A 54751-nucleotide genomic window follows, 5' to 3' on the forward strand; every position below is an offset into this window, starting at 1 on the left:
CGCCGGGTACGTTTTGTCGTAATCTTTTTCATTGTAGCTGTTGAACGCCAGTAACAGTTGATCGACGTGGACCTTGAGTCCTTCTTCCAAGTCTTTCGACTTCAGGCGACCTTCCGTTGCGGCATCGAGGAACGCGGCTTGTTCGACGCGGTACTCATCCAGTTCCTGAACGGCCATGTCGCGTGCTTCCTCGTCTTTCGCGCCTGTTGCTTTGACATAATCGACGAAGTAGCCGATGTGGCTCGACCAGATCTTCTTGAATTCTTGTGCGGCTTCGCTACCGTACACTGACCCGATTGAAGCGGACAGATCGTCTGTATTTTCGTTCAAGGCACCGGCCGCTGCGTCAAAGTCCTTCGCACCGTCGATTCCTTTTTGCATCGTCAGAATCGCAAGCGCTGCGTGTTCTGAAAAGTTTCGGTTCAGTCCGGCACGGAGATCCGCTGCCGGTGTATCGACTTTCGTATTTTTGAATTTATCTGGGTATTGATCGACGATGGCTCCGGACAATCCTTCACCCACCATATACATATGCTCGATGGCGATACGCAGATTGCTGTATGTGGCATCATAGTCGCCCGCGACATAACTATCAAACGAAGTCAGCAATTGCGTGATATGGACTTTCAATCCACCCTCTAAATCAGCGGCTTTCAGACGCCCCTCTGTTGCCTTGTCGAGGAAGGCTGCTTGTTCGACGCGGTATTCGTCGAGTTCTTTTAAGGCTTTTTGTTTGGCGTCTTCATCCTTGGCACCAGTCGCTTTGACATAATCAACGAAGTAACCGATGTGGCTCGACCAGATTTCCTTGAACGCTTCGCCCGCTTCATCCCCATAAACAGATCCGACCGCGGCCGAAAGATCATCTGTATTTTGATTCAAGGCACCTGCTGCTTGTTCGAAATCTTCTTTTCCGTCAATTCCTTTTTGCATCGTGACGACTGCTAAATATGCGTGTTCAGATAAAAGCTGATCAAGCGTCGCTCGCAAATCCGACGCTGGCGACGAAACATCGAGGGAGACCTTACCCGAACTGTGGGACATCTTGCTATGATCTTCATGACCATGGGCACTGACCCCTGCTGCTGGAATCAATAATGCGGCACTGAGTGGGACGGCGAGATATGACTTTTTCATCTTCATTTTATGAACACCCCTTTGTTTTTTTGGACTACACATAGATAACGTAAGCAGTTCACAAATAGTTTTATTTTTTTTATTTTTTGTCCTAATTTCAATAAAAGGTAGTTTTAATTTTTACAATAAAAATCAAAACTACCTTTTTTACTTCCGAAACTTTATTTCTTTTAATATTTTAATTAATAAAATTTATCAAGATATAAAATTAAAAATGAAAAGAATTTTATTAAACGTATCATTTTACTCTTTAAATTTTTGTAGAAAATTCGATTCTGATTTCCACGCATGACTGATTGCAAAACCCACATTACGATTAAAGCCTGTTATGAGAATGCTCATCATTCATTTTTTCCCTTACATGATTTCTGTAGCATATGTTTTTATCCCCGTACGCATGATGTTACCCAACGTTCGTAAAAGTACACTTTTACGAACGTATGAAAAATAATTTCTGACATATCAAAATAACGTTCTAAAAAGTATTAAATCACTTTACGGACGTTCGCAATTTTACATATACTTTTACGAACTGAATTGGGGTATAATGAGTGAAGAAAATCGTTTTCGAGGTGAATTATGGAAAATCGTAAATTTGGATACATACGGGTCAGCAGCAAGGATCAAAATGAAGGTCGACAACTAGAGGCCATGAAAAAAATCGACATCAACGAGCGAGACATTTATCTCGATAAACAGAGTGGTAAAAATTTCGAGCGAGCAAATTATCAGTTACTCAAACGAATCATCCGAAAAGGCGATGTATTGTGCATTCATTCACTCGATCGATTCGGTCGCAACAAAGAAGAAATCCTTCAAGAGTGGAACGATCTAACCAAAAATATCGAAGCTGACATCATTGTATTAGATATGCCATTACTCGATACTACTCAATATAAAGACAGCATGGGGACATTCATTGCAGATTTAGTATTGCAAATCCTTTCTTGGATGGCCGAGGAGGAAAGACAGCGTATTCGAAAACGACAACGGGAAGGCATCGACTTGGCCCTACAAAATGGTGTTCAGTTTGGAAGACCAAAAGTTTTAGTTTCAGATGAGTTCAGAGAAGTCTATCGGAAATGGAAACGCAAAGAATTAACAGCCGTTAAAGCCATGCAAGAAGCTGGAGTCAAAAAAACAAGCTTCTATAAATTAGTAACAGTTCTTGAAAAAGAAGAAAACGATTCTTTACACATTTAGTGATAATTTCTTGAAGATCCTCTTTGGTTAAAACCGAGAGGATCTTTTTAGATTTTCGTGCATGTATTAACTTTCTATTAAACGACCGTTAAACAGACAAGATCACTTTACTATATTCAGTAAAATAAAAAGGGCTGTACAAAGCCTTTTTTATTTTGATTACATTGTTCATTAACCCATCTTTTTTTCAATGTCTGTTTTCAAGTGATATAATTGAGTAAAAATACACTCGGAGGATTTTTATGAGTAAAATTGGTTACGCTCGCGTTTCAACATTGGATCAAAATCTAGATCTGCAATTAGATGAATTAGAAAAAGCCGGTTGTACGAAAACTTTTCAAGAAAAAGCATCTAGTGTAAAAAAACGACCAGAGTTCGAAAAATGCCTCGACTACCTGCGTGAAGGTGATACTCTAGTTGTTTGGAAGCTTGATCGATTAGGTAGAACTACAAAAAAACTTCTTGAACTAATTGACGATTTAAAGGATCGAGGAATTAATCTCCAAATCCTCACGTTAGGTGTAGATACTTCCACTGCTGCTGGACGGTTATTCTTCACTATGATGGCTGGATTAGCTGAAATGGAGCGAGAGTTAATTCGAGAGCGGACAAATGCTGGTTTGCAAGCAGCTAGAAGTCGTGGGCGTCTAGGCGGACGCAATCCTGTTGATCAAGATATATTAGATCGTGCTTTTATGATGTATGAAGCTAATATGACTGTTGAGGACATTAATCGTACTTTGAATATCTCACGTGCCACATTCTATAAATATAAAAAACAAGCAGAACAACGTAAATGAAGTTCTGCTTGTTTTTGTTAATAACTCTGTTCAAGTTTCTTCATCATGTACTCAGAAATCATTCCCATTGCTTCAATCGCTGCAGTCGCTTCATGGTCTGCAATTGACGGAAGAAACGGTCTTCCATGACCAGTCCCTTCTCGATTTCTTAAATTATTTATCGAACATCCTAGTTCATAAAAAGAAGACTCCATTCTTTCCACATGAGAAAATTCTCCTTTATCAACTGGTGTTGTCATACCCAAACAATTGAAAGCCAGACCTAAAAGGGTTGGAAAATGCTTTTGCTGGTATGTTCCCATCTTTTTTAAAATCACGTGATAAGAGACTGCTTCTAATAAATCTTTACTTGTTCCAACAAGCAAAGCTGCATCCATGGACCCTTTTTTGGCACGACGTATATATTTGAGTAATGCTTCTTCATATTCAGATTCAGTCAAATTATCAAGAATAACTGGAATAATGTTGCCTCCATCATCAATGAAGATACCAGAAGACTTTAAAACATATTTAAAATTCTCGAATGCTTCTTTCCCTACATAATTATCAGAATCCGCTCTAAACCCCCCATAACCACGAAGTAAATCTAATAAACGGAAGAATAAATCTTGTCCTTTAGTACTGTCGATGTCCTCAGAAGTAAGCGTGTAAAGAAGAAACTCTACTCGCTTAACTTTACTTAGGCCGGAATCTGCAATCTTAGGATCAAGATCAGCAATAGCAAGATCTTGCAGTACCTTGCTAATCTCACTATGACTAGGCTTACGATAAACAGAAGAAGATTGTTCAAAAAGTCGAGCAAAGGACACAATGATACTAGTATCAAGAGAAATAAAACGCATAACCTAACAACTCCTATCTAAGTAGTATTAGAACGATCAATATTATTTCTAGTACCGTATTGCTGATAAAGAGACCCACCCACCACCGTATCTATAAGTGTATATGAGTTGAGCCCATTCCTTTTGTTTATATTGGGTAACTGAATAACATTGTCATAACTAATTAACTTGATCGTTGTACAAGCTGCACGACCTCTTCCTTCAACCGTCTTCTCAATCAAGTATTCTTGAATCAAGAGTTCAATCACTCGTTTAAACGTCGCATATGAGAGAGCTTTGGATTTGTCTACTGAAGAACAGACCATCTTGGCAATGTCACGTTGCGCACCACAAAGAATCCCTCCATTTGCTCGTAAAATAGAGAGGACATCTTCTTTCCATTCTTCTAAATGACTATATGTACGCTCTTCTCGCGACTTTGCACCTTCCCAAAGCTGATACTTAAATTCCATTCCAGACAAATTCTCAATCCAGTACGAAGAAGGTCCCAGTGGTGCTCCGTCTTTAAAGGCACTCTTAACCTTTCGTTTGACGTCAATCTGTCTCATAGCCGGTGTATTCCGTTCATTCCAAGCATACAGATAGATTTGCGTATCTTCTTCTGAGTATCCTGTCGCTTTGAAGGCTAATGCCAAGGTATAGCACGTATTATCGCGTCGTCCTTTCTCAACACCTTGAAGAAGGGACTGGATCGCAGGATGCTGCATCAAGTCTTGTTTACGTACCATGACTTTCCGTTGGTGTAATAGCTCTTCGCTACGCTCCAAATACCAATCACAGAGCGTGTCAAAAGAAACACGCTCTGCAGACCGATGTACAATGTTTTGAGGCGTCGGTAAACGGAACCACCGTTCAGCACCTACAGCTTGTAGATCACCTGACAGCTCTTCAGCAATCGCTTGCTGAATCCGTTTATAGTGTTCTACGACTTTTGGGAAAGCACGGCGTGGCTCCGCCAGATACCAATACACATGAAATCCACCTGATGGCGTTTGGACAATCAAAGAAGGAGTCGGAAGACCCGATTTTGTGACCATCTCCATCACATCCGGATAGATCATACCAGCGTTCTCGGCAGTCTTGACGTCAATATCAATGACAAGTGCATTTAGCCAGCGCAACGTTCCCGCATGACGTTGATCGTTACGATAGAAGGTATTCGGTGTAAAGTAAGTTGTTGAGGCTTGAGCTTGAAACAATGAGCTGTATGTACGGACTGCTTTTGGCTGCGCGAAGTCATTGCAAACAAAGACCCAACCTAAATGATTGCTTGGACCACTTTGTTCTTTTTGAGAAGCGCGCTTTGGCGCTTCTGTTAACTGATCACGATACAACTGGCGTAAAGACTCCATTCGTCTTCCTCCTCTCTTGTTTGATTTATGATTTTGTATTATGTCGAAAAAGAATTGTCTCTAAAATTGCGTCATGCTACACTGAAGTTAATCTCAGTGCATAAGAAAGAGCCCTCAACGAAGCGTGATTTTTTCACGTCGGAAAGAGTTGTAAAAATTTGCTTTAAAAAGTTTGTTTTTTTGAGGCTTGTTTTAAAGACTTTTTAAGAGCTTGTTGAATCTTTTTTCTGTACTGCTCGCGATGTTTAACTGATGCACTCCTGACTGGCCGGTCAGTTGCATCAAGGATCTGATAACATTTGTTATCAGATTTTTTTGCGTAAAGAGATGTTTTCTGATTACAACTACCTGTATCATTTCATAAAAAAAACGGCTTCACAACAGGTTTTTTCGCATACTCACGTTTGAAATCTACATGTAGATTTGTAGATTAGTCTACATGTAGATTTGTAAATTTGTAGATTAGTCTACATGTAGATTTGTAGATTAGTCTACATGTAGATTTGTAGATTAGTCTACATGTAGATTTTATCATACGTCTTCTAATCCCTTTCATACCAACTGGTTTGAAAAAAAAAGCGTCTACATGTAGATTTGTAGATTTGTAGATTTGTAGATGCGTCTACATGTAGATTTGTAGATTTGTAGATGCGTCTACATGTAGATTTGTAGATTTGTAGATGCGTCTACATGTAGACGTGTTTGGACTGATCAGTTTTTAGTGTTATTTTTTCCTAAAAAAAGAGACTCTCAGCAGAGTCTCTTTTATGATTTGCGCGTTTTCATCATCATGATGTCTTTCAGAATTTGGTATTCTTTTTTCTGATCACTCGCCATACCTTCGACGTAGTCGTCAATGAACGTCGAAATGACTGCGTCAACTGACTCTCCCATTCCCATCGTAACCAGCGCAGCCAATTGATTTTTAGTGTTTGTGGACACACGAACGGTTGTACTTCCATTTGTCACTGCTCGTTGTGTTGTCTTTTTACGCTTGGATTGAGTTACCTCTTCTTTGGATTCAATTGGATTACTCTCAACTACTACGTCTTCCGGAGAATAAGTCTTCTGTGGTGTAGCCACTGATTTACGCTCAAGTAGACGCTTTCTTTGAGGTTGATTTTGATTATTCACCATTCTTTATTCCACCTCTTGTTCTGCATAAGCTAATTCATACTCAAGTCGTGATAAAAATTCATCAGCCACTGAATCATATGTGCTCATGACACGACGATCGTGCATATCATCTTCTTTAATTCCTTCGACATCATAACGCTTTAAGCGTTCCATGTTTTTAATGACCCCTTCGAACAAGTTGTTCTCTCCGAAGATTTCTTTTGCACTCTCAAGAGTTGCAAGATCCACAGCTGCTCCATTTTTCAGAAGAACCGGTAAGATGCCTAGAACATCAAAGTCCGTGTCATAGTCATTTAATAGATCCTGAAGGTATTGTGTAAAGACTTCAGCCCCTTGTAGACTACGTTCTTGCGTTTGTAAAACCACTACAACGAAGTTCGATGCATAGAGAGCAGCGTCAGTATAAATAGAGATCGTTGGCGGCACATCGATAAAGATGAAGTCAAAGTCATCTTTTAATGGCTCAAGCAATGTCGAGAGATATGTAATACGATCGACTTCATTCTCAAATTTTTTCTCAAGAAATTTAGGATATTGAGCGAAATCGCTGAAAGAAGGGAGTAGATAAAGATTACTCTTAATCTCAGTAACGATTTTGCTTAAGTCACCTTCTTGCATGGCAGCCATTAACGTCTGTTCAAACGTAAACACTTCATCTTCAAGCATTGATTTGGTCTTTAAAAACAGTGCCGTGGCATTTGCTTGCGGATCCTGATCGCACAGTAGGACGCGGTAACCCTTTTTGGCAAGCGCGTAAGCTAACATCGTACTATTGGTCGTTTTACCGGTACCACCTTTAAAGTTTCCGAACGTAACCGTGATTGCTTTGCGTTGAGACAAATCTAGTTTCGTCGCCATGATCATTGCTCCTTTATCACTTAATACTTAAAAGAATATCAATCTTTCCTGCTTAAGTCTACATGTAGATTGAAACAGGAAAAACCTAAAAAGTATCATTTGATACTTTTTAGGTTTCATGGTATTCTATTAAAAAGTATCAAATGATACTATAAACGGAACTCTTCTTTAAGAAGAAACTTATTCAACGTAACGGAGGTTTACTTATGGTAAATGATGATAATGAATGTTCACGGTCCGCGAAAGAAAATGCTGCAACATCTTTAGTAAATAAAGAAGTTACTTCTCTTGAAGTCTTTCTTGAAGAAATTAAAACGTTGATTAAGAGTGGAAAGCGACGCTTTGTTATGCGCAAAGACATTCGAGGTCACGATTATATACATCATTTAAGTAATCTCGGTCTAACAACCATCGAGGAAGCCTGGAAAGAAATTCTACAATTAGAAAGTAAGCATTACTTTCAAGGTCCTGAGGAAGACTACAAATATCAATCTCAAGGAAAAGTCATTTGGGTGTTCAAAAAAAACATTAACGAGACGGTGACATACATCAAATTGAAGATTGATCCATCTTCACAACAATGTGTGTGCTTGTCATTTCACGAAGATTACCCTTAGTAAATAGAAATATTTTTCTATTTAACTTAAAAACTTTGGAGGAATTTATTATGTGCGAAAACCAGGGAGAGCGCAGATTTTGTGAGGAATGTAACACAGAAACTGATGTCGTCATCAAGGAGAGAAATACTACTCGATTTTTCAGAAAAGAAGCATTTGATATTGTTGAAAAATACGCAGAATGCATTGAATGTGGTCATGAAGTATACGATGAGAAAACTGCTAACGATACTTTAAAACAACTGAGCCGATTATATCAGGAAAGACATTCTTTTACTCCTCAGGATATAAAGTCCATCAGAAAGTCTACAGGACTCACTCAATCAATATTTGCAAAAGTTTTAAATATGGGGGAAGCAACTATAAAACGGTATGAAACAGGTGCTTCTTTGCCTGATGGTACACAATTAAGCATTTTAAAAATGCTGCTTCAAGATCCCGCAAATATCATTAAATTTTATGAAGATACTAAAACGAAATTCTCAGAAGAAGAACAACATAATATTGAAAAGAAATTCGAACATATAAAACAGGACAGTTTAATAAAATCTAACTTTGATTTACTCCACACTTTATATACTAAATATGATCAATCCGTATTAAACGGTTTTTCCAGATTCAATCCTGAAAAGCTATTTAATATGATTCTATTCTTCTCGGAAAGAGGAGTTCTTAAAACGAAATTAATGAAGTTATTATGGTACTCAGATTTTCTTATGTATCAAAAGAATAAACTATCTATCAGCGGAACTCCTTACTGGCATAAAGAATTTGGTCCTGTTCCCGTCGAACATGATACGATTTTGGGCTGTGGAACAAGCATGAGTTATATTTTGATTAATGAAGAAGAAGATATAAGCTCTGGATATACAAAAATGCTTGTAAAATCCAATACTCCTATCAACTTAACGCTGTTTTCTGAACAAGAATTACAAATCATGGACAGTGTTCAAACCTTTTTCTCTAATTACGGATCACGAGACATCAGTAATTTTTCTCACGAAGAAGACGCATGGCAGCAAACTCAAGAAAAAGAGATAATTTCCTATGAATTTGCAGAGACCATTAAATTAATTAATACACTATAAATAAATTATTTAAGGAGGTGATTCTAAATGGCTAAACATTCGGGCGGTAAAGTGGGTAAAGCAGGTAAAACCTTAAGCAGTAAAAGTGCCTCGAAATCTCAAAAAAGTAACGCTGGTAAAACACTCAAACAACATCAAGATTCTAAACATTGAACATCACATAAATAAAAGAGTCTACCAAAAAACTAATTTTGTTCTTTGGTAGGCTCTTTATACATAAAGGAGTTGTAATAAGTTTGATGATCACTCAAATAGTAAGTTTTAATATAACTAAACTTGATACAGTGATACATTTTTCCGTAGGTATTGTATTAGCTGGCATCTTAATTAAGGTTCTATTACCACGACAATCATTTAATATGAGTAATCTCAGTGAATTATACATTGTATCTGCAAAAATGGTTGGATACGTTTTTTTAGCAACCTACATATACACTTATCTTCATGCAAATGAAATAAAAAAAGTAGATGTCCTAACCTTCTTTACTTTTACGCTTGCAGTTCTAGAAGCTGCTCATTGCTTATTTATCATTTCAAGCAATAGTTTCGCTGATTTTTTCCGCAAGTTTTTTTACATTAATAATAAATGAAATTCTTTTATATTATATGCACTCTAATTTGGCAATGGTGACTTGTACGATATAAAAGGACTTCTTTCAATTGAAGAAGTCCCTGCTGTTTTAATCATTCCTTATCTAATTTTGATTTATCGTCTTTATTCCGATTGTTATACTTTTCTTTATTTTTCATGGCTTCTGGAACAATTGGTGATTTTAAAGCACTCACGATTTTTCCAACTGAAGTGTTTTCTTCTTCAGCATTCTTAAGTTCTACCGTACCTTGATTAGTAATTGCAGTATGCCAGTCTTCAGATTCTAAATAACGTGTAGCGAACATGTATTGACGACCTTCTTTTAACATTTCATCTTCATTATACAAAACCAAGACATTATTTCCTTCCGAATCCTTATCATATCCTCCAAACTGATTAACAATGACTTCTCCTTTTAACTTTCCCTTTAAATTTTTATGCACTTTTACTGAATACTGTGTTTCTGGTGTTCCATCAAGTCGTTTACTCCCAACTTCTTGGACAACTTCTCCTACAAACACATTTTGAGCAGCACCAACTAAAATTCGATCATCAGAAAAATCAGCGACTTCATTTAAATATGCATCAACAATTTTGACTGGCTTCTTTTCTGATTGGTAATGATCAAATCCATAAATAGTCAGACCAATAACTGCTGCTACAGAACCGATTAAGAATTTTTTCATAGTTAACGCTCCTTATACTGGATTAATAGCCCCAAAGAGTTCGATAATCTGACTTATCGTGCGAACCTAAAACTTCATAACTGTAAAAGCCAGATCTTAACACGTTTCCAGCAAGTCCGTGGTGATCTAATCCAAGAGCATGTCCCATTTCATGAAGTGCTGTGTGCTTTCTTTGAGAACTCGTGAAGTCATAAAAATAATAATCATTGTAGGAGATGACGTCTGCTCCAGTTTGAGGAGAATGACTGCCACTCCAAGTCACATCGCTTCGATCAACATCTCTAAAAGATAAATCTTCAATAGTTGAAGTAGTGTCTCCTGCGATTTTAATAGTCCCCATCGTATTCCATACACTGATTGAGTGATTTCGCGCTGTAGTCCATCCAGTTGTACCTTTTGCGGTGCCCCATCTGATTTCTTTCCCATCTACGGAAGAATGTCCTAAGAAATGAGCATCGACATTTAAAGGAAGAATAAGTGTAGCTGCTACTACTGATAGTGCAAGTACAGTTTTTCGCATGGATTTGCTCCTAAATAAGTTATTTGAATTATTAAGAAATTCATAACTTAATTTTACATAATATTCAAAATTAATTGAATAGTTCTCAAGTCCTTAGATATCTATTTATTTACTTAAGCACGTATATTTATACTCATAAAGAGGAGGAAATTCAAAAAAAGATTTACTTGAATAAAAGTAAAAGAGTAAATATTTTTATCTTTATAGTTTATTTTATCCCATTTGTCTTTTTAAATTCGAAATGAGTTTTTGAGTTTGGTTTTTTACAATTCTGCTACACATTCAGTATTTTTCAAAACTTATCAGTTCATGCGTCCTTGCCATTAGTTGCTTCGACATCAATCGACAAATGTAAAACATTTGACATATTAAAATAAGAATTGAATTAACAGAATAATCTGCTATATTCTAACTATCACCAGGAAAACATTGTCATACTGTGGTTCTCGAAGGAAAGGAGCATGTACATGTACCGATTCGGAGAGTGGTTACGACGAGAGCGCCTAGAGCATGGTTGGAGTCAGGTGGAGTTAGCAGAGAAAACGTACGGAGAAATCTCGCAGGCGGCAATCAGCGCCTATGAGAGGAATCGTTCGATTCCTTCTATCCTCGATGTTCAAATTCTTGCGACAGCCTGTGAGCAGACGCTAGGATCCATCCCTTGGGATGAATTCGACTTAAGGACGGAGAAGAAACGGAATTGGTCGAACCTGAAGCAAGAACGCTTCGATTTGGCAGACCTCCCGCTAGCGGATTCTGTGCGCACGTTCGACGGCAAGACATACCAGCTACATGGTCGTATTGCGATCGAACGAGAGAGTAAGGAGACACAAGAAATCTCGCAGATCTATTACCGTATTCGGACAGTCGTCGGAGAGAATCAAGTCATCGCAAAACGGAAGCATCCGGATGACGAATTAATTCATGTCTCACGCCGTAAACTCGTTCATCAGTAAACCATCTATGATTACGTATTTACTTATGAAATAACATGAAGCAATGATAAGAGGAATTAATGACCGTAGCAGCATATCGCTAAGGACAGTCTTTCCAATCATATATTGGCGTGTTCCTCACGAGTGACCGGGTGAGCGGGATATACGCAGAAATGGTTTGGCGAGAGTCGCCTAAAACTCGCCCACAGGTCACGTATCCGTTGAGGGTCAGCGAAAAACCCTAGACAAATGTCTGGTACCGGACATTAGAGTTCGTGGGGAGAACGTGCTTTAAACCCACCGTCTTGCTCGACTCCGACTGTCCTTAAGGATGTGCTGCTGCGCATCAAGCTCAAGGAAGGAGTGTATGTTATGCCAACACGTGAACAAAAGCAGAATAAGACCTTTGCCGAGAAGTTGCTCCGGATCCAAGGGAAAGACTATGAGGAGTGGCTCGACACCCAGCATCAACTCGTCATCCAAGAGAACCAGGAACTGATCTTAGAAGCACTCGACTCGAAACTGAACTTCACATCGCCTGCATCCGCGTCACGGGATTGAGAGGAGGAAAACAAATGGGGTTGAATGAAACAGGACTCAGCTTACTCCAGTTCTTTCAAGGACTCGCTGTCATCGCGGCAGCCATCGCCTTCGCAGTTGGAGGCTTCTACTTCATCTTCGGGGGAGATCGTGGGCGCTCGAAAGCCGTCGGTTGGCTCGTCGGTGGTGCCGTCGGTCTGATCATCGTCATGGGTGCCTTTACATTGGCGGAGATGGTCAACGACAACATTAAATTCTAATTGAACAAGTGATTGCACAGACCGTCATTCCAAATTGGATGGCTTTTTTTATTGCCCTCGTTACGATGTCTCGCTTCAAAGGAGGAGAATGTATGCTCTTCATCCGTTTCACAGATGTACCGAAAGATGGCTTTCCGAACTATGAGCGTCTCCCATATGAGGAGGCGCTTTTGTTATCGACACAAGTCCATCAAGAAGCCCAGCAAGCAAACGAACGGTTTGCGAGTGAGTTCCGGATCTTCGATGATGCTGACCAACTCGTCTACAAAGGGACGTTCCAGTTTGGTGATCCGACCTATCCCAATCTTTATTTGCAGCTGAAGGACCGGATTCCACGCATCCGAATCCGGAAGGAGGATGCGACAAAAAAGATCCTGTTGCTCGAGAACTTGGAACGTTTAACACCGGAATCCTACAAGACGATGACGACGTCAGCGATTCAGCAACAGCCGGATGCGACACACATCTCCCGCTTACGTCGCGGACAACGTCGTCTCGTCTACGGTGTCAGTGGTGTGAGTCTGTTGCTCCTCGGTGCATTGTCCGTTGTCCAACTCGTGCAGCCGGATCCACCGAGCGGCGTCCAAGCGGCAACGTCAGATTGGCAACCGTTGTATGAAGCAGCGTTGACGGGAGAGACGGGTCCACTCGTCGAACGACTAGAAAAACGAAAGTCGTTAAACGATGAACAACAGCAATTCCTGATTACGCAGTATGTCGAAGAACAGGACTATGACCAAGCGGTCTCCGTGACGAAGGATCCAATCGATGTCGAGACGATCATCATGCAGTCGAAACGATTCGCGACCAATCGTCAGGATACGCTACAAGCCTTCCAAGCAGTTTATCCGACTGATGAAGGAACGTTCGACCTCGCCATCCTACAGAAAGACTATAGACGTGCCGTCTCGCTTACGGGCGTAGAGATGACGACAGCCCGTAAGGAAGCCAAAACACGTGCCTACATCGCATTGAAAGATGTGACGAAGGCTCAAGAAAGCGTCAAGACGATCAACGACGAGCAATTAAAGAAGCAAGTAGCAACACTCGTCCAACTGGACGAAGAGATTCAAGCACTCGAGGATCAAAAGCGCCAGTTATCAGAGAAAAAAGATAAGAAAGAACTCGAAAAGCTGAATGCGTCGCTCGAAGCGAAGCAACGACAAGCTTCTTCACTTCTTTAATGAAAGTGTGGTGACTGAAATAATGATGAACTTCTCACTTCGTTCTCTCGTTACCTCCGCTTGGCTGTGGCGATGTCTCACCTTTTTGATCGCTTTACCCATTGTATTGTTCTTAGTACTCAATGTGGCGTTTCAGTTCCTGCAGCAGACAATCCAAAATCTCTTCCAGGACGGGAAGTTGACGACCGGCTCTCCGCTTCAGTACGAATCGAGTTGGTGGACGACACTCGCTTGGTCGACCTCCATCGCTTTCGCTTTGTTCGGTGTCTGCTTCCTCTTAGGAGGATTTCTCTTATTAAAGTATTGGCTCAACTTCCGTGATCTCAAGGCTGCACAGAAGGGAAGTGCCCGCTTCACGACGTTTCAAGAGCTGAAACAGCAGTATCGGGACGTACCGGATCGTAAGGAGACCTACAGCGGATCCGGAGGTGTTCCGGTCGGGCGCTATCGTGATCGCCTCTACATCGATGACAGTGCTGTCAACAATCTTGTCATCGGGACGACTCGTTCCGGGAAAGGCGAGACGTTCGTCTTCTCGACGATCGATCTCTATAGTCGTGCCGAACGCCAAGCAAGCCTGATCATCAATGATCCGAAGGGTGAATTGTTCGCCGCCTCCAAAGAAACACTCGAAGCACGTGGGTATCAGGTCGAGGTCCTGAACCTGATGAATCCATCGCAATCAATGTCCTACAACCTGTTACAGCTGACGATCGACGCTTATTTGGACGAGAACTACTCTCTCGCCCAACAGTATGCCCGTTCGGTCGCCTATATGCTTTACCATGATCCGAAGGCAAAGGATCCGTTCTGGAGCAACTCATCGACGGACCTTTGCACCGCTTTGATTCTCGGATTATGCGAACAAGCAAAACATGAACCGGAGAAGATCACGATGTATAACGTCGCTTTGATGTTATCCGATCTCGGCTCACGCACAGTCATCGATGGAATGGGACAGGAACAATCGGCACTCGATGCCTTCTTCGCATCGTTTCCGGAGAATCATCCGGCACGTATGCAATACGCGACACTGCACTTCTCCGGTGGGCAGACGCGCGCGAGCATCCTCGCCAATACCAACGCCAAGCTCGGGATCTTTACGCTTGATGCGACGGCACGTTTGACGGCACAGAACTCCCTTGATATGAAATTGATTGGTTTCAATCGTTGGATTCGTGGACGTGCCCTTCCCTTGTCACGGTTGACGTTCTACTTTCCAAGCGGGAAACAACTCGCCTTGACGACGGATGACGACGGAAGTTTTGTACTCCATCACGAAGAAAACCTCGAAGTGGATACTGATATCACCGTAGAAAGTGAAGGACAGCAGTACATCGTGTCACTCTCGGGTCAGAGAGACGAGACGGACGGTCTCTTCGACTGGACGACGGATGCACCGATTGACATCCGGGAGATTCGACAGCATCCGCGCCCCGTCGCCGTGTTCCTGATTGTTCCGGATTACGATCCGACGCTGAACGTCATCGCCTCGCTGTACGTTAAGCAAGTCTATACCTCCCTCGCTCGCGTCGCCTCGCAAGCGACGAGCGGACGTTGTGAACGCCAGGTCATCTTCCTACTCGACGAATTTGGGAACATGCCAGCGATTGAAGGGATGGCGAACATCATCACCGTCTGTCTCGGTCGGAACATTCGTTTCAACCTCGTCATCCAGTCCTACGCACAACTCGAGAACCTCTACGGAGAGGATTGGAAAACAATTGACGGAAACTGCGGAAACACGCACTACCTACTGACAGCAGATGAGTCGACGGCAGAATTGATTTCGAAGAAGCTCGGGGAGCAGACGATTGTCACGAAATCACGTTCCGGACAGACGTTCTCGCTCTCAAAGTCGAAGACAGAGAGTGTCGATGGTCGACGCTTGCTGACGGCAACCGAGGTGATGGGACTGAAGGAAGGCGAGATGTTGATTATCCGTGTCATCAAGCGACAAGACAAACAACAGAATCGGATCCAGTCCTATCCCCTGTTCCTGACCGGACGGACGGCGATGAAATACCGCTATGAATACTTGGCGGATGACTTTAACACGGACCGTTCCATCAACGATCTCGTCATTCCCTGTGCGCATGCCCATCTCGACTTGAATACGCTTCGTGTTCCGTTTCATCTTGGCGCCTCAGTTGCATCGAAAACGGTTGAGACGGAGGAGGAGACACCTGACGCAACAGAATGGCGCGTCTGCGATGTCCTGCAGCCGAAAATCCTGCGCTCGATCTTCGAGACGACAGAATACGATACGTTACCGATTGATCTGTTCGAACAAGGCATCCTAGATAAGACAATTCCTGTGACCGACAACCAGCGCCATTTCTTGAAGACGATCATCAGCAAACGACTCGAGAAACTTCGTCATGGCGTCTAAGGAGGGCATCAAATGACAGAACTGACACGCACGGAACGCGTCCAGCGTGAACTTCGCGTCATCGCAACCATCATCAAGGAGAATAAAAAGCGTCTCCGCCGCGGTGAAGTCTTGAATATCCAGACCCGGGACGGATTCCTCGTCGTATTTGAGGAAGAAGACCCAGACTCAGGCGACCGAAAAACTGTTACGCTTATAGACACATTCGATTTCCGGGTTCACGTCAGTAATGGTGATTTAACGGATCCGGAACAGGTGTCATAAACGGAAAAGGGGTGGAGGCATGCAAGCGAAACGAGTACTCTCCGGACTATTGATTTCCTCTGCGTTACTTTTGGTCGGTTGTAGTGAAGAAACGTCGAAGAATACATTAACTCAGATAAAAGATTCTGAAGTTGATAAGATGATGAATGGTAAAAAAGACGGTATTTTATTAGTCGTAAAAGAAACTGATGGAGAATTCGAGAGTTACGTCAATAAGATTAAAAATATCTCTGAAGAAAAGAACACATCAGTAAAGATGTACAATACATTCCAACCTGATGGAAAAGAATTAGTTAATAGAGATACTTTCGAATACACATCCGAATTAAAAGGAGAGCGTCTGTACTTCATTAAGGATGGTAAAGTACAAGACGAATTAAATATTAATGTTCTTACTGGAACTCAACTGAACGATGAAGTCGAAAAATTTATTGATCAGAACAGTTAATAAGGAGTGAATCTTATGACAGATTCCGAGCTAATTTCAAAGTTCAAAGACCTTGAGGATGTTTTTAATCTCAGTAATCTTGTAAATGATGCGCTAAGGACTGTTGGATGGATATTAGTTCGGGGACTTGCTGTCATAATTGATGGATTGGAAGAAGTAACGAACACTATCCTGTTAACAAAGACATTCTTTAATAATCCAGAAGTGGTTGAATTCGTTCAGACGATTCAACCTTTTTTGTACGTTCTTTTAGCTGGTAGCTTTTTATTTACAGGCTATCTGATCATTTTCCAAAAGAAATTTGACCGTGAAGGATTCTTGATCAATTTATTTATCACACTATTAATTCTTGGGTTACTTTCCCCGACCATGATAAAAGTGAATGATTTTTCTGATGAAGCGATTGCTCAAACTAAGTCCAGCGATCTGTATAGCGAAAATGACTCTACGATTTCAAATAAAATTTTGCTTCAGAACATTCATGACTTAGTACTCTACGACAAAAAAGAATTCAAAGTAGCTGATCAGAAAGAAAAAATGAACAACATTCCTGAATCGTTAGTAAAAAACCTGAGAGTCAATGAGGTATTTAATCAAAATGATTTTTCACTATCTGACACAGGAGTTAAACTTTCTGAGAGTTTTGTAATATGGGATGGACAAAAGGCTGTGTTAGGCGAACTTGATCAAAGCGGTGTTGAATGGAACAACCAGTACTACTATCGCTATCATCCGAACTGGCTGACGATCCTTGTCACGCTTGGCGTGATGGGCTTCACTCTTTTCTCGATTGCCTACAAGCTGGCTCGACTTTCGTTCGAGTTGGCTTTTAATTATGTTTTAGCGATTTTAGTCGCCCCTGCTGACTTACACAGCGGACAAAAGACGAAGAAGGTCATTCAAAGCATCCTGAATACATTCCTCGTCATTATCTTGATTTTCGTCTCGATCAAGCTCTACACGATTGGGACGGCTTATCTTGCTGATACACTCGATGGTCTTGCCTATTTGATCGCATTGATTGCTTTCTCTGCTGCCTTGATTGATGGACCGAACATGGTCGAACGCCTCTTCGGGATCGATGCGGGTCTGAAACGCGGGTGGGGTGTCGCACTTGGTGCGTATGCTGTTGGGAAAGGTACGGCAAAAGTCGGAGCTCGTGTCGCTGGACAGACGATAAAGAGGACATCACGCCCTACTCCATCCGCCTCAGAAGCTGCTAGCACAAAGTTACCACCGAATCCTCCATCAGGTGGTGGCACACCGACGGGGCGTCCGGATCGTTCGTCCGATAGTGTGCCAATACGTTCGCAAGCACCAGAGCGCACTTCACAATTAACCGGACAAGAGAACCAACGCATTGAATCAATTGATTTATCGACGCACGACACGAGTTCGGAGAGTCCGACTGCAACAACATCAAAAGAGTCCATGCCACGTCGTTTGGACGATGTCTCACCACAATCACTTGCGACTACTCCGCCATCATCGCAAACACCTGTTGCACAATCGAAGGTGCCCGATGGATCGATGAAGGAACAACCAGCTACATCACCTAATGCGTTCACTATCTCTGAAACAACTGTCGCATCACAGCCTACTTCATCGTCGAAACAACCCATTGGATCTCGTGCACCTAGTCCGACTTCTGTTCACTCAGGATCAACATCTGACATGAAACCTAATGTACTTGCACATTCTTCTAACACACCTGAAGACGAAACACCTACTATCTCCTCTTCAGGAGCGAGCAATTCTTCACCTTCTATCAATGAGTCGCAAGAGACATCATCCGGAACACAGCGGCAACGAAAGTCGATCTATCAGACACTCGAGACCACGACACAAAAAGAACTCAAGCATGTCGAACAAACACAGACACGCGTGACGTCAGAATCTTCCCGTATGTACTCGACCGATGTCCCGCGTCTAGACCCGAAAAAGGAGTGAGACCATGCAACAGCGCCAGTACCGGATTCCGAACGAAGTCACGACCGAGCTGAAGATCAATAAGATGCTCTATCTCTATGATTTACTGTTTCTCGTCGCTTTGATCATCGTCCGGTTGATTGCCCTGCCGTTCATCCCGGACGCCTTACATCTTCCATTCACATTCTTCCTGGTCGCGTTCGGACTCTTCCTCGTCATCCGCCCAACGACGAATCCAGAGAAACGGATGATTCACGTGCTCTATTACGCGCTGATGAAGAAGAAAGACACGTATATCGCATTGACAGACGGTAAGGACGGATCGAAAGGAGCGTGATGGCATGAGTTTATCGGAAGAGAAACGATCTAAAACAATTCCGACGACAGACATTACTTGGCTCGATGAGATGCAATTGACGACACCTCCAACACGGAAGGAAAAACGCATCCGGATCCCGCCTTCTGTCGCCTCTCTGCTACCAATCATTGATGCCACGGCGCTCGATGGGTTCGAGATGCAGGACGGGACATTCTGCGACATCATTCAGCTGACTTCAAAGGATATCTACGGGTTGTCCGAGACGGAGAAGGACCATGATATCTTCTCCCTCGCCTATCTGTTGCAGGCATATATTCATCCGTTGAAGGTGATTCCGCTCAATACACCACTTAATTTGGAGAAACAGAAACAGCGTATCGAACGACAGCTACGGCAAAACCAAAACACTGCCTATCGACCGTTCCTACAAAAGAAGAAACAGGAATTGATCTACCTTGAGGAGCATCGCACCAATCGCGACTATCTCCTCTTTTTTTATGCGCCAGATGAGGCGATGCTGCGAGAACGACGACATCAATTGACGAAACTGCTCCGGCGCAGTAATCCGATGGTCGAACTGACGCTCGAACAGAAAATGCATGTGTTGTTCCAGCTGCACAACCCGAATACGAAACCGACTCAGGACGGAAAGGAGTGATGATGTCATGTGGCGCACACGTTTCCTACGGAAGCAAGACCCGGAGACGATCAAACGACAGAATGGCTACAATCCGACGTTCGTCCAAACCATCCAACCGCAAGGCGGAATTCGCTTCGAGCCGAACTATGTCCGGACCGGCGACGGTTATCTCGCTTGCCTTCATGTCTATAAGTATCAATCGACCGTCTACGACTTCTGGCTCGAGCCAATCCTCAACCTCCCCGGTGTCCTGACGACGCTCGACATCGGGACGGCGGATAAACGGGAGATGATCCGGACCATCAACAAGTCGATGGCCGAACAGAATACGCGCTACGAGAACGCGAAGGATAATGTCGACCGGATTGATGCACGTGAGACCTACAAGGAACTGAATGAACTCTACGAACAGATCACGCAGGGCGAGACGATGAAGTATCTGCACCTTCGGCTCTATGTCAAAGCGAAGACACTCGACGTACTCGAACGCCAAGTCCAGGATGTGATGGAGGAACTGGAGGCGCGGAATTTCCGTGCAACCGTCTTCCTGAACGAACAGGAATGGGAATGGCAGAACCTGTTCCTCAGCTACGAGCAACAACAAAAGCTACCGAACCGTCGTCGCGGGAAAGAGATTCCGTCGCTCTCAATCGCAGGAGGTTATCCGTTTCATTTCACGTCGCTACAGGATCCGACTGGGACCTATTACGGGACGACCGATACGAACGGAAGCGTCATCTTCGACTTATTCCACAAGGACAAGCAGCGGAAGTTCTACAACGCCTTGATGATCGGTAAGATGGGCTCCGGGAAGTCGACTTTGCTCAAGAAGACGGTCCTCGATCAAGCGATCAAAGGGAATCACGTTCGCATCTTAGACGTGACGGGCGAGTTCTCCGACCTCGTACGACAGCTCGGTGGAAAGGAGATCGCACTTGACGGTTCTGCCGGACGGATCAATCCGCTCCATGTCTATAAGACGGTCACACATGCCGACGGCTCGGCGGATGAGGCACTCTCGTTCATGCAACATCTATCGAAGATTGCGGTCTTCTATCACTACATCAATCCAGCAGCTACACAAGAAGAAGCGAACGAGTTCGAAATCCTGCTCCGGCAACTCTACCTTGAGAAAGGGCTCTGGAATGAGGACGGTGACGCGCCAATCACGACGCACCCTGCAAACACCTATCCGGTCTTCTCTGACTTCTTAGCGCTCGTCCGCTCTGAATTGTATGCGGACGATTCGCGGACGACGATTCGCGAGACGATCAGTACGAACCGTGTCCGCCGTCTTGAGAATATCGAGCTCGCGATTACGAACCTCGTTCACAACTACGGCAACATCTTCGACGGGCATTCCTCGATCGAGCGATTTGACGAGGAAGCGATTGTCTCGTTCCCGCTACGCAACCTGACCAATCTGAAAGACGAAATCTTTCAGGCACAGGTCTTCAACCTGATGAACATGCTGTGGGACGGGATGATCCTCAACGGTGCCGGACAACTCCGTAGCTACAACCAGGGTGAGCTATTGATTGAGGATGCTTTCAAATATCTGATTGTCATCGATGAGGCACATCACCTAATCAATACGCGTGACATCGCCCAACCGGCGATCCTTTATCTACAACAGTTCATGCGGGAAGCACGGAAATACTTCGGTGGCATCTTCTTCGCCTCCCACTTGATCACGGACTTCGTCCCGACCGGTTCGAAGTCGGAGAACGCAGAGAACGTCAAGACGTTGTTCCAGCTGACGCAGTATAAGTTCATCGGCGAGCAGGATGCCGAGAGCATCCCGACGATCCAGACCGTCTTCGACGGACAGTTGACGGAGAGTGAGACGCGGTTGATCCCGTCGCTCGAGACGGGACGGATCGTCCTCAGTATCTCCGGTGTGAAGACGCTGATCTTTGATGTTGATGTCTCACCTGAGGAGCTGACCTTGTTCGGAGGTGGTGCCTGATGTGGAGTACGGTCCGGCAGTCGGCACGCGTCGCCGTCCGGATGAAATGGCGGCTCCTGACCTTAAAGTATCGTCTGATCGCTCTCGGAATCGCGCTTCTTATTCTCCTACTGATCATCATCGTCGCAGGGATTCTCGATACGTTGACCGGGATCGAGAACGAACAAGCAACGGAGACACCGATCGCTTACTCGGACGCAAGCCTACAAGTCAGTGATGATGTTCTACAATACCGGGAAGCGATTTCGCGTGAATTGAAGAAGGAGCAACTCGAGGGACAGACGAACGTCGTCCTTGCGTTGATGATGCAAGAAAGCGGTGGACGCGGGAACGATCCGATGCAAGCGAGTGAATCGAAGTGCGGACGGATTGGTTGCATCACCTCTCCTGACGAGAGCATTCGTTACGGCGTGAAGCACTTCGCATCTGTCTTCCGGCAAGCGAACGAGGACGTCAAGCTGACGCTCCAGAGTTACAACTTCGGGGGTGGCTTCATCGATTACGTCAAAGAAAATGGAGGACGCTATACGAAACAACTCGCGATTTCTTTTTCACAGATGATGTACCAACGCGTCAAGAAGAGCGGCATCTATCAGTGTCATCGTCCGAGCGCGATCGAGCATCAAGCCTGCTACGGTGACATCGAATATGTCGATGCTGTCCTCCGTTATCTTACACCGACCGTACTAGCGGAAGGCAAGACAGGACCGATTAAAGGGAAACTTCATGCTCCGCTCGACATCCCACTGCAGATGACATCGGGTTTCGGGTCACGGATCGTTTTCGGAAAGACGGATATCCATACGGGCATCGATTTCAGTTGCCACGATACGGATACCGTCCACGCCGTTCGCTCCGGTACCGTCACCTATAGCGGTTTACGCGGACCGTATGGGCAACTGATTCAGATCAAACAAGGCGACTGGATCACCGCTTACGCCCACCTTTCTGCACGCCAGGTTAAGACGGGGCAAAAGATCGAAGCTGGACAAGCGATCGGGATGTGTGGGTCGACCGGACGTTCGACCGGCAATCATCTCCACATCGAATTTAAGACGAGTGATTGGTCCGGTCACATTGATCCGGCACCACTGTTTTCGCTATAGGGAGGGATGAACTATGGCATTGACGAGTCGTCATCTCCTATGGCTCGTGTTGTTCTGTCTGTTGCTGTCGATCAGTGCCAATGTCTATCAATATCGTTCGATGGCAGCAGATGAATCGCATCGAATCGTCGAGAAAGACGAGAAAAGTGTGTTACCAAAAACGACGGTGTCAGATCCGTCCATCTCAACTAATGAACAAGAGCAAGAACAAAATTCAATCATTTCGAAGAGCGCGGAACGCTTTATCACGTTCGCCTTCACATGGGAGGATGGGACCTATCCAACACGCAAACGACAAGCCGATCAGTATATGTCGGAGTCCATTAAACGGACGCTGTTTGCGAGTAGCAGAAGCGATAACAAGTTCACCGCCTCCGTCTCGGACATCGAAGTCTTTCCAAATCGGGACGATCCGGAGCATTGTCTCGTCCGCTTCCAACGGACGTTGACGATCGATGCCAATGGTTATGAAGAGACGTCTGAAGAATTAGTTGAACTGACCTTTACGCATCAAAATAAACGGTACGTCGTCGATCAGATGAAGAGCCTTCAAACGTCAGGAGGTGTCTAAATGCATCCAGGAAAACGAAAGACGCTGACCCGTGACTGGTCACGACTGTACCTCGGAACAGGTCTGTTCTTCTTGATTGGTTTTCTGTTTTTCGGTTTCTCTTCCCTCTTCTTTGCTGAGGAACAACCGATCAATGCGACACCCATCGGCGAAGAACAACGGTTGACGAATGGACAGACCGTCACGCTTCTCGATTGGTCCCATGATGTGCAGCGGAAACAAATGCGCGTCCGTCTCCAGTTCGATCAACCTCAAGATTACGCGTCAAAGCTTGTGGCACGAATCGCCTATAAGGAACGACCAACGGATGAGCAACGCGTTCGTGTCGTCTATCAGCAGGACGAGCACTACGTCTTCGAAATCGAAGATGTACCGCGTGACTTTGACCAACTAGCACTACGCTTGTATGTCATGAAGCCTGAACAGTCACTCGATAAGTTGCGTGCTACGAAGCGAGAAGATTCTCTCGTCGAATCACTCTATATGGATCAGCGACGCGTCCTAAAGATGTCACTTTCTATTCAACAAGCAGATGACTATGCACAACTTTTTCTCGCTGACGAGCACCTGCAAAGTCAAAAACGGATCAAGAGAATGAAGCGCGAACAGGCGGAACAAGCTTCTCTCATCCAACAGATTGAACAGGATATCGAGACGAAACAAGCCACCTTACCCGACCTGACACTCGATGAACAAGTCGAACGTGAGGATGAAATCTTCAATCTGAAGCGGGACAAAGAAGACGCACTGTTACGACAAACGGAATTGAAAAAACAACTCACGCAAGAAGAAAAAAGACAGAATCAGCTACTTGTTAAAGCACGTGAACTGAAATGGTAAGGTGGCAAACACCGTGCCAAAATGTCGTTTTTAGTGGCACGCGGTGTGACCTTTTGGCGATTTTGATGATATCAGGGAAACACTAGGCTCCGCCTAGGCTAGCACGCTCCGTGATAGCAGTTTCCCCTTATGCTCTTTTTTACGGTTTTGAACTATTTTTGGTTTTTCTCCTCTAAAAAAATCGACGTACATTTAGTCATTCTATCGACCTTCATCAACGCTTAGATCGATTCTGTTACGTCACTTTTTTGACTCTTTTCATCTCATGATGCTGTATCTTCGACCAGATATTTTTCCAAAGTTCGACAATCAAGGAGACGCTCACGGCTTCTCCAAGTGCGTAACCGTGTTCGATGATGGATTGCATATGTTTCCTCCGTTCTTTTTCTAAGTAGGATCACCTTTCTCACTTCTAATGACAGGAGGAACGAGTGAATTGTTCGGAAAACTTTTCATTTTTTAAATCATTAAGACTGACTTTCCTGATGGAAGGAGGAAGACGAATGGATCTCTTGATTCGTGACATCGACCCCCGATTCGTCAAACAACTCGACGAACAGGCGGAGAAGCAGATGTGTTCCCGACAAGAATTATTGAAAGGATTATTGACCACCTGGTGTGCAGACGGCGTCCAGTCGACACAGGTCGCACGCCTCGAACGACAGCTCGAAGCGAATACCTTGCATCTGAAGCGGAGTGCAACCGAACTCGAACTCTTGACTACACTCTTCCGTGAGGTGATGCAGGATGAGTAACATTCCGGGCGTCATCATCAAGTCGAAGTTCAAGTTACCGCAAGCAACACGACGTGCGCGTCGTTATACGACCTACCTCAGCTACATCGATCGTCCGGAGACGAAAGCGCGGTCGCATCAATTTGAAAACTATCACGACTATATGGAAGATGAACTGAAATCAAGCGGCCTGTTCACGGCAACGCAAAACCGATTGAATGCGAAGGAACGAGAGCAGTTACGCAATATCTTCCGACGGGCACAAGAGAACGGCAGCATCCTCTGGCAAGACGTCATCTCGTTCGATGAAGCCTGGTTACAGGAAGTCGGCGTCAAAGAAAATCGTTACATCGATGAACAACGATTGATGCAGGCGACACGGAACGCGACCGCTTTGATGATCGAAAAGGAACAGATGTTGCACGCGGAATGGACCGCTGCCATCCATTACAACACGGACAACATCCATGTCCATGTCGCGACGGTCGAGACGATGCATCCACGCGAACGCGGCAAACGCAAACCGAAAACGATCGAGAAAATGAAGGCACAAATCGTCCATACGCTTGCCGACCGGACACGGGAACAGGAGAAGTTGAATGCCTTCATCCGTGATGAAGTCCTCGCGCACAAACGAAATCATGCAACACTATCCGTTTCAAATCGCATGCTACATCCGGAACTCGTACGCCAGTATAAAGCGATTCAGAAACGACTACCGGATGATAAACGGCAGTGGTACTACAACATGAACGGCATTCAAGAACTGCGTCCTTCACTCAATCAATTGACTGACACATATCTTGCGACGCACTTCGAGAAAGAACACGCCGCGTTCAAGCAACGACTCGATACGGAGGTCGCATTCTACGAGCGAAGTTACGGATCGGCATCTCAAGCATCGACTTACCGGAAGACGAAAGAACAGGATCTCTACACGCGGATGGGAAACGCCATCCTGTCAGAGATGCGTGAATCGTCTAAGTCACCTCAGGAGCTTGCGAAGATGAAGACATCCTCACCTAGACAAAACATCCAAGCAGCGTTTCGACGTGAACGGATCATGCAAGAGACGCTCTATCGAATCGGACGACACATGAATGATGAATGGGACCACATCAAGAATCAGCGTGCGTTTGAACAACTTGAACAGGAAGTCCAACACGAAAGGTAAGGTGACGGGCAGTGGAGGAAACAAAACAAGTCCGAATCAAGATGAGTGCCGTGACCGCTGAATTTTTAGAGGAATACCGGGAGAGAGAACGGTTGTCTGGGATTGGTCCGGCAATCGATCACATCATCCGCGACTATCAGGAGATGATCAAAAAGCAATGGGACTTGAACTATGTCAGTCGTTCCGTCTCGAAACAAATTGAACAAGCGTTGACGTCGTTCTGGGAAGAACAGATCACGAAAAGTCTTTCTCCGTTACAAAAGAGCGTCCAACAAACAGACCTTCAAACACAGGTATTGATCGAATTGCTACAAGCCCTGATGCAGACGGAGAGCATCGAGGACATCATCCCGACGACCGAATACCGTCCCTCGTTTCTTGAGACGGCAGAGACGGCTGTAAGAAAGCGAATCGACCAACGAAAGCAATATAAGCATTCAGACGAAGAAAGGATGATCCACAAATGAGACGACTCGAAGCCTTCACACTCGCCATACTTCTCGAACTGCATCAGACTCATGTCGCCGTCATGATTCATCAAACGCGCTATGACATTCCCCTTTCACATGAGGAACACGAGCTACTGCAACTCTTACAGGAAGAACCCTTGGTATTACTCCCGGTATCACGTGATCGCCGTCATCTACTACTGGATCGACTGGTTAACGACTTGATGGTATTAGAAGAGTTGAACGATTTTGAAGGTGCTGCTGATTCGTACGTTTCGTCGGAAGGAGCGTGAGTGGTATGGCATACAAGAAGAAAACACGTGAGGATTACCAGAAGGAAGTCCAAGCGTTAACCGATAAAATGGAGACGCAGCTCGCCTCCCACTTCGTCAGTCAGGAGAGCATCAAGGAACACCTCGACTTCATGAGCCGGTTCCATCGCTACTCGACGCGGAACATGCTGTTGATCGAAGAACAGTTCCAAGGCGCACGTGCCGTCGGTTCCTATGCCTACTGGGAGAAGCAAGGTGTCCAAGTCCAAAAAGGAGAGAAAGGAATCAAGATTTTCGTCCCCTCCCCTGTTACGTTCATCAAACGAGAAACGGATTGGGTGGCGTGGAAGGATGCGACGAAGACGGAGCAAAAACGCGCCAAGGAAGGTTCTCTTCCGACACGGAAAGCGATGTACTATAAGATTGGTCATGTCTTCGAGTACACACAGACCGATGCTCGGGAGAAGGGACTCGAAGTCTCTGAGCTCTTCGCTTCCTATCATCGAAATGGATCGCTTCGTGAGGTGGAAACGTTTCGCCGCGCGTTGAACGGGATTGCCGAGACACAAGACGTGAAAATACTCGACCAGCCACTGAACGAGCTTGGTACGGCAAAAGGCTGCTTTTATCCAGAACTGAACGCGATCGCCTTGAATCCCCGCAACTCGGACATCGAGAACGTCACTATCTTGATTCATGAACTCGCGCATGCCAATCTGCACAACATAGAACGGAATGAAGAACGCGGAATCGAGTTAAAACCACATGAGAAGGAATTCCAGGCGGAGATGGTCGCTTACACGGTCGCGGCACACTTTGGTTTTTCGACAGACGAATTTTCATTGTCGTATCTCGCTAACTGGACGCAAGGCAGAGACTTGCGCGATAAGGAAGACTTGTTGCACGAAGTCCATCAGACATCCGGTCATTTCATCCGTGATATCCATACTGCGCTCGAGAAAGAGCAAATCTTGGAACGCGAAGCATCACCGATTAAAATGATTGAGTATATCGAACAGACTGCACAGGTCACTGAACACGGATTACCGTTAGCTGAACGTTTAGAACGAATCATGCAACATTCACCGGAGGACGTCGGTGCTTACCTGACGAGCATCGCCAAGCAAGACACGCAGCAAGACCTGTCATCTTTTGACGAACCAATGATGCTGGTCCATGGAGCGACAGACTTCTTCGAACCGTTCGCAAAAGCCAACGACCGTGACTTCGACGAACATGAGACCGTCGCCTATACGCTCGTCATCCCGGGCGAAGAACCGATCAGCCAACACTTCCGTGTCCTCGATGATGCGATAGGACCGTACCATCATATCCTAAACACAGAAGTCGTTAGTAAGAAGACCGAACAAGTACTCGAAAAGGCATGGTACGACGAGATGGTTTCGACGGAAGATCGTGACTTAGAAATAGTCCGACAGATCGTAACGCGTCACTTCAATGTACCGGAGCAAGATTTCCGAAGTCGCTAAAAATAATCTTTAATTGAGAATAATATTATTAAAAAATGATAATATCATTGACTAAAACACAGTAAAACAAGAACAAAAGTTCTTGTTTTACTGTTATAATCTATAGAATATTAACTCGAATGGAGGAATTTACTTGCCAAAAGTTATTAGTACATCTCTTTCACAGTTTTCTAAGGACAAAGTAGATTTAGATGCATCTAGATTATCTATTGCAAGAACAAGTACAAAAGCACTAGTAGACAAAATTGAAAAATTTGAAGACTCTGATGATAGCTTCCCTGCTATTTATAAAGATGAAAACTATGTTCGTATGGGCTCTTTTGCAAGAAGAACAAAAATTAGACCTTTAGACGATATTGATTTTTTAATTGTTTTTCAGGCAAATAGCAGTACTTATCTAGAAAAAAGTAACGGAGTTTGTGAAATAAAGGTTCCTACTACTTCAATCTCACTTTATAACCTAACTAATGATGATGGAACCTTAAATTCAATAAAGCTATTAAACAAACTAATCAAATCTTTGCAGAGCGTTCCAAATCACTCATTAGCAACTATTAAAAGAAATCAAGAAGCTGCCACATTTAAGTTTTCTAGTTATGAATGGAATTTTGATATTGTTCCTGCGTTCATAACTTCTAAAGATATCTATGGAAATAGTTTTTATTTAATACCGGATGGTAACGGAAAATGGAAAAAAACAAATCCTCGTATAGATTCTGCAAGGGCTACGGAAATCAATCAAAAAAGAGACGGGAAAGTTTTGAGAATAATTCGATTAATCAAGAAATGGCACTCACAACAGCATGTACCCAATGTCGGATCATATCTACTGGAAAACATGATTTTAAATCATTATGAATACAACGAGGTTGGTTCTACTGATCAAATAGCATTAAGAGACTTATTTAATGTATTAAGTTCTTCTATATACAGTCCTTGTCTGGATCCTAAAGGAATCCAAGGAGATCTTAATCATCATAGCTTTGAAACACAAAAAAGATTTTCCGCTGCTGCTTATAAAGCGTATGAAAGGTCTTCATTAGCAATTCAATATTTTCTTGAAAACAAACATAAACTTTCTCATCAAGAATGGCAAAAAATATTCGGAAGTGATTTCCCAGATTATGAATAAAAAAACTTTAAGTGAACGTCAAAATTCTTCTGATTCTATTGATTTACTAAAGGCAATGCGACAATCTTATGATAACGGAAAATGTTTTAGATTTACTCGAATAGTAATTACAGCTTCTATTCCGATCTTCAGTATATTCATTATAAATTTCAATTCTGATTTAAAAGCATTTTTCGCTTTGATTTCAGCTATTTGGCTAGCTTTCAGCAGACTTTATTTTATAAATTTTGAAAAAGAATGTATCAAAACAGCAGCAGTTCTCCAAGAAGAATTTGATACTAAATTATTTAAAATCCCTTGGAATAAAATGTTGGTTGGGGAAAAGATTAATGATAAAAAAAGAATGCTTTTAAGTAATAAATTTAAGGGAGACGAGTCAAAACTTCTTAATTGGTATCCCGGGTTAAATAAAATTTCTAATGAAAACTTAACTTGTTTAATATGTCAGAGGACAAGCCTACAATGGGAAATTGAATTAAGAAAATACTATAAAAATAGAATACTTCTTCCAATATTTCTTTTTAGTTTATTCATTGCTTTTGTTACTCTTTTTCAGTTCAATCTCTCTTTTCAGACTATAATATTATCAATCATTATTCCATCTTTGCCTTTATTACTTCATCTAATCGAAACTCTGAATGCTCATAAGAATCAAATTTCTGTTCAAGAAAAAGTTTTATCATCAATTAATAGTTCAATTAATGATTTTGAGACTCATAATTCAAATCAAATAAGAGAATATCAAAATGCAATATTTATGAAGAGAATCGAAACTAATACTGTTCCTAGCAAAATTTATTGGTTAAAACGAGATATTTACGATGATATAGCAAAACGTATTAATCAAAAAACAAACGAAACTGATAATTAGAGCACATAAATCAAAGGTGTTGCATACTTAAATAGCATGCAACACCTTTGATTTATTTATTTTAAACTGTTTGTGAATGAGCAGCTGCAAGATTAGATAATAAATCTGCATTTTTATTAATTTCGTTAACTACCCACGGCTGTAAAAGGTACGGCATTCTTATATCATTAATATCGCTTACCGCAACCGTATCAGATATTCTCCCAATAATTTTTTGGTTGCTTAGAGTTAGTATAGCTCCATCATGTATTGGTAATTCTAAAGTATGATTATCTTGAGAATATAGTTCATAAATAATTGTTTTTTGAAGAATCGTTAATTCAAGTAATCTTCCTTTAGCTTCAGCAAAAAATTTGCGTTTTTTCCTTAAGGTGATCAGGCTTTCAAGTAATGAATTAATCCAGGTCACCAAACATAGAGCAAAAGTAACTAAAAAAATAATACCAATATAAAAACCATATTTATTCATAAAATCAATCATATGCAGCTTTTTTAAAATGTAATTCGATGAAAAAAGTAAAATCCCGCTAGCTAAAGATAAAGAAGCTAAAGTTTTGATTGGCAATGTTAAAAAATCAAAAATCTTTAAATCTAATTTCAAAAAATTTCTCCACCTTTTAATTAATTTAAGTTAGTCTTCCCATAACTCTTCCATCAACTCATCGATTTCATCTGAAAGTCGCTGCCGTTCGCGTTCATCCTTCTCGATATGACCATATTCATCCATCCAGATGACATCGCCCGACTCCACCGTCATTGGGAAGCGGGAAATCAGGATATCACGCATTCCATCATCGAACTCAACGACGACCCACTTCCCCTCAATCCGGTCGATGATCCCTTTTCGCTTTTTCATTTCGACTTCTTGATCGTGTAGGACGATCCGTTTCCTTCGAAGACGATTGTACCGCTCTTATCTGTCCGCAGCATCGTCGCCTTCGCACGCTTCAGGTTCGTCACGACTTCCTTCGTCGGATGTCCATACGCGTTCTTCCCGACACTAATGACGGCGTACTTCGGTTTAACGTACTTGAGGAACGTCGCGCTTGTTGATGTCTTCGCCCCATGATGCCCGACCTTGAGGACGTCCGCACGCAGCGTCTTCTTCTTCGCGATCATGTCTTGCTCCGACTTCAATTCCGCGTCTCCCGTGAACAGAAACGTGTTCTTCTTGTAGGCGACGTGTAAGACCGCGCTCCAGTTGTTCAGATCACTCTTCGCATAGTCTTTGACCGGTCCGACGAACTGCGCCTTCACCCCTTTGACCGGAAGCGAGACGCCAGCCTTTGCCGTCTTGATCGTCAGCTTCTCGCGCTTAACCGCCAACAAGAAATCCTTGTAGGCTTGCGTCGTGTGCTTGACCTTCGGTGCATAGACGCTCTTGACCTTAAATGAGTCGAGGACTTCATCAAGCCCCCCGATATGATCGGCATCCGGATGCGTCGAGATCAACATTTCGATGTCACCGACCTTCTGCTTCTTCAGATAGGCAACGAGTTCATCGCCCTTCCCCTTGTTGCCGCCATCGATGACGATGTCCTCACCACTCGGCATCTTGATGTAGATCGCATCGCCCTGACCAACATCGATATAGTGAACCTTGATTTTTGATGTCGCTGCCTCTGCACCTTGCAGTGGTCCGACGAGTAATCCAATACTTGCGAGCGCTAAGCTGGCACCCATCCATTTTCGTTTCATCTTTCATCGCTCCATTCCTGATTTGTAAGTTATCTTCAGTATACAGTGAATACCAGGAGAAAGTTGGTTATATTTCCCACCCACCTATTTTTATTGATAGGTTAGTTTATATGTAAGTCCATACAAAAAAACAGACCTTAACGGGTCTGCTTGTTAAAGTGTGTCTGCATGAAGTCTGTCAATCGATCGACATCGATGAACCATGTCACATGCTCAATCGATCCTTCTACTTCTCGCACGAATCGAAGCTGGGCATCGATCAATGTTACCTTATCTGGTATCTGTTTCCCCTTCGCTTGCTCCATGACCTCAAACATCTCTACTATATTCATGTACTCCACCCCTAACCGATTTGTTAAGCACAGCATAGAATGATTTAAGCGTCTGTACGAACTACCTTAGATAAGATAAGCGAAGTGATATGTAAGATAACTGAGTCGTTACGAAACAATGCACGATTGATTTTTCACGCATAAAAAAAGAAACGACCTTTTTAAAATCGTTTCTGTCATAAAAATGATCATTCCTATTACGCATATCGAATCAATAGAGATAAATAAGTACACCTACGATCAGAATGAACGGAACCAAAATCATTTTACCTGTTCGGCTCAAAAAGCTCTTCTTTTCTTTTGTAAACAAGAAATCGATCAATAAGAAAAGTCCGAATGCAATCGGTACAAGGTAGAGTAGAGGGACATTTGTAAGTGCTGCACCTAATACATTGGTCAATCCATCATAGTTCATATGTAATTTCTCCTTCTTTAGACATCCTCGCATGAGATACTTCATTTACTATCGAAGCGCTAATGACGATCTCATACGTGGACAAGAATCTTTCCTTTAGTATGCCATTCCTTCCACTAAACCCTAACCTTTTATTTTTCTTTTTATAATTCTATGTAACGCTCCGTGCCCTCCGTCGCAAGGAACAGGAACGTAGAAATCCCTCGCGCAGGCGAGTCGCAGCTCTCGTTATCGGTTCGAAGCAGTGCGATGAGGATGTTGCTGTGTGCAGCCTACAACCTCACGCATGAGCTCGAAAGTCTTTATGTCGTCCGCATTACTATGGAAACATCAATCCTCTATCCATAGAACTCCGTCCATTCACTCACTTCTTCGCTCATCCATGCATTGCAAAACTTCTTCAATTCTGTCACAAAATAATTTTTCCAAAATATAACTTTGTATACAATTGTAAATTACATAAAATCGTTATATTATAAAAGGTAATAAAGTATTGTGAACGTATGAAGAGTAGAAATGCTTGTATCTGGAAAAGTATATTTATTTGCAACAATCCATGATGAGAAAATGGATTGGCACAACCCAGTTCCTGCTTATGGAGAAGTTCTTATTGAAGATGGCGAATATATTCAAACTGTAGTTGATACGTATGAAACTGCATTTGAGAATCAAACGATCTCACCTATCATGGGGAGACACGATGAACTCGAGTTAAAAGAATGATTTGTTGAGGAACAAGCCACTCAATAAGAACACTTAAACTTTTTTAAAAATAATCTTTATCAAAGGAGAGCGTTTTATGGGTAAATTTAAATGGATGGGTGTTTTAGTAGTATTGGTTGTTCTATTTTTTGTGTTTGACCCTTTTCGTGGGGAACCACCAAACCCCAAAGTAGAAGCACAAGGAAAAGATATTCCAACGGTTCAAGGATCATTTTGTTGGGATGGTCTATTGCGCAACCAATGTGTCGATAAAGTATATGTCGACGGACTCGATATGACGAAAAAAAGCAAACCAACTGTAGTATCCTCAAATAAAAAAATCGATATTTCGTTTGAAGACGAACCGGAATCTATTGAGATCGTTCGTTGGAAAGATAAGCAAGATTCTGAAAAAGTTACTTTAACTGGCGATGCCGTTACTGCCCCGAAAGAAAAAGGAACGTATGCCTATGAAATCAAAGCAAAGTGGTCCAACGGTGACGGACAATTCGCTTTTTTGGTTAAAGTAGACTAACCCCCTCCCTTTCCCCATACTTCCTCTTCTACCAACAGTCATTTGACTGTTGGTTTTTTTATTAATAACCAAGTATTTGTGATAAGATCTATAGTTGTTTAAATTAATTATTTTTATTCTTTGAACGCTCCGTGCCTTCCGTCGCAAGGAACAGGAACGTAGAGATGCCTCGCGCAGGCGAGTCGCAGCTCTCGTTATCGGTCCGGCAGGAGGGCAGCGGTGCGATGAGGATGTTGCTGCGTGCAGCCTACAGCCTCACGCATGAGCCCGAAAAATTTTCTTGTGCTGTACATCAAGTAGAAAGAGCATCACTACCTATCTACAAGAGGATCGATTCACTTCAATCAGCTATCTCTCCTCGAACCTTCGTACACTCCACTACTGTCTCACTACTGCATCCTCCATAACACCCTTCTACATAGAACAGACCAGATGTACGTTCTCACCCGCAGTGGATCATCCGTCCACTGCGGGTCTCTCATTGCCCTTGGATTCGGGACGAATCCATTCCTTACTCGCTTGCGCTCTCTCAAAAGAAAAACGACGTCGTTTTTCGTCCATGCTTTACGCGCGGACAGGACGGGAGTACGTCCCGCCTGTCTACGCTGAAGAATAAATTTAGAGCAATCCTTGGGCTTTTAAGCTTACGTAATCGTCTCCTGCACCGACGACGATATGGTCAAGCAATTGGATACCGATGATGCGTCCGACTTCCTGCAAGCGTTCCGTCACCTCGATGTCCTCGTGAGATGGCTTCGGGTCCCCGCTCGGATGCTGATGGCTGACGATGAGTGAGGTCGCATTGTTGAGGATGGCAGACTTGAAAATTTCACGAGGGTGGATGATGCTCGAATTAATGCTTCCGACGTGTGCCCGGTGGACGGCAATGACCCGATTCTTCGTGTTCAGCAGGATGACGAGGAATACCTCACGGTCATCGTCCTGAATGAAGCGTCTAGCAACAAGGAAGGCGTCCTCGGGTGACGTGATATGCGTCGTCTCAAGGGCGACATCCGGTTCTCGAACCTCTTGTCGGATACGCGTGATTTCAACGAGTGTGGTCAGTTTCATGGAAAAGCTCCTTTCGCGAGTGGGATGCAGTCCGACACGGTGCCGTCCTGTTGACGGGAACGCAGCGAGCGTCGCGAGACGGGGCAAGGGTGACCGCAGGGAAAGACCAAAAAAAGCGGACAGCGCACCGGGACGAAAGCTTCCGGAGCCCGCGAGCGAAAAGCTTGCTTTGAGCCAAAACGCGGAGGAAGATGAGGAGCGGCAGCGGCTTTTTTTGATGGCCCTTGCGCCGACGAGGAGCAAGCTAGAGTACGGAAACAGGACGGCTTGCGGTCTCTTTCATCAGACAGAGCGGTACGCTCTTTTCCATGCTCTTAATATCGTGTTTTGAGTATGCAAATCGGAAAAAAGCACATCACATCAAACAGGATATGGTGCGTTGCAACATTCAATCGTGTCCTCCATGAAATTTGGGAGGAACGAATGATTGACAGAAGAAAGCACCCGATCATCTCCAGTGATTTAGAGAACCGGGTGCTTCATCTTTTTCGTGTTCAGAGTCGCAGGTTGCTAGACCATCAAAGTGTTCGCTTTTTTAATAACCGAAGGGCATTCAATGTCACGAGTACCGCTGCCCCTGTATCGCTAAGGACAGCCATCCACAACGTCAGCCATCCAGGGAAGACGAGCATCAATGCAATCAGTTTAATGAGAATTGAAAAAATAACGTTCTGTTTGATGATGGTCAACGTGGCTTTACTTAGGTCCAACGTATAGGGTAACTTGTTTAGGTTGTCTGCCATCAACACGATATCCGCTGTTTCAAGTGCCGTATCAGTCCCGGCTCCTCCCATCGCAATGCTGACGTCCGCTGTGACGAAAGCAGGTGCATCATTGATACCGTCACCGACCATTGCCGTTTGAAACGATTGTCTTCTCATGTCTTCGACGATACGGACCTTTTCTTGAGGCAAAAGGTTAGCATGCACTTCATCCAAACTCAGTTTTTTTCCAATACGTGCTGCTGCACCTGCGTTATCACCAGTCAACATGACTAATTTTTTAATTTTGATTTTTTCCTTCAACTTGCGTATAGCGTCGACGCTCTCGTCTCGTACTTCGTCTGAAAGTATAAAAAGTCCGAGTAGATTGGCGTCACTTCCGAGAAGAACGACGGTCTGCCCTTGCTTTTCAGCATTTTCAACAGTTGAATCAAGCATTCCCAACTCATAACCCATTTCACGAAACCATTTCACGCCTCCAATATGATACAGGATATGTTCAAATTCACCCGACACGCCATTCCCGACACGATTTATGACAGAGTCCGATTCAAGTGGATATACGCCTTCTTGGACCGTATGTTCTGTGATTGCTTTTGCTAATGGATGACTGGAATGCCGTTCGAGTGAGTGTGCGATGCGTAAAGTGTGTTCACGATCGTCTGATAGCAACATGAACTGCTGAACAATGGGCGTACCTTTTGTTAGTGTTCCTGTCTTGTCAAAGGCGATGGCGTCTATCTTTCCTGCCTTTTCTAAGAAGACACCACCTTTGATCAATACACCATTTCGTGCAGCATTCCCGATTGCCGTCACGATTGCGACCGGTGTCGAGATGACGAGTGCACACGGACAGGCGATGACAATCAGTTCCAAGCCCTTATAGAACCACTCCCCCCAACTACCGAGCTGAAGTAAGGGTGGGACGATCATGAGTAACAATGCGCCTAAGAAGACGAATGGTGTATAGATTTTTGCGAAACGGTCGATGAATGCTTCGCTTGGTGCTTTATTATCCTGTGCTTCTTCCACCAATTCGATGATATGAGCAAGAGTCGTCTCCTGATATGTTTTTTCGACGATCATGTCGAACGAACGATCCATGTTTAGCGTCCCGGCGAATACTTGATCCCCTTCACTTTTGTCGACCGGAATCGATTCTCCAGTAATCGGCGCTTGATTGATGGTCGTCGTCCCTTTCAAAATCATTCCGTCCAATGCGACCTGATCACCTGGTCGAATCCGAATCTTCTCTCCGATTCGTACCGCTTCTACTGATTTCCGTATAACGCCCTCTTCTGTCAGCACGAATGCTTCCTTCGGGGAAAGTTCGATGAGTTTCTGAATCGAATGACGTGTCCGGGCAAGCGAATGATTCTGGAGTAGGTTCCCGATGGCAAAGAGGAAGACGACAGTCGCCCCTTCGAGCCATTCACCAATGAGCGCTGCACCGATGGCCGCCACACTCATCAACACATTCATGTCGAGCGACCGGGCGCGAACCGCATAAAATGCGCTCCGGAAAGCTTTCCATCCACTCAGGATCAACGCGATTCCAAACAGCGCGTTCGGGAGATAAAGAACCTCTACTGTTTGGAGGAGTAGCCCTAATCCAATCAGGATACCGGATAAGACCAATGATATCCCCTCGAATGAACGTTTTGAAGGTTTGGAAGACTCTTCTCCCTTGACGTGTCCATCAAAGCCAATCTTACTTAACTCGTTTTTCACCTGTTGCGCATCAAGATGATGTTCGATCTCCATTTCTCCACGTGCAAAAGATACCGTGACAGTCTGCACATCATTTATTTTTTGGAAATGCTGCTCAATCGTTTTAGCACAACTACTACAATCCATCCCCGAAACCGCATACGTCTGAACATGTTTTTCCTCTTTATTTGGAACAATAAGTTGAAATCCTAACTTCTTCACCTCGTTTTGAAGCCGACGATCATCCAGTTCTGATTTGCTCTCGATTTTCAAGCGGGCCGCACCGTAGTTGACGGACACTTTCTGGTACTCCGCTATCGTCACTAATCCCTTCTCAAGAGTCACTGCACAGGATGGACAATCCATCCCTTCTATTCGGTAGGTATGAGTTGTCTGATCAGGCTGAATCAAATCCGAAGACACATTAACCGAAGAACAACAGGTATCTGTGTCCGAATTTTTTGCCTCTATCTTTGGTATCGTACTACAGCAAGTATCCTCTTCTTTAGGAAGGGAAGATTCGTTTTGTATGCTCGTACCGGCTATCTCGGATGTCGATTTCGAACAGCAACTCGACTGTATATCCTTTGTCCGGAGTCGATCTTCCTCATTCGAGGCACAGCACGTTGTTGTTATTGATGTAGAAACAGCCTTCGGTTCACTTGCTTCGCTTTCCTTTGGAGAGCTGTTGTTACAACAGGAACTGGCCATCATTACGCCTCCTCGATGTGATGTTCACAACAAGCAGACTCCTGTCCGATTTCGAGAGTCAGTGTCCCGAATAGTCGTAACAGTTCCCTGACTGTCTCGTTGCGTAGGGAGTAATAGCCATACTTTCCCTGCGTCCGTTTTTGAATCAATCCGCATCCTTTTAGACAAGCTAGATGCTGTGAAACGTTGGACTGATTTCCTTGGACCGCCTCGACGATTTCTGTCACAGTCTTTTCACCATCATAGATACACTCTAAGATTTGCAATCGTGTTTTATTAGAAAAACCATGAACGACCCTCACCTTCAAGTCCAATGGTTCCAGTAATTGTTCCAAATTGTTCACTCCTTTTTCATATTCGTTTTCATTAATATGTTATCATCATATTAGCATTTACTAATGTAAGCGTCAAAAAATCTTGAGGTGTCTGTTTTTATCCCTTATGATTTTGACCGTACATAACAAACATAAAGGAGTTGAAAAGATGTTTCGAATAAATTACCTATTGTTACTGCTATCAGGAATGCTCTTGTGGTGTCCTGTACAAGCCTCAGCTCACACTGGGCTCGAATCTTCCACACCCCAGGCAGATGAGACTGTTCTGCCTACAAAAACCATCACGTTGAACTTCGAGACGAACATCGAAGCCGGTGGAAGTATTCAAGTATTTGATTTCGCTTCTTCGGATGCACTGAAGGGTACTTTCACACAAGAAAGGCGACGTATGACGTTCCAGCTCGATCGAGAGCTGACATCTGGTCGGTATCGCGTCCAATGGAAGATCATCGGTACAGATGGACATCCTATCGAAGGAACCTATCTGTTCAATATCGAAACCCAAACGACCGCGAGCGAAACGAGCGAGCAGCCGAAGCCCATCCAAGAGAAAGACGCCGACACGGAAACAGTGAAGACGACAACGTCCCCCGCTGAAGAGACTGATTTCTTTCCATTCCTAATTGCCGGTGGATTATTTATGATGTTACTGTTCTTCTTTTATCAGATTGTTTTGAAGGGGCGAACAAAATGACTTTGCTCTATATTTTAGGAGATACATTGCTGTACGCCTGTTTTGCACTGTTGATCGGTCATTTCTCGTTACAGCTCATTCCTCACACTTATCGACCTGATGTAGCGTTCCCGATAAGATGGATACGACTTCTCATCCTATTAATTCCTGTTTTCTTTTCATTGTCGGTCATACGTATCGTACTTTATTTGCAAGAAGACATCGGACTGTGGTTGACTCTGCGGTCCGTTCTGCTCACATTCGAAGCTGGAAATGCCTTAATCTTGATGACAATCTGTTGCATATTACTTTTTCTGGTCGTCAGGAATACGTCACTCCATTCGGGACGCTTGAAGTTTGCCCTATTTTTGTTACTTGCCATGGTTGGTACACTCGCATGGTCCGGACACGCCTCCAGTATCACAGGTGCAGAAGGATTACTCGTACATACCGCTCATGCTTTGTCTGTCTTCATTTGGACTGGCGGTTTACTCGTATTAGGCTATTCCAACGCATCGAATCCCCGTTGGGACAACGTGTTGGAATGGTTCAGACCGCTCGTGACGCTATGCTTTTTGATTATCCTCGGATCCGGCATCTATTTGATGTCAGTCGTCGTGAAAGTAGACGACTATCCGAATTCTTGGATTTTACCGTATGGTCAAGCCTTACTATGGAAACATGTCTTAATTCTCCCTGTGCTGATCATCGGTTTCATGAATGGGAAATGGAGTTATGCCTCTTCCAAACAAACGCTTAAAGTCAAACAGATGAGAATGCGCATGGAAGGTACACTGATTCTCTTCATCTTCGCAGCAACTGCGTTGCTCGGTCAGCAAGAGCCACCTCACTCCGTAGAGGATACACTCAAATCAAGTGGGGCCGGACAGCTGTCTGCTTTCGTCTTCCCTAATCTACGCTTTGCATATTCAAACATCGAGTTTGAACCAGGAATGACATCCGTCTTGTTCCTGGTGATTGGTCTTCTTTTCGGGGGATTGGTAGTATTCCTTATTAGAAAAACGAATGAATCGATCAAAACACTTTTTTTAGGATTAGGAATGTCTGTTTCCTTATTTTTAGCTTTCTTGTATAGTATTTCTTTGACGTTTTGATTAAAAAATTCACTTTAGTATCTTCTTGATCAAGAGTTTTAACGATATACAATCTTCCAGTCGTATAAAATAAAAAAGACAATGTCTCATTTCGAAAGTGAAATGAGACATTGTCTTTTTTATATAATCGATTTTCTTTTCCTTATCCCGTCGATTCAATCAGGGAATAAGCTATAAATTAAAAAAGAAACTTTTATGTTTTCCCTCCTTATGTTCTAGTCGTACTCATGATATGAAGAAAATCGCTAAATGAGATGAAGTGACTCTCTCTTATTAACTTAATTTTTTTTAAATGCTTGTCGAACTCCAATCATAATCAGCGTAATTAGCAAAAATGCTGTCAGGGCAAGGAAGGGAATCGTTATGAAACCTAACCAATTAATATATTGTACGTTGCAAGGGACACCTTGAAGACATGGCTTGACCTCAGCAAATCCTGGAATCTTTTGAACCATGTAGTGGTAGACAGAAATACTTCCCCCGATAAGGCTAAGTGGTAATACATATCGAACCACACCTGAATCATTATTGAATACGGCGACGCCCAGGATGATACTGAGCGGATACATGAAAATACGTTGTGACCAACAGAGCTCACAAGGTACGAATCCACGAATCTCACTAAAATACAGGCTACCGAGTGTGGCAGCGAGTGCTATGATCCACGCTATATACATACCATAACGTCGTACCTGTTCATTCATCGGCCGTTACCTGTTCTTCAATCACACGGGAAATCGTATCGTAATCAAACGGGTCATCGAGTTTAATACCATTGATCACGATCGTAGGTGTCAGCTCGACACCGTGTTCTTTCACGAGTGCATCGTCCTTCGACACTTCATCAAGGATGTCCGCATTATTTCTTAAATCAGATGTGAGTTGTTCTTGATTAATGCCTGGTACTGATTTTGCAGCGATTCTTAACAGGGATTCTTCAGTCACCCATGGGTCATCATGCTGTTCGACTCTCGGTTGTGCATCATAAATCGCCTTATGGAATGTCCAAAATGCCTTCTTGTCTTGGCGATAAACAGATTCTGATGCCTTAGCGGCCAAAATCGATTCTTCCCCATGGAATAAAACATTGATATAGCTGAACTGTACCTTACCAGTGTCAATGAACTCCTTTTTCAGCTTCGGATAAACTGTTTCCCCCCATTGTTTACAAGACGGACATTTATAATCTCCGAACTCGACGATTGAAACAGGTGCAGAGTTTTCTCCTTGTGTCGGTTGACCTTCTATTTTTACCGTATCATTTAGGACTGTACTCTTTTTTTCTTGAACAGCATTGTTCTTGATCAAAAACATTGAAAGAACTATTAAAAAAACGATCAGCAACGTTACAACAACTAAAACCTTCTTTTGTTTCATAACATGATTCGACCCTCCCACTTTCTGAAGTTAATCAGAAAAGGGAAAGGTCAACACCTCCTTCTATTCGATTAAAGTATTTTACAACGTTCATTTATCAATGAGCGTGGCTCTCATGTGCCGCATGCGAGCATTCATCGATACCTGTACACTCGATTTGAATCGTAAGATCTTGTAAATCAAACTGGTCATGAATCAACGTACGAGCCTGTCTAAGTACACCCTTTCGTGCTTCATCCGATTTAACTACTAAATGGCAACTTAGTACATGATAATCAGATGTGATGGACCATAGACGAAAGTCATGTACTTCTTCCACTTCTTCAATGGCAAGTAGCGCACTTTTGATTTCACTGGCGTTTAAATTGAATGGGACACCTTCCATCAAAATATGCCATGAATCCTTTGTTACACGCAAACCACTGATAAATACAAGAATCGCGACTACTAAGCTCGCAATCGGATCGGCTATCGTCCAACCGAAGAATATTATCAGCACTGCCGCAATAATGGCACCGATTGACCCAAGCAGATCTCCGATCACATGTAAAAAGGCACTTCTGACGTTCAAATTTTCGTCTTTGTCCGCCCGCATGAGGATGAATGCGACAACAATATTAACTAGTAAGCCGATAGTTGAAATGATCAGCATACCTGAGCTTAAAACTACAGGAGGTTCAAGCAGACGTCGATATGCTTCGTAGAAGATATAGAGTGCAATAGCAATCAGGGTGATTCCGTTCAAGAAGGCCGCTAAAATTTCAAAACGCTTGTATCCGAATGTCTTGTGATCCGTAGCCTTTCGTTGTCCAAACATTAATGCTGTTAAACTAAGCCCAAGTGCAGCAGCATCACTTAGCATATGCCCAGCATCTGAAAGTAACGCTAGACTATTGGTCCAAATCCCTCCAATAACTTCAATAATCATAAATAAAAAGATTAGCATGAAAGACCACTTCAGTGCCTTTATATTTACGTTGTTATGACTATGATTATGGTCGTGCGCCAACAGAATCTCCTCCTTTAAATTTTAATTTCTAAGATAAATATAGCACAATGGCCACCATATTCAAATGTTCATTTGAATATGGTGGCCTCGAATTTTGTTGCTGTCTAAAATAAGTTTTGGAGTGACAACATGGTCGAAGAACTAGCACGTACCACTTTATTGGCTTTAAAGAAGCATTCGTTATTATTTTTTATACGTTCATCCGATTCGATTTACGAAGATTTGAAAGTACGAACTGAAACGTACGAAAAATTAGAAGGGTCACGGACGAACGGAGGCAGACCTCAAAAAAACGGACAGCGTATCAGGACGCTGGCTTACTGTGTTCGCAATCGAAAAGCTTTTTTTGAGAGGAGAAAGACTAGAAGCAATCTAAAAGTCGGTTTACAGTCCCTTCCATCACACAGAACGTTACAGCTCTGTTTTATGTTCTCTATATGGACATAATCATATATTCTAATAAAATTAAAATCGCGTGTAAAAAGTCTTCGAATACTCATAGACTTTTTACACGCGATTAAATCCAGTGCTTGGCCACTAATAAGTTCTGAAATCACTTCAAATGATTTCATATTTTTAACATTCTAGCATTTACAGCAACAATGACGGTGCTAAGACTCATTAGTACTGCCCCAATGGCTGGGGATAAGATCACACCATAGGGAGCTAGAACGCCGGCTGCTAGTGGTATTGTTATAATATTATAACCAGCTGCCCACCATAGGTTTTGAATCATTTTGTTATAAGTACTTCGGGAAAGTTCAAGGATAGAGAGAACATCTTTCGGATTACTTCTGACCAGTACGATATCAGCGGTTTCGACTGCCACGTCGGTTCCACTACCAATCGCAATCCCTACGTCAGCTTGTGCCAGTGCGGGTGCATCATTAATGCCATCACCCACCATGGCTACTTTCCTCCCTTCCAATTGAATGTTCTTTACTTGTCTTGATTTATCATCAGGTAAAACTTCTGCATGAACTTCGTCAATACCCAACTGTTTGGCAACCCAATGTGCAACCTTTTTATTGTCACCAGTGAGCATGATTGAATTTATGCCTTTGTTTTTAAGCGCAGTCACAGTCTCTTTTGCTTCTTCTCTTACTAAATCAGCAAGTGCAATCATTCCCAGTAATTGCTTGTTTTTCAATACAAATATGACGGTCTTTCCTTCTTCAGATAATTTTTCAAAAGCGAGCTCATCAATCGTTATTTTTTCTTGACGAATATATCGAGGACTCACTACACGAATTAACGTACCCTCTACTTTCCCCTCCAATCCGACTCCTGTAATAGACATAAAGTCTTCGATCGATGGAAGTGATAGTTGTAGCTCTTCTGCTCTTTTCACTACCCCTTTAGCAAGAGGATGTTGTGATGAACGTTCGACTCCAGCTGCTAGACGAAGTAGTTCGTTTGAGGAAATTTTATCGGCCGGCATCAAATCCGTTACACCAAAATTTCCTTGCGTCAAAGTACCTGTCTTATCAAAAATAATGGCGTCTAATTTCCGCGCCTCTTCAAACTGTGTCCGATTTCGAATCAATAACCCTTTCTTAGCAGACAGGGCCGTCGAGACAGAGACGACCAATGGCGCTGCAAGTCCTAGTGCATGGGGACACGAAATAACCATGACAGTCACCATACGTTCGACAGCAATACTGAGCGGATATCCTAATGCAAGCCAAATGATGAATGTCAACACACCAGCAAAAACAGCGACATAGAAGAGGATTTTTGCTGCACGATTCGCTAAATTTTGTGTTTTAGATTTAGATGCCTGCGCTTCGCTGACTAATTCGATCACTTTCGATAGATACGTGCCTTCACCTGTATTTTTCGTTTTAACGGTCAAGCTTCCTTCTTGATTAATGGAGCCAGCAATTACGTTGTCGTCCATTTTCTTTTCGATGGGAAGAGATTCACCTGTCAGCATCGATTCATCAACTGTTGTTGCTCCTTTTATTATCTTACCGTCAACTGGAATTTGCTCCCCAGGTTTGATCAGAATCACGTCACCAGTCTGTAATTCCGACACCGCAATATCTTCTATTTTTTCATCATCAATTCGATGCGCAATACTGGGTAACAATTTGACTAATTCTTGTAGCGCGTTAGACGCGCCCATGATTGACTTCATTTCAATCCAATGTCCTAAAAGCATAATATCTATGAGCGTTGCTAACTCCCAGAAAAAGTCATGTCCCTCTCCTAGACCTAAGATGATGCCCACACTATAAAAGTATGCAACACTAATCGCTAAAGCGATCAACATCATCATCCCCGGATTTTTTTGTTTCATTTCGTCCAAGCTACCTTTTAAGAACGGCCATCCACCGTAGAAGTAGACAATTGTGGATAGCGAAAGCAAAACAACGTCGTCATATGGAAAGCTAATGTTGATACTCAACCATTCTTGAATCATTTTGGAAAGTAGCAGGATTGGAACAGTCAATATTAACGATACGAGAAATCTTTTCTTGAAGTCTCCAATCATTCCTTCATGTTCATGATGTGAAGCACCTATTTGTTGGTCTTCATGCTGAGTATGTTCATGATTGATATGGTGATCCATAAGAAAACCCCCTTTTACGTACTATATACCTGTATGGTGTCGATATAGATGGTGTCGATATAGATGGTGTCGATATAGAGTGACATATCGTTTTTTCTTTAAATTATATTTATATATAAAATGTATTTTGACACACTAAAAATTAAAAACTATCATACAAGTAGGGTATATCTTTTAAAATGAGACCCTTTGTTTAAAGAAGACTATTTAGAGTGAAAAACACAAGTACTGGAACTTTAAAAGGAATTGAAGGACAAGTTCGAGGTATACATCAAACGATTGATGACGATTCATGAATTAACTGAATCAATGAAAACTATGATCAAATGAATAGGTATTATCGTGAACAGAAAAAAAGAGTTACTAGAAAATACGAAAAATGCTAATTCACACGCTTTGTTTTGCACGCATACAAAATTATCTCGAGGGAGAATCGAATCGTGAAACTCAACATACTCTTAAAAAGTGTAAGCCTTATTAGCCTGTCTTTGATCGCGGTCGGCTGTGCTCAAGACACGACGAAGTCTTCTACTCCCAATCATTCAAAGGAAGCCGATCATGCGAAACATATGAGCGGTGACAAGATTGAAGAAACATCATCATCGGTGATACTTCCTACATTTTTAAAAAATCAACCTGAAGATGTACGAAATGTTTATCAAGCTGTAGCGAAAAATCGTAAACTACTAGAGAAAATGCCTTGTTATTGTGGCTGTGGTGAAACAGTCAATCACAAAAATAATTATGATTGCTTCATAGAAGAAAATACGACGGATGGGTCGGTGAAATGGACAAGCCACGGAACAACATGCAGCACATGTCTTGAGATTGCTGTAAAGTCTATTTTGAAACAACGGGATGGAGAATCGATTAAAGATATTCGTTCTGAAATCGATTCTTCGTATAAAGATGGCTACTCGAAACCGACACCCACTCCTTTATGATTTTTATAATGACACTTTTACTTGTATAGCAAAGGTGTCATTTTGTTTCATCCTCGCTCCAACGATATCCTCTCCCCCAAATTGTTTTCAGGTGGCTATCAATTGGATAATCTAACTCTCTTAACTTCTCTCTGATCATTTTAATATGAGAGTCCACTGTCCTTGGATCCGATTCTGATGTATAAGACCAAACGAATTCATAAAGCTCCAATCTGTTGAATAGCCTTCCAGGATGTTGAAGAAATAATCTCAGTAACGCATGTGCTTTGGGTGTGAAATCAATCGACTTACCATCTAACACAATTAAATCGTTGCTCTCATCAAACGTAAGTCCGTGGTATATAACGGGTTCTTTTGCTTTCCTTCTCATGACAGACCGAACTCTTGCTAAAAGTACGTCCCCGTTAAACGGCTTTGTGACATAATCTGTAGCTCCAGCATCTAGTCCTTTGACGATGGATTCAGCATCATTTAGAGCCGTTATCATGATGATTGGGACTTCCGGGTGAGAATCCGTTATTTTCTTACATACTTCGAATCCATCGTACATTGGCATCATGACGTCCAATAAAATCAAATCAAAAGTTTCTTTTTTCACTTTCTCCAAAGCTTCGATCCCATCATTCGCCATACTACATTCATATCCTATTGGTTCTAGATAAAGTCTTAATAATTGCCTCATTCTTATTTCATCATCAACAATTAATATTTTATCCATCCTAGCCACCACCTCTTACATTAGAATTTTTTAATAATAAATGATTGTCAATCTATTTCCTCATTAATTTCACGAACTTTCTATATAATCAACTCAAACTATAGGATGGAGTTGATTTTCATGAAAGCATTTATGAAGAGTTTAATCGTTACTCTCTATGTATCCTTCTTTTTTCTCACCATACTACTGGTCTATAAAGGTTATGAAATTTTTCATAACTAAGTACCGTAGTTTTTATAGATAAAGGAGCATCAGATTTTTAGCTCACACTTTTTTGGCATGGCGGCTCTAGATGCTCCTTCATTTTTAACTCTGCACTTTAAACAATTAATTTACGACAGACTGTTGCACATTCATTACAAGCCTCAGCACACTTCTTACAATGATCATGATCATGTTTCGAACATTCGTCGGCACATCTTTCACAAATTTCAACACAGCTTCTAGCAAGAACACCGATATTGCTGCTATTTCGAGAAATAGCTTGTACTAAAAGACTACAAATTTCAGAACAATCTCTATCTAAACGTATGCACTCTACCATCGAAGAAACATGATGTTCACTCAAACACGCATCAAAGCATTCATTACAAGTCACTATACAGTTCTGTAGGGCGTTTAAGACTTCTTTTTGTCCAGTATTCATTTTAAAATACCTCCGTTTTTTCATCTTTATTTGACTTACACAAAGCCTATTTCCTTAATTTGTGAAGAAAAGATGAAAACAGCTACTCGTTTTTTTTAATCTACTCTCAACTGCCCCATCATTCCGTTCTCTTCATGTTCAAGGATATGGCAATGGTACATAAATACCCCTTTTTCTTTGAAAGTCATCTGAATCTTAACTCGTTCGCCTGGTTTTATGGCGATAGTATCTTTTAGACCTGTTTCTTGATTATCCAGTTTCTGATTGTTTCGTTCTAATACCTTGAATTGGACTCCATGAATGTGGAAGGGGTGAGTCATTCCACCCATCATGTCTTTTTTATTATAGATTTCCCAGACTTCCGTTTCGCCTTTTTTTGCTTTAATATCGATTCTCGTCTCATCAAACTTCTTTCCATTGATTTCAACATTTTTGCCCATTCCGAAGAGAGTTAACTTCTGATTCACTTTAGACGAGGTCTTGAGCAGCTTTTCATATCCACTTTTCGGCGCCAATGCACTTAGGTTCGTCCCTTGTTTGTCCTTCAGCTTGAAGTTAACGATTTTCACTCCATTTGTCTCAAATGCAACAGTCTCACCAATTGTTCTTTTTGAAAAGTCTACCAATACCTCTATACGTTCGCCTGGACTTAAATCAATTTTCTTCACGTTTTTCGCTTTTGAGATGTAACCACCATCATCAGCAATTTTTTTAAAGGATGAGCCGTCAGATAACTTCACTGCATAGTTCCGTGCATTGGATCCATTTATCAACCTGACCCTAAGTTGCGAATATTTCACGTTAAAATACGGATTAATCGTTCCGTTTACGAGGAGGGTATCGCCTAAAGCCCCATCTGTTTTTTCTACATCAGCATATTCAAGGACATTCCTATTTTTAACTTTTCGATCTTGAAGAATTAATGGAATATCATTTTCACCATATTTTTGAGGTAGCATCGTCTCTTTAGTTTTTTCATCTTTTACGTATAACAATCCTGCCAACCCCTTGTATACTTGTTCAGCAGTCTTACCCATTGGATGTGGATGAAACCACAATGTCGATTCATTTTGCTTCACTTTAAACTTTACTACCTTCGTCTCACCAGCTTTCACGACCTGATGTGGTCCACCATCTACGGATGATGGTACAACAAGACCGTGCCAATGGAATGTAGTGGCTTCTGATAAGCGATTCACCGTACGGATTGTTACTGTTTTCCCTTTTTTTAACTCCACTACAGGACCTAAATAATTTCCGTTATATCCTAGAGTTTTAGTTTTTTTAGCATCTCGAAAGAACTTTGTTTCCCCTTGTTTAGCGACAATCGTGTATTGAATGGAATTCTTGGTTTCACGATCGGCTTTTAGTATCTTAGGGATGTTTAATCGTCGCTCTTTTTCTTCAGTTGATTTTAAATCGACACTCGCACCATGTCCCATACCTTCCATCATATTCTGATTTGTAGTAGTGTTTCCTCCATTCATCATAGATCCCATGTGCTGTTTGTTATTTGACATAGTACCTCGGGTAAGAAGTAAATACGAACCGCCCACTATAATCATGAGAGTAAAGATACCGATAGTTGCGATTAACCATGTTTTCTTCATATGGATCATTCCTTCCAATCAATTATTATCTTTAACTTAAAGAATGATTGTGAAAGAACTATGTCTTTCTACCCATGAATTTTATAGTTTTTTCCAATGTGCTACTTTTCTACTCTCTGCAAAGTTTCTGCAAATTTGTGTGATAAAGTCTATGGAAAGCATAAAAAAAACAATTGGAGGTAATTTTTTATGAAATTAAAGAAAAAGATTTTTATGACAACCATGGCTGCTTCACTTTCTTTAGGACTCGCTGCGTGCGGAAGCAATGGTGATGATTCTAAATCAACAGGAAGCATGGATAAAAATATGGATGGTATGGATCATTCGACGATGGACATGTCTGGATCGAAAGAGGTCCCGAAAGGGCTCCAAGAGGCTAAAAATCCTAAATTTAAAGTTGGCGACATGGCGATGATCAAAGAAGCACATATGGAAGGCATGAAAGGGGCAGAAGCAAAAGTTGTAGGAGCTTATGATACTACTGCTTATAGCATTTCTTATGACCCTACAAATGGTGGGAAACGTGTCATGGATCATAAGTGGATTATTCAAGAAGAGATTGTAGATCCTAAATCATCTCCTTATGAAGTAGGCGATGAAGTAAAAGTAGACGCGGATCATATGAAAGGAATGAAGGATGCTACGGCCACTATCGATTCAGCTAAGCAAACAACAGTGTATATGATTGATTTTGAATCGACTACAGGTGAAGAAGTGAAAAATCATAAATGGGTGACTGAAGACGAACTATCTGCAGAATAAACGATAAACAAGAGAGGAACGGTTTTTTAACCGTTCCTCTCTTGTCTTCTTTCTCCTTATTTAAGGAACCCACTTGTAACCAATTCCCCATACTGTGCGAAAGTGTTCTTCAATAGGAAACTCGAGTTTCCTAAGTTTTTCTCTTAAGTTTCTTACATGAGAATCGACCGTTCGTTCATCTGTCCACTCATTTGCTAACCATAAACTTGAGAGCAGTTCCTCTCTTGAATAGACACGTTCTGGATTTTTTAATAACTTAGCAAGTAATGAAAATTCCTTTGGCGTGACTTTGACTAAATGATTATCATAATACAGCTCATGGGCGTCTTCATTTAAGATTAGACCCGACGATTCGATTTTTGATCCTAAAGAAACCGTAGTTCGTCTGAAAATCGATTGAATTCTTGCCTTCAATTCCGCCTCGTCGAACGGTTTCACAATGTAATCATCTGCTCCCAGTTGTAATCCTTTTACGATTTCTTCTTTTCCGTCGAGTGCTGTCAATAAAATGATTGGTACATTCGAAACTTCCCTTATCCTTTGACAGGTCTCAAAACCATCCATTAAAGGCATCATCACATCCAATATGATTAAGTCAGGCTCATCTACATCAATCAAGTTCAATATCTCTCTTCCGCTGTTCAGCTTAATACAGGTATATCTGTCTTGCAGATAGAGTTCAATCAGTTCTAACATTCGATTCTCATCATCTACCAAAGCAATGGTTCTCATCCTGGAATCCCCCTCAAGTCAATGACAACCTTCAGCCCGTTTTCTACATTAATAGCTACGATGGTCCCTTTGTGCGCTTCAACTATTTCTTTCGTGATAGCCAAACCGAGCCCAGTACCTCCTGTTTCACGATTTCGTGAAGAATCTACTCGATAAAAACGATCAAAAAGATACGGGAGTGATTGCTCATCCACACCACCACCTTCATCCGTAACTTCAATAAAGTTTTCATCAAGTTTTAAAAATACGCGTTTGTTCGCATGTGTATATTTTAGCGCGTTATCCAGTAAATTTAAGAGAACCTGATCGAATCTAGCTTGGTCTATCTCTTTGTAGATGGGAGTTTTATTACTTTGAAGAATTAATTTCACTTGTTTCTCCTCAAATTTAAAAATTATTCTTTCACTGATCTGTTTTAAGAAATCATTCATCTCTGTGATCTGAGGATCTATTTGAAAATGTGGCTCTTCCAATCTAGCAAGTTCAAACAAATCCTCAATCAGTTCTTGAAGTCTTTCGGATTCCTCATAGATAATATCTCCAAATCTCGATTCGTCTTTTTTGAGGAGTCCTGCATATCCCTTGATGTAGGTAATCGGCGTACGCAATTCATGTGTGATTGAAGTCAGAAATTGCTTTCTTGTATTTTGAATGTGACGTAAATCAACAGATAACTTAGTGATCGCTCGTGCTAAATCTCCTACTTCGTCACTTCTCTCAGCTTCTCTGATTTTCAGTACCTCGCCTTTACTTAACTTTACCGTTGCCTCTTTCATTGATAAAAGTGGCTTTATAATGATGTAACTCAAAAAATAAACACTTACTAATAGAAAAAGTACTAACAAGAATAGAGAGAACACTACTTGTTGTTTCAATTCCCCCATCAAATGCTGTATATACTTTGTCGGCTCTAACATGATTATTTGACCGCCATCTTCAATAGGACTCACCGTCACTAAAAATTTGCCTTCTCTCCAATTACCTTCTACGATTCCATCCTTTTTTTGAATCCAATCCGGGTTCAAAAATTGTTCAGCGTCGTTAGATGAATCGACGACTTGATTATTTTTGTCTAAGATAATCACATCAGTCATCGCCTTTTCCTCCATTAAAACAACGTGTTCAACTGTTTGCTTGTCGAAGTTAGTGGAAAGAACATCTCGATGACTATTGCCTCTCTCTTGAAGGCTCTCCAGTTCACTTTCTACTTGTTGATGTTCAAGAATGTTGTATACAATAGCAGATGAGAGAATGAAAATCATGAGAATCCCGAAAAAATAAAATAACGTTATTTTAAATGAAAGTTTATTCATAAAGTACCTTTCTCATTTAAGATGATTACATATAAAAACAAAAGGTTGCGATTTAGAAAAGAAAGTATTCTTCATTTAGGCGATACACAAAAGAGCTTTTATCATTTGATTCTTTTAAAAGGATAATTCCTTGAATATTACTCCACAAATAATTAGCGAAATCATAATCACTAAAAATAGCCTCACGAGTAGAATGCGTCATGAAGCATTCTATTTTTGTAATCGTATACATTCCCTCCAAATCACGTTGATAATCGAAAGAAAAAGAACCCTTTATATTAAGCCTTTGAGCAATTATTGCTACGCATTCCTCTAAAATCGAGTTGGCAAACACCTCGTATGAAAGAACAGTATCTTGGTACCGTTCATACTCTTCTCTCATAAAACAGCAAATCACTTCACTAGATCGATAATCGACATATGCATCAATTTTCCCCACCTTTACACCTTCAGGCGCATTCTTTATCTGGTCAAAAGAATAAGTGAAGGTATTACCTTGAACCGAAAATGAATCATGAAGTACTGTTTTATCCCAGTCAAAGGATGTTATAAACATTACGTTATTTTCTCTCATTTTTAACTTGTGTTTTGATAGCGTAGTTGCTTCTTGTTCGCTTAAAGGAATAATCCAGCCTATTTTTTGAGAAATACAATATTCAATGAGATTACTAATATACCTTTCTTCTGATTCTTTTTTTGAAAATGAATCAAAATATTTAAAATCAGGAAGTAACTTTCGAACCCATCCTTCTTTTGAAGAAATATGAATATCTATACCTGAAGGTTTAAGTTGTTTTATGTTCTCCATCACTTTCCAGTTTTCCTCTACTCCCATTATCAGGACATTTTCACGAAACATTTATGATTCATCTCCTCTTGAAATAGAAAATAGAGCGTCAGAACCCTCTAAACCCTGTAAAGTCAATCAATATTGTAGTTAGTTTCGTTAGACCATCGAAATACAATATGATACCTAATAAAATCATAAACCCTCCACCTATTTTTGTAACCTTTGAAGAATACTTCATTAAATATCTTGATTTCCCGACCAAAAACGACATTAAGAAAAATGGAATGGAGAAACCTAGAACATAAAAGAGCATATATAAAAATCCATTACCAGGATTTGTGGCAATCAAAGCAATAACTCCAGCGAGAATTGGTCCTGTACAAGGAGTCCATCCAGCAGCTGATCCGACTCCGACCAAAAATGTTCCGATATAGCCACGCTTTCTTTTTCCTAAGTTCAATCTTCGCTCTTTAAGTAAAAATGTTGGAGTCCATAGACCAGTTAGAATAACACCAAATATGAATAAAATAAGTGCACCGCTCATCCGTAAAACATCTTTATACACTATAAAAAAATCAGCCAAGTATGACGTTGAAAAACCCATAACTAAAAATACGCTCGAAAATCCAAGTAGGAAAACTAATGTATGGGGAACTCCATTCCAGTTCCACTTTTCATTTTCTTTTAACTCTCTAACTGAAACCCCTGTAATGTAAGATAAAAAAACGGGATATAAAGCCAGACAACATGGCGAAATAAAAGATAAAAAACCTGCCCCAAAAGCTAACAAAAAAGATAATTCCATCAAATTCCTCCTACACACAAAAAATAAATCTATTTTTTGGAATATTTATAAAAAAGAAATGTGTTTAATTTTCATCATAAAATCCGTTTGTGAAAAAACTATGCATTTTTTGATTAAATCTCTTGTCAATTTTTGAAATGAATTTGATATACTTTTTTGTAATATAGTGATGCTATACTCCTTTTAACAAATCGTTCGTCACTGTATCTTTATCTTTAAAGGAGTACAACTAATGAAAAACAAGGTAATACTTATCGCTTCTAGTGTCTTACTCACAACAACTTTTTCGATGCCTAGTCCAAAAGTCGAAGCAAGTAGTGCATATAACGTAAAAGTGAAGACAGACGATCTTCGTGTTCGGACTGGTCCTTCTCTCAATCACAAAATTGTCGGCATCACTAACACTGGGCAGACCTTTTCTTATTTAGGAAAAAAAGGAGCTTGGACAAAAGTACTTTACAAAGGAAACACACGGTATATCTATAGTTCTTACCTAAAAAAATATAAGAGCCACGTTGCCAAAAAAACATCATATAATAACTCTCTTTTTGCTTCTCCTACAGAAGGTCGGCTGACCCAAGGATACGGAAACTCTAATGGTGCTTACGGTTATACATTCCATAATGGCGTTGATCTAGCTGCAGCAAAAGGCACACCCGTCTACGCTTCTGCCAGTGGAAAAGTCACTACATCTAAAAACAGCGGTGCATACGGTAAACACGTTATGATTTCACATAGTCTACAGAATCAAAAATACGTAACCGTTTATGCTCATATGAACAGCCTTTCGGTAAAAAGTGGTCAGACAGTCTCTAAAGGTATGAAGATTGGAACAGTTGGGAATACAGGAAACTCGTTCGGAAATCATTTGCACTTTGAGATTCATAAAAACAGTTATAAATACAGCAGTTATTCTGCAGCGAATAGTGTCAACCCAATGAACTATTTGTAACCTAAAAAAAAGAAAAGATGATGTCCTCGGACATCATCTTTTCTTTTTACGTTCATTGCTGAGGACGACGACGGAGTGCGAAGAATCCGAGGATTGACGCAGCGGCGATTCCGAGTAATGACCAGAGGATTCCGGCTGAAGATTGTGT

The 54751-nt window shown here is 42.0% G+C and carries 60 protein-coding genes; 33 read left to right on the top strand and 27 right to left on the bottom strand.

Annotated features, from left to right (window positions below; all coding sequences use genetic code 11):
• A partial coding sequence (locus D3D03_RS15065; RefSeq protein WP_119924042.1) for a copper amine oxidase occupies positions 1-1143 on the bottom strand: 1143 nt, incomplete at its 3' end.
• Positions 1144-1716: 573 nt separating this feature from the next.
• Between D3D03_RS15065 and D3D03_RS15070 the strand changes: the two genes are divergently transcribed.
• Complete coding sequence (locus D3D03_RS15070; protein ID WP_119924043.1) at positions 1717-2340, top strand: recombinase family protein; 624 nt, start codon at positions 1717-1719, stop codon at positions 2338-2340.
• A gap of 242 nt (positions 2341-2582) precedes the next feature.
• Complete coding sequence (locus tag D3D03_RS15075) at positions 2583-3140, top strand: recombinase family protein (RefSeq protein WP_119924044.1); 558 nt, start codon at positions 2583-2585, stop codon at positions 3138-3140.
• Between the two features lie 17 nt (positions 3141-3157).
• Here the strand turns inward: D3D03_RS15075 and D3D03_RS15080 are convergent, their stop codons facing one another.
• The 4 genes from D3D03_RS15080 to D3D03_RS15095 form a co-directional block, all read right to left on the bottom strand.
• Entirely contained in the window at positions 3158-3982 is an 825-nt protein-coding gene (locus D3D03_RS15080) for an abortive infection family protein (protein WP_119924045.1), read from the bottom strand.
• A 17-nt stretch (positions 3983-3999) separates the two neighbouring features.
• Positions 4000-5334, bottom strand: a complete 1335-nt coding sequence (locus D3D03_RS15085; RefSeq protein WP_119924046.1) for a primase C-terminal domain-containing protein — start codon at positions 5332-5334, stop codon at positions 4000-4002.
• A 765-nt stretch (positions 5335-6099) separates the two neighbouring features.
• Positions 6100-6471 (bottom strand): DUF5388 domain-containing protein, encoded by a 372-nt coding sequence (locus D3D03_RS15090; protein WP_119924047.1) that lies wholly within the window; start codon positions 6469-6471, stop codon positions 6100-6102.
• Positions 6472-6474: 3 nt separating this feature from the next.
• Positions 6475-7329, bottom strand: coding sequence for a ParA family protein (locus D3D03_RS15095; RefSeq protein ID WP_119924048.1), 855 nt, complete (start codon positions 7327-7329; stop codon positions 6475-6477).
• 206 nt (positions 7330-7535) lie between these two features.
• Between D3D03_RS15095 and D3D03_RS15100 the strand changes: the two genes are divergently transcribed.
• From D3D03_RS15100 to D3D03_RS16975, 3 genes are read left to right on the top strand one after another with little or no spacing between them, the layout of a single operon-like run.
• Complete coding sequence (locus D3D03_RS15100; RefSeq protein WP_119924049.1) at positions 7536-7946, top strand: type II toxin-antitoxin system MqsR family toxin; 411 nt, start codon at positions 7536-7538, stop codon at positions 7944-7946.
• A gap of 50 nt (positions 7947-7996) precedes the next feature.
• Complete coding sequence (locus tag D3D03_RS15105) at positions 7997-9034, top strand: type II TA system antitoxin MqsA family protein (RefSeq protein WP_158583707.1); 1038 nt, start codon at positions 7997-7999, stop codon at positions 9032-9034.
• A gap of 27 nt (positions 9035-9061) precedes the next feature.
• The gene (locus D3D03_RS16975) at positions 9062-9187 is read left to right on the top strand and encodes a hypothetical protein (protein WP_255415540.1); all 126 of its coding nucleotides are present in this window, start codon (positions 9062-9064) and stop codon (positions 9185-9187) included.
• A 531-nt stretch (positions 9188-9718) separates the two neighbouring features.
• On the opposite strand, the gene D3D03_RS15115 is transcribed toward D3D03_RS16975, so the two are convergent.
• Complete coding sequence (locus D3D03_RS15115; RefSeq protein ID WP_119924052.1) at positions 9719-10312, bottom strand: hypothetical protein; 594 nt, start codon at positions 10310-10312, stop codon at positions 9719-9721.
• A gap of 22 nt (positions 10313-10334) precedes the next feature.
• A complete protein-coding gene (locus tag D3D03_RS16700; RefSeq protein ID WP_147367736.1) occupies positions 10335-10832 on the bottom strand; it encodes a zinc metalloprotease in 498 nt (165 codons plus the stop codon).
• Between the two features lie 467 nt (positions 10833-11299).
• Here D3D03_RS16700 and D3D03_RS15120 point away from each other — a divergent pair, with 467 nt between their 5' ends.
• The 14 genes from D3D03_RS15120 to D3D03_RS15185 all read left to right on the top strand — a co-directional run bounded on the left by D3D03_RS15120 (position 11300) and on the right by D3D03_RS15185 (position 24229).
• Positions 11300-11788, top strand: coding sequence for a helix-turn-helix domain-containing protein (locus D3D03_RS15120; RefSeq protein WP_158583708.1), 489 nt, complete (start codon positions 11300-11302; stop codon positions 11786-11788).
• 351 nt (positions 11789-12139) lie between these two features.
• On the top strand, positions 12140-12328 hold the full coding sequence (locus D3D03_RS15125; RefSeq protein WP_050678811.1) for a hypothetical protein: 189 nt from the start codon (positions 12140-12142) through the stop codon (positions 12326-12328).
• A gap of 14 nt (positions 12329-12342) precedes the next feature.
• On the top strand, positions 12343-12567 hold the full coding sequence (locus D3D03_RS15130) for a hypothetical protein (protein ID WP_050678812.1): 225 nt from the start codon (positions 12343-12345) through the stop codon (positions 12565-12567).
• Between the two features lie 92 nt (positions 12568-12659).
• Positions 12660-13751 (top strand): hypothetical protein, encoded by a 1092-nt coding sequence (locus D3D03_RS15135; RefSeq protein ID WP_119924053.1) that lies wholly within the window; start codon positions 12660-12662, stop codon positions 13749-13751.
• Positions 13752-13773: 22 nt separating this feature from the next.
• Positions 13774-16143: a VirD4-like conjugal transfer protein, CD1115 family gene (locus D3D03_RS15140; protein WP_158583709.1), complete on the top strand. Its 2370-nt coding sequence runs from the start codon at positions 13774-13776 to the stop codon at positions 16141-16143.
• 12 nt (positions 16144-16155) lie between these two features.
• The gene (locus tag D3D03_RS15145; protein ID WP_119924055.1) at positions 16156-16407 is read left to right on the top strand and encodes a hypothetical protein; all 252 of its coding nucleotides are present in this window, start codon (positions 16156-16158) and stop codon (positions 16405-16407) included.
• Positions 16408-16426: 19 nt separating this feature from the next.
• Entirely contained in the window at positions 16427-16855 is a 429-nt protein-coding gene (locus tag D3D03_RS15150) for a hypothetical protein (RefSeq protein ID WP_119924056.1), read from the top strand.
• Positions 16856-16870: 15 nt separating this feature from the next.
• Positions 16871-18805: a pLS20_p028 family conjugation system transmembrane protein gene (locus D3D03_RS15155; RefSeq protein ID WP_119924057.1), complete on the top strand. Its 1935-nt coding sequence runs from the start codon at positions 16871-16873 to the stop codon at positions 18803-18805.
• Positions 18806-18809: 4 nt separating this feature from the next.
• The gene (locus D3D03_RS15160) at positions 18810-19121 is read left to right on the top strand and encodes a DUF5592 family protein (RefSeq protein WP_029343412.1); all 312 of its coding nucleotides are present in this window, start codon (positions 18810-18812) and stop codon (positions 19119-19121) included.
• A gap of 4 nt (positions 19122-19125) precedes the next feature.
• Positions 19126-19761, top strand: a complete 636-nt coding sequence (locus D3D03_RS15165) for a hypothetical protein (RefSeq protein ID WP_119924058.1) — start codon at positions 19126-19128, stop codon at positions 19759-19761.
• 7 nt (positions 19762-19768) lie between these two features.
• Entirely contained in the window at positions 19769-21712 is a 1944-nt protein-coding gene (locus D3D03_RS15170; protein WP_119924059.1) for a VirB4 family type IV secretion system protein, read from the top strand.
• The gene (locus D3D03_RS15175; protein WP_050678820.1) at positions 21712-22818 is read left to right on the top strand and encodes a lysozyme family protein; all 1107 of its coding nucleotides are present in this window, start codon (positions 21712-21714) and stop codon (positions 22816-22818) included. The genes D3D03_RS15170 and D3D03_RS15175 overlap by 1 nt, the downstream gene beginning before the upstream one ends.
• Positions 22819-22831: 13 nt before the next feature.
• On the top strand, positions 22832-23389 hold the full coding sequence (locus D3D03_RS15180) for a hypothetical protein (RefSeq protein ID WP_050678821.1): 558 nt from the start codon (positions 22832-22834) through the stop codon (positions 23387-23389).
• Positions 23390-24229: a hypothetical protein gene (locus D3D03_RS15185; protein ID WP_050678822.1), complete on the top strand. Its 840-nt coding sequence runs from the start codon at positions 23390-23392 to the stop codon at positions 24227-24229.
• Positions 24230-24464: 235 nt separating this feature from the next.
• Here D3D03_RS15185 and D3D03_RS16980 read toward each other — a convergent pair whose 3' ends face one another.
• Positions 24465-24596 carry a hypothetical protein gene (locus D3D03_RS16980; RefSeq protein ID WP_255415541.1) on the bottom strand — a complete coding sequence of 44 codons (132 nt, stop codon included), beginning with the start codon at positions 24594-24596 and terminating at the stop codon, positions 24465-24467.
• Between the two features lie 136 nt (positions 24597-24732).
• On the opposite strand from D3D03_RS16980, the gene D3D03_RS15190 reads away from it, so the two are divergent.
• The 7 genes from D3D03_RS15190 (at position 24733) to D3D03_RS15220 (ending at position 30351) form a co-directional block, all read left to right on the top strand.
• A complete protein-coding gene (locus D3D03_RS15190) occupies positions 24733-24984 on the top strand; it encodes a hypothetical protein (protein ID WP_053451914.1) in 252 nt (83 codons plus the stop codon).
• Complete coding sequence (mobP2, locus tag D3D03_RS15195; protein WP_119924060.1) at positions 24977-26137, top strand: MobP2 family relaxase; 1161 nt, start codon at positions 24977-24979, stop codon at positions 26135-26137. The genes D3D03_RS15190 and mobP2 overlap by 8 nt, the downstream gene beginning before the upstream one ends.
• A gap of 11 nt (positions 26138-26148) precedes the next feature.
• Positions 26149-26604: a hypothetical protein gene (locus D3D03_RS15200; protein ID WP_050678825.1), complete on the top strand. Its 456-nt coding sequence runs from the start codon at positions 26149-26151 to the stop codon at positions 26602-26604.
• Positions 26601-26879, top strand: coding sequence for a hypothetical protein (locus tag D3D03_RS15205; RefSeq protein WP_119924061.1), 279 nt, complete (start codon positions 26601-26603; stop codon positions 26877-26879). The genes D3D03_RS15200 and D3D03_RS15205 overlap by 4 nt, the downstream gene beginning before the upstream one ends.
• Before the next feature lie 5 nt (positions 26880-26884).
• Complete coding sequence (locus D3D03_RS15210; RefSeq protein ID WP_119924062.1) at positions 26885-28348, top strand: ArdC-like ssDNA-binding domain-containing protein; 1464 nt, start codon at positions 26885-26887, stop codon at positions 28346-28348.
• Between the two features lie 133 nt (positions 28349-28481).
• Complete coding sequence (locus D3D03_RS15215; protein ID WP_050678828.1) at positions 28482-29480, top strand: nucleotidyltransferase family protein; 999 nt, start codon at positions 28482-28484, stop codon at positions 29478-29480.
• Entirely contained in the window at positions 29473-30351 is an 879-nt protein-coding gene (locus D3D03_RS15220) for an S-4TM family putative pore-forming effector (protein ID WP_050678829.1), read from the top strand. The genes D3D03_RS15215 and D3D03_RS15220 overlap by 8 nt, the downstream gene beginning before the upstream one ends.
• A 61-nt stretch (positions 30352-30412) precedes the next feature.
• On the opposite strand, the gene D3D03_RS15225 is transcribed toward D3D03_RS15220, so the two are convergent.
• The 5 genes from D3D03_RS15225 to D3D03_RS15245 all read right to left on the bottom strand — a co-directional run bounded on the left by D3D03_RS15225 (position 30413) and on the right by D3D03_RS15245 (position 32796).
• The gene (locus tag D3D03_RS15225) at positions 30413-30952 is read right to left on the bottom strand and encodes a superinfection exclusion B family protein (RefSeq protein ID WP_158583710.1); all 540 of its coding nucleotides are present in this window, start codon (positions 30950-30952) and stop codon (positions 30413-30415) included.
• Positions 30953-30982: 30 nt separating this feature from the next.
• Entirely contained in the window at positions 30983-31207 is a 225-nt protein-coding gene (locus tag D3D03_RS15230) for a DUF3006 domain-containing protein (protein ID WP_050678831.1), read from the bottom strand.
• Positions 31204-32049 carry a ComEC/Rec2 family competence protein gene (locus tag D3D03_RS15235; RefSeq protein WP_050678832.1) on the bottom strand — a complete coding sequence of 282 codons (846 nt, stop codon included), beginning with the start codon at positions 32047-32049 and terminating at the stop codon, positions 31204-31206. The genes D3D03_RS15230 and D3D03_RS15235 overlap by 4 nt, the downstream gene beginning before the upstream one ends.
• Before the next feature lie 137 nt (positions 32050-32186).
• Positions 32187-32381: a hypothetical protein gene (locus D3D03_RS15240; protein ID WP_050678833.1), complete on the bottom strand. Its 195-nt coding sequence runs from the start codon at positions 32379-32381 to the stop codon at positions 32187-32189.
• Positions 32382-32592: 211 nt separating this feature from the next.
• Positions 32593-32796, bottom strand: coding sequence for a hypothetical protein (locus D3D03_RS15245; RefSeq protein ID WP_119924064.1), 204 nt, complete (start codon positions 32794-32796; stop codon positions 32593-32595).
• Between the two features lie 516 nt (positions 32797-33312).
• Here D3D03_RS15245 and D3D03_RS15250 point away from each other — a divergent pair.
• Both D3D03_RS15250 and D3D03_RS15255 read left to right on the top strand, forming a co-directional pair.
• The gene (locus tag D3D03_RS15250; RefSeq protein ID WP_053451903.1) at positions 33313-33519 is read left to right on the top strand and encodes a hypothetical protein; all 207 of its coding nucleotides are present in this window, start codon (positions 33313-33315) and stop codon (positions 33517-33519) included.
• A gap of 76 nt (positions 33520-33595) precedes the next feature.
• Complete coding sequence (locus D3D03_RS15255; RefSeq protein WP_119924065.1) at positions 33596-34033, top strand: hypothetical protein; 438 nt, start codon at positions 33596-33598, stop codon at positions 34031-34033.
• Positions 34034-34651: 618 nt separating this feature from the next.
• Here D3D03_RS15255 and D3D03_RS15260 read toward each other — a convergent pair.
• The 3 genes from D3D03_RS15260 to D3D03_RS15275 all read right to left on the bottom strand — a co-directional run bounded on the left by D3D03_RS15260 (position 34652) and on the right by D3D03_RS15275 (position 38582).
• Complete coding sequence (locus D3D03_RS15260) at positions 34652-35104, bottom strand: JAB domain-containing protein (protein WP_064506594.1); 453 nt, start codon at positions 35102-35104, stop codon at positions 34652-34654.
• 518 nt (positions 35105-35622) lie between these two features.
• Positions 35623-38172: a heavy metal translocating P-type ATPase gene (locus D3D03_RS15270; protein ID WP_064506598.1), complete on the bottom strand. Its 2550-nt coding sequence runs from the start codon at positions 38170-38172 to the stop codon at positions 35623-35625.
• 77 nt (positions 38173-38249) lie between these two features.
• A complete protein-coding gene (locus D3D03_RS15275) occupies positions 38250-38582 on the bottom strand; it encodes an ArsR/SmtB family transcription factor (RefSeq protein ID WP_082892469.1) in 333 nt (110 codons plus the stop codon).
• A 148-nt stretch (positions 38583-38730) separates the two neighbouring features.
• Between D3D03_RS15275 and D3D03_RS15280 the strand changes: the two genes are divergently transcribed.
• Positions 38731-39276: a copper resistance CopC family protein gene (locus D3D03_RS15280; RefSeq protein ID WP_158583711.1), complete on the top strand. Its 546-nt coding sequence runs from the start codon at positions 38731-38733 to the stop codon at positions 39274-39276.
• Entirely contained in the window at positions 39273-40370 is a 1098-nt protein-coding gene (locus tag D3D03_RS15285; protein WP_119924067.1) for a copper resistance D family protein, read from the top strand. The genes D3D03_RS15280 and D3D03_RS15285 overlap by 4 nt, the downstream gene beginning before the upstream one ends.
• A gap of 278 nt (positions 40371-40648) precedes the next feature.
• On the opposite strand, the gene D3D03_RS15290 is transcribed toward D3D03_RS15285, so the two are convergent.
• From D3D03_RS15290 to D3D03_RS15305, 4 genes are all read right to left on the bottom strand, one after another.
• Positions 40649-41074 (bottom strand): disulfide oxidoreductase, encoded by a 426-nt coding sequence (locus tag D3D03_RS15290; protein WP_119924068.1) that lies wholly within the window; start codon positions 41072-41074, stop codon positions 40649-40651.
• A complete protein-coding gene (locus D3D03_RS15295) occupies positions 41067-41747 on the bottom strand; it encodes a DsbA family protein (RefSeq protein ID WP_119924069.1) in 681 nt (226 codons plus the stop codon). The genes D3D03_RS15290 and D3D03_RS15295 overlap by 8 nt, the downstream gene beginning before the upstream one ends.
• A gap of 97 nt (positions 41748-41844) precedes the next feature.
• Positions 41845-42756 carry a cation diffusion facilitator family transporter gene (locus D3D03_RS15300; RefSeq protein ID WP_064506590.1) on the bottom strand — a complete coding sequence of 304 codons (912 nt, stop codon included), beginning with the start codon at positions 42754-42756 and terminating at the stop codon, positions 41845-41847.
• A gap of 568 nt (positions 42757-43324) precedes the next feature.
• Positions 43325-45331 (bottom strand): heavy metal translocating P-type ATPase, encoded by a 2007-nt coding sequence (locus D3D03_RS15305; protein WP_119924070.1) that lies wholly within the window; start codon positions 45329-45331, stop codon positions 43325-43327.
• Positions 45332-45771: 440 nt separating this feature from the next.
• Between D3D03_RS15305 and D3D03_RS15310 the strand changes: the two genes are divergently transcribed.
• Positions 45772-46275 (top strand): PCYCGC motif-containing (lipo)protein, encoded by a 504-nt coding sequence (locus D3D03_RS15310; protein WP_064506587.1) that lies wholly within the window; start codon positions 45772-45774, stop codon positions 46273-46275.
• Between the two features lie 37 nt (positions 46276-46312).
• Here the strand turns inward: D3D03_RS15310 and D3D03_RS15315 are convergent, their stop codons facing one another.
• The 3 genes from D3D03_RS15315 to D3D03_RS15325 form a co-directional block, all read right to left on the bottom strand.
• Positions 46313-46993 carry a response regulator transcription factor gene (locus tag D3D03_RS15315; RefSeq protein WP_047392207.1) on the bottom strand — a complete coding sequence of 227 codons (681 nt, stop codon included), beginning with the start codon at positions 46991-46993 and terminating at the stop codon, positions 46313-46315.
• A 319-nt stretch (positions 46994-47312) separates the two neighbouring features.
• On the bottom strand, positions 47313-47663 hold the full coding sequence (locus D3D03_RS15320; RefSeq protein ID WP_369877676.1) for a four-helix bundle copper-binding protein: 351 nt from the start codon (positions 47661-47663) through the stop codon (positions 47313-47315).
• 71 nt (positions 47664-47734) lie between these two features.
• Positions 47735-49249 (bottom strand): multicopper oxidase family protein, encoded by a 1515-nt coding sequence (locus D3D03_RS15325; protein ID WP_119924071.1) that lies wholly within the window; start codon positions 49247-49249, stop codon positions 47735-47737.
• 189 nt (positions 49250-49438) lie between these two features.
• Between D3D03_RS15325 and D3D03_RS15330 the strand changes: the two genes are divergently transcribed.
• A complete protein-coding gene (locus tag D3D03_RS15330) occupies positions 49439-50011 on the top strand; it encodes a YdhK family protein (RefSeq protein WP_047394599.1) in 573 nt (190 codons plus the stop codon).
• A gap of 60 nt (positions 50012-50071) precedes the next feature.
• On the opposite strand, the gene D3D03_RS15335 is transcribed toward D3D03_RS15330, so the two are convergent.
• Genes D3D03_RS15335 through D3D03_RS15350 form a run of 4 tightly spaced genes read right to left on the bottom strand, consistent with a single transcriptional unit; the run spans position 50072 to position 53651 of the window.
• Positions 50072-50743 carry a response regulator transcription factor gene (locus D3D03_RS15335; RefSeq protein WP_064506585.1) on the bottom strand — a complete coding sequence of 224 codons (672 nt, stop codon included), beginning with the start codon at positions 50741-50743 and terminating at the stop codon, positions 50072-50074.
• Complete coding sequence (locus tag D3D03_RS15340; RefSeq protein WP_119924072.1) at positions 50740-52056, bottom strand: sensor histidine kinase; 1317 nt, start codon at positions 52054-52056, stop codon at positions 50740-50742. The genes D3D03_RS15335 and D3D03_RS15340 overlap by 4 nt, the downstream gene beginning before the upstream one ends.
• Before the next feature lie 52 nt (positions 52057-52108).
• Positions 52109-52915 carry a hypothetical protein gene (locus tag D3D03_RS15345; RefSeq protein ID WP_064506583.1) on the bottom strand — a complete coding sequence of 269 codons (807 nt, stop codon included), beginning with the start codon at positions 52913-52915 and terminating at the stop codon, positions 52109-52111.
• A 37-nt stretch (positions 52916-52952) separates the two neighbouring features.
• Positions 52953-53651, bottom strand: a complete 699-nt coding sequence (locus D3D03_RS15350; RefSeq protein ID WP_064506582.1) for a cytochrome c biogenesis CcdA family protein — start codon at positions 53649-53651, stop codon at positions 52953-52955.
• A gap of 232 nt (positions 53652-53883) precedes the next feature.
• On the opposite strand from D3D03_RS15350, the gene D3D03_RS15355 reads away from it, so the two are divergent.
• A complete protein-coding gene (locus D3D03_RS15355) occupies positions 53884-54603 on the top strand; it encodes a peptidoglycan DD-metalloendopeptidase family protein (protein ID WP_064506581.1) in 720 nt (239 codons plus the stop codon).
• Positions 54604-54751: the final 148 nt, after the last annotated feature.

The organism is Exiguobacterium sp. RIT452 (assembly GCF_003598705.1).
GTDB lineage: Bacteria > Bacillota > Bacilli > Exiguobacteriales > Exiguobacteriaceae > Exiguobacterium_A > Exiguobacterium_A undae.

Excerpts from the sequence above, each read along its gene's own strand:
- D3D03_RS15070 (WP_119924043.1), top strand. The coding sequence starts at position 1,717 with ATGGAAAATCGTAAATTTGGATACATACGGGTCAGCAGCAAGGATCAA.
- D3D03_RS15075 (WP_119924044.1), top strand. The coding sequence starts at position 2,583 with ATGAGTAAAATTGGTTACGCTCGCGTTTCAACATTGGATCAAAATCTA.
- D3D03_RS15080 (WP_119924045.1), bottom strand. The coding sequence starts at position 3,982 with ATGCGTTTTATTTCTCTTGATACTAGTATCATTGTGTCCTTTGCTCGA.
- D3D03_RS15085 (WP_119924046.1), bottom strand. The coding sequence starts at position 5,334 with ATGGAGTCTTTACGCCAGTTGTATCGTGATCAGTTAACAGAAGCGCCA.
- D3D03_RS15090 (WP_119924047.1), bottom strand. The coding sequence starts at position 6,471 with ATGGTGAATAATCAAAATCAACCTCAAAGAAAGCGTCTACTTGAGCGT.
- D3D03_RS15095 (WP_119924048.1), bottom strand. The coding sequence starts at position 7,329 with ATGGCGACGAAACTAGATTTGTCTCAACGCAAAGCAATCACGGTTACG.
- D3D03_RS15100 (WP_119924049.1), top strand. The coding sequence starts at position 7,536 with ATGGTAAATGATGATAATGAATGTTCACGGTCCGCGAAAGAAAATGCT.
- D3D03_RS15105 (WP_158583707.1), top strand. The coding sequence starts at position 7,997 with ATGTGCGAAAACCAGGGAGAGCGCAGATTTTGTGAGGAATGTAACACA.
- D3D03_RS16975 (WP_255415540.1), top strand. The coding sequence starts at position 9,062 with ATGGCTAAACATTCGGGCGGTAAAGTGGGTAAAGCAGGTAAAACCTTA.
- D3D03_RS15115 (WP_119924052.1), bottom strand. The coding sequence starts at position 10,312 with ATGAAAAAATTCTTAATCGGTTCTGTAGCAGCAGTTATTGGTCTGACT.
- D3D03_RS16700 (WP_147367736.1), bottom strand. The coding sequence starts at position 10,832 with ATGCGAAAAACTGTACTTGCACTATCAGTAGTAGCAGCTACACTTATT.
- D3D03_RS15120 (WP_158583708.1), top strand. The coding sequence starts at position 11,300 with ATGTACCGATTCGGAGAGTGGTTACGACGAGAGCGCCTAGAGCATGGT.
- D3D03_RS15125 (WP_050678811.1), top strand. The coding sequence starts at position 12,140 with ATGCCAACACGTGAACAAAAGCAGAATAAGACCTTTGCCGAGAAGTTG.
- D3D03_RS15130 (WP_050678812.1), top strand. The coding sequence starts at position 12,343 with ATGGGGTTGAATGAAACAGGACTCAGCTTACTCCAGTTCTTTCAAGGA.
- D3D03_RS15135 (WP_119924053.1), top strand. The coding sequence starts at position 12,660 with ATGCTCTTCATCCGTTTCACAGATGTACCGAAAGATGGCTTTCCGAAC.
- D3D03_RS15140 (WP_158583709.1), top strand. The coding sequence starts at position 13,774 with ATGATGAACTTCTCACTTCGTTCTCTCGTTACCTCCGCTTGGCTGTGG.
- D3D03_RS15145 (WP_119924055.1), top strand. The coding sequence starts at position 16,156 with ATGACAGAACTGACACGCACGGAACGCGTCCAGCGTGAACTTCGCGTC.
- D3D03_RS15150 (WP_119924056.1), top strand. The coding sequence starts at position 16,427 with ATGCAAGCGAAACGAGTACTCTCCGGACTATTGATTTCCTCTGCGTTA.
- D3D03_RS15155 (WP_119924057.1), top strand. The coding sequence starts at position 16,871 with ATGACAGATTCCGAGCTAATTTCAAAGTTCAAAGACCTTGAGGATGTT.
- D3D03_RS15160 (WP_029343412.1), top strand. The coding sequence starts at position 18,810 with ATGCAACAGCGCCAGTACCGGATTCCGAACGAAGTCACGACCGAGCTG.
- D3D03_RS15165 (WP_119924058.1), top strand. The coding sequence starts at position 19,126 with ATGAGTTTATCGGAAGAGAAACGATCTAAAACAATTCCGACGACAGAC.
- D3D03_RS15170 (WP_119924059.1), top strand. The coding sequence starts at position 19,769 with ATGTGGCGCACACGTTTCCTACGGAAGCAAGACCCGGAGACGATCAAA.
- D3D03_RS15175 (WP_050678820.1), top strand. The coding sequence starts at position 21,712 with ATGTGGAGTACGGTCCGGCAGTCGGCACGCGTCGCCGTCCGGATGAAA.
- D3D03_RS15180 (WP_050678821.1), top strand. The coding sequence starts at position 22,832 with ATGGCATTGACGAGTCGTCATCTCCTATGGCTCGTGTTGTTCTGTCTG.
- D3D03_RS15185 (WP_050678822.1), top strand. The coding sequence starts at position 23,390 with ATGCATCCAGGAAAACGAAAGACGCTGACCCGTGACTGGTCACGACTG.
- D3D03_RS16980 (WP_255415541.1), bottom strand. The coding sequence starts at position 24,596 with ATGCAATCCATCATCGAACACGGTTACGCACTTGGAGAAGCCGTGAGC.
- D3D03_RS15190 (WP_053451914.1), top strand. The coding sequence starts at position 24,733 with ATGGATCTCTTGATTCGTGACATCGACCCCCGATTCGTCAAACAACTC.
- mobP2 (WP_119924060.1), top strand. The coding sequence starts at position 24,977 with ATGAGTAACATTCCGGGCGTCATCATCAAGTCGAAGTTCAAGTTACCG.
- D3D03_RS15205 (WP_119924061.1), top strand. The coding sequence starts at position 26,601 with ATGAGACGACTCGAAGCCTTCACACTCGCCATACTTCTCGAACTGCAT.
- D3D03_RS15210 (WP_119924062.1), top strand. The coding sequence starts at position 26,885 with ATGGCATACAAGAAGAAAACACGTGAGGATTACCAGAAGGAAGTCCAA.
- D3D03_RS15220 (WP_050678829.1), top strand. The coding sequence starts at position 29,473 with ATGAATAAAAAAACTTTAAGTGAACGTCAAAATTCTTCTGATTCTATT.
- D3D03_RS15230 (WP_050678831.1), bottom strand. The coding sequence starts at position 31,207 with ATGAAAAAGCGAAAAGGGATCATCGACCGGATTGAGGGGAAGTGGGTC.
- D3D03_RS15235 (WP_050678832.1), bottom strand. The coding sequence starts at position 32,049 with ATGAAACGAAAATGGATGGGTGCCAGCTTAGCGCTCGCAAGTATTGGA.
- D3D03_RS15240 (WP_050678833.1), bottom strand. The coding sequence starts at position 32,381 with ATGAATATAGTAGAGATGTTTGAGGTCATGGAGCAAGCGAAGGGGAAA.
- D3D03_RS15245 (WP_119924064.1), bottom strand. The coding sequence starts at position 32,796 with ATGAACTATGATGGATTGACCAATGTATTAGGTGCAGCACTTACAAAT.
- D3D03_RS15250 (WP_053451903.1), top strand. The coding sequence starts at position 33,313 with ATGCTTGTATCTGGAAAAGTATATTTATTTGCAACAATCCATGATGAG.
- D3D03_RS15255 (WP_119924065.1), top strand. The coding sequence starts at position 33,596 with ATGGGTAAATTTAAATGGATGGGTGTTTTAGTAGTATTGGTTGTTCTA.
- D3D03_RS15260 (WP_064506594.1), bottom strand. The coding sequence starts at position 35,104 with ATGAAACTGACCACACTCGTTGAAATCACGCGTATCCGACAAGAGGTT.
- D3D03_RS15280 (WP_158583711.1), top strand. The coding sequence starts at position 38,731 with ATGTTTCGAATAAATTACCTATTGTTACTGCTATCAGGAATGCTCTTG.
- D3D03_RS15285 (WP_119924067.1), top strand. The coding sequence starts at position 39,273 with ATGACTTTGCTCTATATTTTAGGAGATACATTGCTGTACGCCTGTTTT.
- D3D03_RS15290 (WP_119924068.1), bottom strand. The coding sequence starts at position 41,074 with ATGAATGAACAGGTACGACGTTATGGTATGTATATAGCGTGGATCATA.
- D3D03_RS15295 (WP_119924069.1), bottom strand. The coding sequence starts at position 41,747 with ATGAAACAAAAGAAGGTTTTAGTTGTTGTAACGTTGCTGATCGTTTTT.
- D3D03_RS15305 (WP_119924070.1), bottom strand. The coding sequence starts at position 45,331 with ATGGATCACCATATCAATCATGAACATACTCAGCATGAAGACCAACAA.
- D3D03_RS15315 (WP_047392207.1), bottom strand. The coding sequence starts at position 46,993 with ATGGATAAAATATTAATTGTTGATGATGAAATAAGAATGAGGCAATTA.
- D3D03_RS15320 (WP_369877676.1), bottom strand. The coding sequence starts at position 47,663 with ATGAAAAAACGGAGGTATTTTAAAATGAATACTGGACAAAAAGAAGTC.
- D3D03_RS15325 (WP_119924071.1), bottom strand. The coding sequence starts at position 49,249 with ATGAAGAAAACATGGTTAATCGCAACTATCGGTATCTTTACTCTCATG.
- D3D03_RS15330 (WP_047394599.1), top strand. The coding sequence starts at position 49,439 with ATGAAATTAAAGAAAAAGATTTTTATGACAACCATGGCTGCTTCACTT.
- D3D03_RS15335 (WP_064506585.1), bottom strand. The coding sequence starts at position 50,743 with ATGAGAACCATTGCTTTGGTAGATGATGAGAATCGAATGTTAGAACTG.
- D3D03_RS15340 (WP_119924072.1), bottom strand. The coding sequence starts at position 52,056 with ATGAATAAACTTTCATTTAAAATAACGTTATTTTATTTTTTCGGGATT.
- D3D03_RS15345 (WP_064506583.1), bottom strand. The coding sequence starts at position 52,915 with ATGTTTCGTGAAAATGTCCTGATAATGGGAGTAGAGGAAAACTGGAAA.
- D3D03_RS15350 (WP_064506582.1), bottom strand. The coding sequence starts at position 53,651 with ATGGAATTATCTTTTTTGTTAGCTTTTGGGGCAGGTTTTTTATCTTTT.
- D3D03_RS15355 (WP_064506581.1), top strand. The coding sequence starts at position 53,884 with ATGAAAAACAAGGTAATACTTATCGCTTCTAGTGTCTTACTCACAACA.